Origin of the sequence: Exiguobacterium sp. s70 (genome assembly GCF_018618315.1) — a bacterium.
Classification (GTDB): domain Bacteria; phylum Bacillota; class Bacilli; order Exiguobacteriales; family Exiguobacteriaceae; genus Exiguobacterium; species Exiguobacterium chiriqhucha.
In genome coordinates this window covers 112,746-170,416 of sequence record NZ_JACSLV010000001.1, presented here as the reverse complement: position 1 = coordinate 170,416, position 57,671 = coordinate 112,746, and the positions used below count along the sequence as shown (strand labels likewise).

The following is a 57,671-nucleotide window of genomic DNA, read 5'->3' as shown; positions in this document are numbered from 1 at the left end:
CGAGTTGAGCGAGTCAACGTTCGCCGCGACGGAAGAATAAGTAGGGAGCCACAGACAAGTCATCGTCTGTGGCTTTTTTTGTTTCACTCAAATTCCCCTAAATTTGAAACGAAAGGCTTCAAACTCGATCGGTTTCTGACGATAAGTGAGATGTCAGACCATTAGAGAGAGGAAGTAGCGATTATGAAGAAATCACTCATCATCGGCTTGTTGGCCGCATGTGTGACTTGGTTACCAGGTTGTCAGTCTGTGATTGACCAACCGGAAGCAACCGTTGAAACCCGTCAATCGATGGGCGTTGTGTTGTCTGATGTTGGTCTCGGGGACCAGTCATTCAGCGATGCGGCGATGCGCGGCATGGGACAACTCCGTGAGACGGGGGAATGGTTCGTCGATTACCGCGAGTTGGATGAGACGGAAACGTACAAGGCCGGGTTCGAACAGCTCGTCGCCGACGGACATGACGTCATCATCGGGCTCGGGTTCGCTTGTCAAGAGGACTTGGAAGCGGTAGCGGCCGAACATCCGGAGCAACAGTTCGCGTTGATCGATGCCGTATCGACGTTACCGAACGTCATGTCCGTGACGTTCAAAGAGACGGAAGGAAGTGCGCTAGCCGGTGCAGTCGCGGGGCTCGAGACGGAATCGAACAAAATCGGATTTATCGGGGGCGTCGACAACGAACTGATTCAAAAGTTTGGGACTGGCTTCGAACTCGGAGCGAAAAGTGTCAACGATGACGTGACGATGCTCGTCGACTATGCGAACGATTTTGCATCACCTGAAATCGGGCGCGAATTGGCAGAGAAACAGATTGAAGCCGGAGCGGACGTGTTATACGCCGCTGCAGGACTGACAGGGGTCGGAGTTCTAGAGGCGGCTGAGCGGAACGGTGTGAAGGCCATCGGGGTCGACAGTGATCAATCGATGATTGCACCGGACGCGGTCATCACGTCGATGTTGAAACAAGTTGATTTGGCCATCGTTGAAATCGCGAATCGACTCGAGAACGAGGCGTTCAATACCCACGTCGAACTCGGAATCGATCAAAACGGTGTCGGTTTGGCCGCTCTTCGTCGTGTCCAGTGGGATGACGAAGAGACAAAACAGTTTGAGGCGTTTCAGAAACAGTTGATGGAGGGGACGCTGAAATGAGTTTACGGAAACGGTTTATCTTTTCGACCGTGTTCACGGTCTTGTTGATTGTGTTGATGATGAGTTACGTTTTGACGACACTCAATCGTCTACAGACGTACAATGAACAATACGGCACGCAAATGATCGAGCTGTCACAGCTCGAGACGTCGCTCTTGCAAGAACAGTCGCTTTGGACATCGCTCGGCGAGCAGATGAGTCAATCGACGCTGACGCAACTCGAGCGCATCCGGGCGACGAACGGAGAAACGTTTGCGATGCTCGAACAGACATATCTGATTCCGGAGTTCGCGACGCACCTTGAACGGGCGACAACGAAGTATGAACGGATTGAAGCTGAAGTGGAGACGGCCGAGGCAGGCGGAATTGCGGCCCGGATTCAAGCCGCCAAACTCGAAGGAGTATTGAACGATGTGAACACGCTCCTCTTGAAAAATGGTACGTTCTATGAAGCGCTACAGGCCGAGGCGGCGAGCGAGACGAAACGTCTCCTGCTCGTATCGGTATTGTTGACGGTCTTCGTCATCGGCGCACTCAGTGTCTATAACTTCTTCTTCGCCCGCTCGATCACCCATCCGCTCGAGCGAAACGTTGAGGCGGCGGAAGCAATCGCGGCCGGCCGGTTAATCACGTTGCCGGATTCGACGCGCCGTGATGAAATCGGACGGTTAGAGCGGGCCATGCAAGAGATGACGATGTCGCTCCAGACGGTCATCGGGTCCATTCGCGTCACGTCGATGAAAGTGAACGATATGACGGAGACAGCGGCCGCCGAGAACGAGGCCGTGGTCAGCACGACGTCGAACATCACGAATGCGGTCGATGAGATGGCGAACGGGGCGCAGTCGATTGCAACGGAACTGCAAGAGACGCTCGAATCGGTCGGCATCATGGCGACCTCGTTCGAGACGAGTTTGAACCAGACGAAGCAGACGACTGAACAGACGACCGAGATGACTCGTGAAGTCGCGGCCGGTATCGAGACGCTGACGGACCAGGAAGCGATTCTAGAGCGCTCGAGCGCGCGCAACGCATCACTCGTCAATCGGATGGATGACTTCGCCCGGAAGACCGAAGAGATTGAGAAAATGGCGAAACTCGTGGAAGACGTCGCCGCCCAGACGAACCTGCTCGCCTTGAACGCCGCCATCGAGGCTGCACGGGCTGGCGAGGCCGGACGAGGGTTTGCAGTCGTTGCCAGCGAAGTCAAGAAACTGGCTGAAGAAAGTAACGTGGCGACACGTTCGATTTTCGGAGTCGTCCAGACGATTCGCGATGAGGTCGTCCGCTTGACGGACATGGTCGAAGAGTCGAGTCGTGAGCAGACGGCACAGCTCGAGGCGTTCGGATTGACGAAGCAGGCGTTCAGTCGAATCCATGACCGGACCGATCACGTCGCCTCGTTCGTCGGGACGATCGAGCGCGAGATGGTCGCATCGAGCACGGAAGTCACGAACGTCTTGAAACGGGTCGAGGAAGTGAGCGGCGTGACCGAGGAACTCGCGGCGGGCAATGAAGAAGTCGCGGCCTCGATGAAAGAGCAACAAGCGAGCTTCGATCAAATTTTCGCCTTGATGCAGGAGTTAGAAGGGCAGGCCGCCGCACTCGCGAGCCAAGTCCAACATTTTGAAGAGAACTGAGACAAGTTTCGGCTTGTCTCTTTTTTGTCGTCTCGAAGCGGATGCGACACACGTCCATCAGGGTCATAAGCGCGTCAGAAACGTCAAAGGAGGAACGGGCGCACCGATGTCTATTTGCTCATACTAGAGGGGAGACTCACGCGAGGAGGAGACGTATGGAAAAGTGGAGACGGTATGTCGTCGTGCTGCTCGTCGGATTATTCATTGGGGTGGGCTATATGTTTTACTCGAAAGAACCGGAGACGCCGATGGTCGAACAGTTCGTGGCGACACCCGAGCCGGAAATCGAGCCGAGCGTCCCGACCGAAATCGTCGTCTATGTGACCGGGGCGGTCGAGGCGCCCGATATGTATACGATGCCGCAAGGGGCCCGTGTCGGGGATGTGTTGTCTCTCGCCGTTTTGACGGCCGAGGCTGATCCCGAACAATTGAATTTGGCCCAATTGCTCGTCGATGGGACGAAAGTGAGCGTCCCGAAAAAAGGGGAGACGGTCGTTGTGCCGGCCGCTGAAGAAGCGGGCGGGGGGACGAACGGGGTCCATGTCAACAGTGCGACGAAGGACGAATTGATGACCGTACCGGGCATCGGTCCGGCCAAAGCCGAGGCGATTCTCAATCATTTGAAACAGCATGGGCCGTTCAAGTCATACGAAGAGATCGGCAACGTCAAAGGGTTCGGGGAGAAGACGTTAGAAAGTATGGAAGGTTATCTCTTGGTTCCATGACATGCCACTATATCCATTGTTGCCAATCAGCCTATTCATTGCCGGGATACACGGATCAGTCGCCCTCTGCCTCCTGTTGTCTGTCGCCATCGTCTTCACTTGGCGTGGTCAATCCGTCTATGCGCACATTGGTGCCGTCCTGCTCGTCCTGTTCGTGTTCGTGCGTCCTGACGCCGAGCCGTTGCCTGTGGACGGACCCTATCTGTTCGCCATCGAGAGCCGGCGGGACAATGGCCAATCGGGGCGGCTGTATGGACAAATCGACGGAAGGGAAGGTGTATTGACCGGTCGTGACCTCTCGCTCGGTCGTCCCGGAGAGACGTGCCTCGTCACGTTCAAGCAGACCCCGTTCGCACCGTTGCGCAATACGGGTGGGTTCGACGAGGCGGCTTGGGCGTACGGGGCCGGACTTGCGTTTAAAGGGAGTGACGTCGCCATCGAGGCGTGTCGTCCGAGTGACGGCATGAGTGGACGGATGCTCCGTTGGAAGGAACGACAGCTCGCAAGAATCGAGACGACGTATCGGCCGGATGTGGCGCTTTATATGGAGGCGTTATTGTTCGGGGAGAGTCGGTTGCTCGATGAGAATACCTCGTTTTCTTACCGGGTGACCGGTCTGCTCCATCTGCTCGTCATCTCCGGGTCACATATCGCGCTCCTCGTGCTCGGATTGCGTTGGACGACGCGGCCGTTGCCGCTCCGACGAGAGACGAAGACAATGTTGATTCTCGTTGTGGTCACGTTGTTCGGATGGTTGACCGGGTTTTCGCCGCCAGTGGCGCGGGCCGTGCTCGTCGCCGATGTGCTGCTTGTGTTGTCACTGTTCGGTTACCGTGTCCGCGACCCGATTCGGTTGCTCAGTTGGTGCGCGGCGTTCTTGCTCGCCTTGCAACCGTATTTGTTTTGGAACTTAGGGTTTCAGTTGACGGTCGCGATGACGTTGTTCTTGCTCGTGACACGCTCGATTTGGACCGGACCGTTCGGACTGGCCGTATACGCCCAATGGTTCGGGCTTATCTTGTTATGGCCCGTTCAACCGGTTATATCGGTGTTGGCACCCGTGTATAACGTCGTCGGCGCTTTCTTAATTTCCTGGGTCGTCATTCCGCTCGCCCTGTTTGCGTATATTGTACCGACCGCAGAGCCGCTCCTGCATCCGATCCTCGATGGCCTGAATGGGACGTTCGCCCTGCATCACGATTGGCGGCCTTGGCTTCCGCTGCATGAGTTTACGTTTTGGCACGCTCTTGGCCTCGCTGTCGTCCTGTGGGGCGGATTGATGCTCCTTGAGTGGAAACGATGGAGCGGTTGGGGGCTTGCCGTGATTGCGCTCTTGCTCATGCATGGCGTCCTTGAATGGGTCGAAGAGCCGCGCGTCACGTTTTTAGACGTCGGACAAGGCGATGCCGTCGTCGTCGAGTACGGCGAGGTCACGGGAGTCATCGATGTCGGCGGAGTGTTTCAAGACCCGAAAGAATCGAAACGGTCCACCTATGACCCGGGAGCGGACGTCGTCGCCCCGTACATATGGAAGCGAGGGGAGACGCGCCTCGACTTCTTATTGCTTACCCATGCCGATCATGATCACGTCGGCGGACTGTCCGGTTTGCTCTCGTCCATCGAAGTCGATGAGGTGTGGCTCTCGGCGGAAGTAGCGGATCAAGGCAAACGGGACGAGTTACTGGCCGAGCTGGAGACCTATCAAGTCCCGGTCAGGCTCCTGTCGAGCGGGGATAGGCCGTATCCATGGATGTGGGTCGTCGCACCGGGAGAGGCGGGCGAGGACGAGAATGCGAACTCGGTGTCGCTGTTCATGCAGGTCGGGGCGCTCACGTATTTATTGACTGGGGATTTGCCGGACACGCGGGAAGAGATGATTCCGACCGTTGACGTCGATGTGTTCAAATTAGGGCATCATGGGTCGAACACATCGTCGAGTGAGGCGCTGTTGAACCGAATCAATCCGGAATGGGTCATCATCAGTGTCGGAAGGAACAATCGTTACGGACATCCGCATCTTGACACGCTGCAACGTCTCGAGGGAAAGCGGGTATTACGGACGGACGAGGACGGGATGGTCGTCTGTGAACGAAATCGGTGTCGCGGGATTGTGACGAAGGCAGTACCGCCATGAAAAACTATGATAAACTAAAAAAGCGATTGCTCCCCCGGGGCAATCGCTTTCTGACTGACTTATAAGCTCAAGAACTTGATGAGGACACCAATCGCGAAGATGGTGAAGAAAAAGCCGAACGGGACGATGAAGCCGATTGCTGAATCGATGGCATCGTTACGTTTGCACTGTACGTCGTTCTCGAACGGGTTTTCGCTTTGTGGGCGAACAGAGTTAATATGCATAGTGAGTCCCTCCTTGAAATGGTTCCGTCCTAAGTATAGCGAATCAGTGAAGGATAATCTATGTTTAGATAAGAATAAATTGTGAAAGTGGTGTGTGTTTTGAATGAACCGTGGCTGCATAACGGAAAGTTGTCGAACGTGTACGTCCTGTTTGGGACAGAAAAATATTTGCTAGAGACGTGGGAGCGGGCCATCATCAAAGCGGCCAACCCATCTGGTGACCACTTTGATGTCATGCAGCTCGACTTGCACGAGACGTCACTCGACACGGCGCTCGATGAGGCGGAGACGGTACCGTTCTTTAGCGAGTATCGGACCGTCATCGTCAAACAAGCGCAGTTCTTGACGGGGGCAAAAGAGAAGCAAAAGCAAAACGTCGAGCGATTGACCGAATACGCGTTACAACCAGCGCCTTATTCCGTACTCGTCTTTATTATCGAAGCGGAGAAGCTCGACGAACGGAAAAAAGTCGTCAAGCGCTTGAAAGAGCGGGCCATCGTGCTCGAGGCGAAAAAACCGAGCCAGTCGGAGCTGATGCGCTACGTCGGCGACGAGCTGAACCGGCGCGGCCAAAAAATGGAGCGGGCGACCGTCGAACGGCTGTTATTCCTCTGTCAGGATGATTGGGGCAAACTCGTCCGCGAGCTCGAGAAGTTGCAACTGTACGCGAGTGAAGGGGCAGAGATTCCGATTGATATCGTCAACGATCTCGTCCCGCGGACACTCGAAGACAACGTGTTCCAACTGTCCGAATTCTTAGTGGCCCGTCGTGCGGATGCGGCGCTTCGGCTCGTCCGAGATTTAGAGAAGCAAGGTCAAGAGCTGATCGGTTTGTTAGCACTCCTCGCGCGACAGTATCGGAATATGTATCTCGCGAAACAGCTGACGGAGAAGGGGTATGGCGAGAAGCAAATCGCCTCGAAAATCGGGGCGCATCCGTATACGGTGAAACTGGCCTCGCAAGCGAGCCGGAATTTCTCCGAGGCTCAGCTCGGACGGGCACTGACATTGATTGCCGACGCGGATGAGGCGATGAAGACGGGACGGGGTGACAAGCAGATCGTGTTTGATACGCTCGTCTGCCAATTGACATTACTGTGAGGTGAGGACATGGGGTTACAGGAAGTAGGGTTAGAAGCAGTGATTCCGCTTCGACATGAAGTGTTGCGGCCAGGATTGCCGGTGGAGACGTGTTATTTTGAAGGGGATGACGCGGAGACGACGCGTCACTTCGCCTGGGTCGAAGGCGGTCGTGTCGTGTCGATTGCGACCGTGATGGAAGTGGGGCGTGACTTCGATGGTCAGACGGTGCCGTACCAACTCAGAGGGATGGCGACTGACCCGACATCTACTGGTCAAGGGATTGGCTCGTCGTTTTTACAGGCGTTGCATGAAGCGGTCAATGAGTCGTGGTGGTGCAACGCCCGAGAAGTGGCAGTCCGTTTTTATGAGCGGAACGGGCTAGTCGTCGTGGGCGAACCGTTCGAGATTCCTGAAATCGGGACCCATTACGTCATGCGAACCCAAAAAACAGCCGGCTCCTAATGGAGGCGGCTGTTTCGTTTTAGTCTCTAATTAGAGAGCTGCGATGCGAGCTGCAAGACGTGATTTGTCACGGCCAGCTTTGTTTTGGTGGATAAGACCTTTTGCTGCAGCTTTGTCGATTTTCTTCGTAGCGAGGACGAAAGCTTCTTGAGCAGCTTCTTTGTTTCCTTCGAGTACGAGAGCGTCAACACGTTTCACTGCTGTACGCATTGCTGCTTTCTCTTGCGAGTTCGCGACGCGACGCTTTTCAGAAGTTTTTGCACGTTTGATTGCTGATTTGATGTTTGCCATTGTTTTGTCACCCCCTGAAACAAGAAAGTGTATGTTCTTATTACTTCAAGTAATCATTCAACAGAACAAGCACAATTGTAGCAAACGCTTATTCGAAAAGCAACCACTTGATGATTATTCTGAAAACTATATGTGGTATTGTTGAAGTAGGTCGTACACATTAACTTAGGATTTTGATATAATGACACGGTATGCATGAGAAGGATAGGTGAACCCATATATGAACAAACAAGAATTAGAGAATCGTCAGAAGAAGATTCGGAACTTTTCCATCATCGCTCACATCGATCATGGGAAGTCGACGCTCGCTGACCGGATTCTCGAGAGAACTGGTGCGCTCACGGCGCGTGAAATGAAAGAACAGACGCTCGATGCGATGGATCTCGAACGGGAACGTGGGATTACAATCAAGTTGAACGCCGTTAAATTGAACTATACCGCAAAAGACGGAGAAGAGTACATCCTTCACTTGATCGATACACCGGGACACGTCGACTTCACGTATGAAGTGTCACGTTCACTCGCAGCATGTGAAGGGGCTGTCCTCGTCGTCGATGCGGCGCAAGGCATCGAGGCCCAGACGCTCGCGAACGTTTATCTCGCGCTTGATAACGACCTTGAAATCATCCCGGTCATCAACAAGATCGACTTGCCGTCTGCGGACGTCGAACGCGTCCGTCAAGAGATTGAGGACGTTATCGGTTTGGATGCGAGTGATGCCGTACCGGCTTCGGCCAAAGCGGGAATCGGGATTGAAGAGATTCTCGAACAGATCGTCGAACTCGTCCCAGCACCGACGGGAGATCCGTCAGCGCCACTTCAGGCGTTGATTTTCGACTCGTATTATGACGCTTATCGCGGCGTCGTCGCTTCGATTCGAATCGTCAACGGTTCGGTCAAAGTCGGAGACAAGGTACAAATGATGTCGACGGGCAAATCGTTTGAAGTCACGGACCTCGGCGTCTCAACACCGAAACCGTTATCGGTGAAAGAATTGAATGTCGGCGACGTTGGGACGCTCTCGGCGTCGATTAAAACGGTCGGCGACGTTCGTGTCGGTGATACGATCACACTCGCCAAAAACCCTTCGACGGAACAACTCCCGGGTTACCGGAAGATGAACCCGATGGTATACTGCGGTCTCTATCCGATTGACGCGGCGAAGTACAACGATTTGCGTGAAGCGCTTGAACGGCTTCAGTTGTCGGACGCGGCGCTCGAGTTCGAGCCGGAGACGTCACAGGCACTCGGATTCGGATTCCGGAGCGGATTCCTCGGTATGCTCCACATGGAAATCATTCAAGAGCGAATCGAGCGTGAATTCGGCATTGATTTGATTACGACGGCACCGTCGGTTATCTATCACGTCACGACGACAGCAGGGGACGTCATCCACGTCGACAACCCGTCGAAGATGCCAGAACAGCAAAAAGTTGAATTGATTGAAGAGCCATACGTCAAAGCGGCCATCATGACACCGAACGATTATGTCGGTGCCATCATGGAGCTCTGTCAGAAGAAACGCGGTAGCTTCATCGATATGCAGTATATCGACACGACCCGCGTCAAAATCACGTACGACATCCCGCTCAGTGAGATCGTCTACGACTTCTTCGACCAGTTGAAGTCGAGCACGAAAGGCTATGCGTCGCTCGATTACGACTTGATCGGCTATCGTCCGTCGCGACTCGTCAAGATGGATATCCTCCTCAACAACGAGCTCGTCGATGCCTTGAGCTTCATCGTGCACCGTGATTTCGCCTACGAACGTGGGAAGGTCATCGTCGAGAAGCTGAAAGCACTCATCCCGCGGATGCAGTTCGAAGTGCCGATTCAAGCAGCAGTCGGAACGAAGATTGTGGCTCGCTCGACAATCAAGGCACTTCGTAAGAACGTCCTCGCCAAATGTTACGGTGGTGACATCTCGCGGAAACGTAAATTGCTCGAGAAGCAAAAAGAAGGTAAAAAGCGCATGAAGATGGTTGGTTCCGTCGAAGTGCCACAAGAAGCATTCATGTCCGTCTTGTCGATGGACGAAGAATAATCGTTCGCCCTTATCTCCGGATAAGGGCGATTTTTGTCATTTGGCAGGATTCGGCACGTCAGGCACGGAATAGTACGTACTTACAGAGAAATAGAGGAGGAGTGGCGGTGATCTATAATTTTTCAGCCGGGCCGGGCGTCTTGCCGGAACCGGTCTTACGTGAAGTGCAAGCCGAGTTTCTTTCCTATAAACAAGGGGTGTCCATCGTCGAGATGAGTCACCGTTCCGACACGTTCGCCACAATCGTCGAGCAGCTCGAGGCGAGACTGCGGCGGTTGATGCAGATTCCTGACGACTATGCAGTCCTGTTTCTACAAGGCGGTGCCACCCTACAATTCTCGATGGTGCCGATGAACCTGCGCGAGTCGGGGCGCTTCGCCTATCTCGACAGCGGGATTTGGTCGAAAAAAGCGATTGCTGATGCGAAACACTACGGTGACGTCGTCGTCGCCGGCAGTTCGGCAGCGGTCAAGTATCGAGACCTTCCCGCATGGCCAGAGACGATTTCAGACGTCGACTATCTTCATGTGACGTTGAACAACACGATTGAAGGGACGCGCTATACGAAACTGCCGGACACGGGAGTCCCGATCGTCGCCGACGTCTCGTCGAACATCTTGGCGGAAACGATTGACGTCAAGCGCTATGGGCTATTATATGCCGGTGCCCAAAAAAATATCGGGCCGGCCGGATTGACGCTCGTCATCATCCGTCGCGATTTGATTGTCGACCGTGACTTGCCGTCATACCTCGCGTACAGCAAGCACGTCGATACGCTGCTCAACACTCCATCGACGTTCAGTCTATACGTCGCCGAGCGCGTGCTCGCCTGGGTCGAGGGAGAAGGCGGGGTCGACGCGATGGAACGTCGCAACGTCGAGAAGAGTGGTCTATTTTACGACGCCTTGGATGCATCGCCAATGTTTCATGCCGTCGTCTCGGGCAAGGACCGGTCGCTGACGAACATTCCGTTCACAACAGGGGATGCTGAGACGGACCGGGCGTTTCAACGATTCGCCGAGGCACGCGGGTTAATCGAGCTCGGGGGTCATCGTTCGGTCGGCGGCCTGCGAGCCAGTCTATACAACGCGATGCCGCTCGAAGGCGTGAAGCGTCTCATCGATGTGATGCATGAGTTTGAACAGGAGGGACAAGATGTTTCATATAAAAACGTATAATCAAATCGCAGAAGACGGGTTACGGCGTTTCGAGCCGAGCGAGTATGCCGTCAATGACGCCGAACAAGCGGACGCCTGGGTCATTCGGAGCCATGACGTCCATCAGGCGGACATCCCGCCTTACTTGCTCGCCATCGCCCGGGCCGGTGCCGGCGTGAACAACATCCCGCTCGACCGGCTCGCCCGTCAAGGGGTCGTCGTGTTCCATACGCCGGGCGCGAATGCGAACGCGGTCAAAGAACTCGTGCTCGCCAGCATGCTGTTATCGGTCCGTCCGATTTTGGAAGGGGCGAACTGGGTCAACAATCATACGTTTGCCGATCAGACATCGCTCGAAGAAGCGATGGAACAACAGAAACGGCGTTTCGTCGGGTCCGAACTGCGAGGCAAGCGCGTCGGCATCGTCGGTCTCGGTGCAATCGGGGCGTCGCTCGCGAACGATTTGCTCCATCTCGGCATCGACGTCATCGGGTACGACCCGCACTTATCGGTCGACGGGGCCTGGAATATCTCACAACAAGTAAAACGGGCGAAGCAGTTGAGCGAGTTGCTCGCCGACGTCGACATCCTGACGATTCATATGCCGCTCACGGATGACACGCGCCACATGATTGATGCGACATGGTTCAAGCAGATGAAACCGGGCGCTACCGTTTTGAATTTCGCCCGGGGTGAACTCGTGAATGACGCCGATTTGTTAGAAGCGCTCGATGACAACGTGGCGACATACATCACTGACTTCCCGAAACAAGTGCTGCTCGGACATCCGCAAGTCGTCGCGTTCCCGCATCTCGGCGCCTCGACCCACGAGTCTGAGGTGAACTGTGCAATCCAAGCCGTCGATACGCTCAAACTGTATCTCGAGACCGGTAGTATCCGAAACTCGGCCAATTTCCCGAACACGGAACTCCCTTACGTCGGCAAGCGGCGTTTGGCCGTGCTCCATTTGAACGTCCCGAACATGGTCGGTCAAATCGCGAGCCGGCTCGCCGAGAACGGAATCAATATCGACAACATGGTCAACCGGAGCCGCAACGACGTGGCCTATACGTTGATCGACATCGACAACCATAAACACGAGACGCTATCTGTGCACGCCCTGTACGACATCGAGGGCGTCATGCGCGTCCGCGAATTTTAAGGAGGAATGATCATGGTCGTATTCAAACCGTTTGCCCCATACATGCCAACCCATCCCGAGAACGTCGCAGCCGACCCGTACGATATCGTCAGCGTCGAACAAGCACGTGAAGACGTCAAACTGCGTCCCGACTCGTTCCTTGCGGTCGATAAACCAGAAGTGTTCACAGCGGACATGCCGCTCGAGGCGTGGGGACAACGAGCCCGTCATGAGCTCGAACGGCTTTATAAGAGCGAGTTGACCGAACGGACCCACGGGTTTTATGTTTACCGGCTCATCGATCAAGGGCGTGTCCAGACAGGGCTCGTCGCCACATTCTCGGTGACCGATTATGAGGCCGGTCGCATCAAGATTCATGAGCACACCCGTGCCGCGAAAGAACGCGAACGCGTCGAGCACGTATCGGCGACGAAAGCGCACACGGGTCCGATTTTGATGAGCCACGCGCCGGACGAAGGGTTGCGTCGCATCTTGGACGACGCGACGACAGGAGAGGCGTTGTTTGCCTTCACGGACAGTGAAGGTGTCATCCATGAAGGCTATGCCGTGCCATCCAAGCATCAAGCACGCGTCATCATGCTCGGGGCCAGCATTCCGGCCATCTATATCGCCGATGGGCATCACCGGGCCAAAGCCGCAGCCGTCGTCGCACGGAGCCCGATTCATGAAGGGGAATCGAAACAAGAGCGGGACCACTTCCTCGGCGTCTTGTTCCCGAGCGATGAGCTGACGATTTTGCCATATCACCGGATCTTGAATCAAGTGGACACAGAAGAAGTGATGGTGCTGCTCGAAAGTCTGGATTTATCGTATGACCTCGAGTCGGTCCCTGCCTTGTATGTCCCGAACGAGCGGGGCACGTTCGGTTTGTCTTACCGGGGCGAGCATTTCATGCTCAAAAAACTGCAGACGACGACGTCGCTCGACGTCGCGACGCTGCAACGGGATGTGCTCGAACCGTATTTTCACGTCACGGACGTTCGCACCGATCACCGAATCGATTTCATCGGCGGCAAGGACGCACCGAAACGTCTCGCCGACTTGGCTGAACGTGATGACGTCGTCGTATTGACGTGTCATGCCACGGCGATGGAAGAGCTGATGCGCGTCGCCGACGAGAACGGTCAAATGCCGCCAAAATCGACGTGGTTCGAACCGAAACTGAAGAGCGGTCTGTTCATTCATCGGTTCGATTGAACGTGCAGAGTGGCGTCTCGGCGTGAAAAGCGTTATAAATGGAAGAGAAGAAAGGGGTGGCCGCCATGGCTAAAGCCGTATATCTTCACATTCCATTTTGTGAACATATTTGTTATTACTGTGATTTCAACAAGGTGTTCTTAAAGAACCAACCGGTTGATGACTATTTAGATGCACTTGAACGGGAAATCATCCTCTCGCTCGAACAATATCCGACCGATACGATCGAGACGATCTTTATCGGCGGTGGGACACCGACGGCGCTCAATGAGGCGCAGATGAAACGACTCATGGATATGGTCGCGCGTCATCTGCTCCCGCTCGCGTCTCCAAATTTGGAGTATTCGGTCGAGGCGAACCCGAACTTCGTCAGTGCGGAGAAACTCGACACGATGAAGCAAGGAGGGGTCAACCGCGTCAGTTTCGGCGTCCAAACGTTCGACGACGGCGGACTCGAGCGCATCGGACGGACGCACCGGGCCGATGACGTGTTTGCGACCGTGACGGAAGCTGCGAAGCGATTCGATAACATCTCGATTGACTTGATGTTCGGGTTGCCGGAACAGACGCTCGAGCAGATTGAGCGCGACCTCGACTTGGCGTTCGAGCTCCCGATTCAACACGTTTCTTCCTATTCGTTGATTCTCGAGCCGCACACCGTGTTCGCGATTCAAGAGCGAAAAGGGAAGCTGCGCCTTCCGGGCGAGGACATTGAAGTCGCGATGTATTTGAAAGTGATGGAGACGCTCGAACGGCGTGGATTGAAACAATATGAGATTTCAAACTATAGCCTTGAAGGACGGGAGAGCCGTCATAACCAAGTGTACTGGCGCAACGAAGAGTATTACGGCTTCGGCGCCGGCGCGCACAGTTATTTGAACGGGGAACGTCGGGCGAACATCGCCCCGATTCCGCACTATATCAAAGCGGAGGGGTTACCGGTCCGCAATACGACGACGCTCGAGATATTCGAGAAGATGGAAGAAGAACTGTTCCTCGGACTCCGGATGCGCCAAGGCGTGTCGTTTGCGACGTTCGAGTCGAAGTACGGTGTATCGATGCGTTCGGTGTTCGGGCACGTCTTGACGGAGCTCGAGGCGAAGCGGTTGATTGAGACGACGGACACACACGTCCGCTTGACCGAGTCGGGACTCCCGCTCGCCAATGAGGCGTTCGCGGCCTTCATCGGTGAAGCGCGTGTGAATGACGCTCACGATCAACCTTCATTATCATAAAAATAGGGCGGACCCGACTTGGGTCCGCCCTTGATTGTTTATAAGACGAGGTCGCGATAAATCGGCATGAGCCGGCTGAACGTATCCTCGACGAGCGCCAGGAAGGCGGCTTCGTTTTGAAGGATCGACGCATCGGCCGGAAGTTGGCGGCCGATTAAGAAGTCAGCTTTTTTCACGGTCGCGAAGCGTTCCGTCATCGTCTCAATCGATTCGGCTGACATATCCTCGATTAAAAACGCGTCTTTCTTCATATGGTCCCCGGCGATATGGAAGTCAGGGAAATCCGATTTGAAGTCGAGTGCCATAAGCCGGCGGCCGATTGCTTCCTTGTTCGGCATCTCATAGATGAAGGCGAGCCAGACGAAGACGCGGTCGTCGAATAAGCCGACCTGGAAATGGGGATGTTTCTTATAGCCGCGTTTGTCATGGCAAATCGCCATCCACGTGTCCTTCGGCGGATTGACCGTCCGGCGGGCATGCTTGGCGACATGTAAATAGAGCGGGATGCCGACGTCGGCTTCGAGCTGAGGCCCGACCTCGTCATAAATCCGGTGAAACAGCGGTTGAATCTCTGAGCGGATCCCGGCCATCCGGGCGTCGAGTCCGTCTTGCGTGAATACGTCGAATTGTTGTGTTGTAAACATCTAATCACCTCATTTCGTATCATACCGAATGTTGACGAAACATGCATATCCGAACGCTTGAACGGACTGGAAAAAATGAGCCAAATGAATTGACAAATAAGGAGAACATGATAATATTTGAAGTGTGATTAGCACTCAGTAAATATGAGTGCTAATAAAGCGAGGCCAATCCTTCAGAGAGGAGTGATGTTGTGCTGACAGAGAGACAATTGCTCATTTTACGAGCGATCATCGATGATTATATTCAGACGGCTCAACCGGTCGGGTCGCGGACGTTATCGAAGCGGGATGACTTATCATTCAGTTCGGCGACGATCCGTAACGACATGGCCGATTTAGAAGACATGGGTTTGATTGAAAAGCCGCATACGTTGGCCGGACGAATCCCGTCCGAAATCGGCTATCGGTATTATGTCGACCATCTCGTCGAGACGAAAATCATCGACGAGCGCGAGACGTATCGTCTCGGTGAACGACTGCGCGCTTCGGCCCAAGAGTCGGAAGTGCTCATCCGTCAAGCCGCTGACCTGCTCTCTGATTTGACCAACTATACGACGGTGGCACTCGGTCCGAACAGCCAGATGAATCGCCTGGCCCGAATCGACTTGATGCCGCTCGACGAACGGCGCGGCGTCGTCTTGATCGTGACCGATCAAGGCCACGTCGAACATCGGACGGTCGTATTCGACTCTCCGATGGCGCCTGACTTGGTCGAACAGACGATTCGTTTCTTGAACGATCGTCTCAAAGGGACTCCACTCGGTCAGCTAAAGTTCCGAATCGGGGAAGAAGTGGCCAAACTTCGACTCGCGCACCAGGAACAATTTGAGTTCATGATGCAACTCATTCAATCGACCGTCGAAGTCCAACATCCTGCTTCGCTATATCTAGGGGGGAAGAAGAACATCTTCAACCAACCTGAGTTTCAGACGCTCGACACGTTGCGTCCGTTCCTCGAATGGATCGATGAACAGGAACGGTTGACCGACTGGCTCGAATCGTTGCCAAACCGCGAGATTTATGTGAGCATTGGTAGCGAGAATGGCATCGTCGCGCTTCAAAATTGTAGCGTCATCACGTCCGACTATACGCTCGACGGGAAGACGTTCGGGACAATCGCCATGATTGGACCGACCCGGATGGACTATCGACACGGTGTCCAAATGATGGGACAAATCATTGAGGCGTTAAGGCGAACGAAATTAGAAGAGTGATGGAAAGGAGCCTCATTATGACAACTGACAAACAAAACGGGCCTGAACCAGAAGAAGTGCTCGAAGAAAAAGATTTTGATCCGAAACAGACAGAGGCTGTCGAAGCAGAAGAGGTTTCAAATGTTGAGTTTGTGGAAGAAACTTCTGAAGGGACGGATTTACAAAAAGAAATCGACGCACTCAAAGCGAGCGAGCTCCGCATCCGTGCGGACTTTGATAACTTCCGTCGTCGGACGAACGAAGAGAACGCGAAACGCGTGAAGTTCGCGTCACAAACGGTCGTCGAGAAGTTGATTCCGCTCATCGATAACTTCGAGCGCGCGCTCCAAGTCGAGGCGACTTCGGACGACGCCAAGCAGATTCAAGCGGGCGTCGACATGATTCACCGCCAGTTACTCGACGTCTTGAACGGTGAGAACGTCGAAGTGATTGAAGCGGTTGGCCAACCGTTCGACCCGAACTATCATCAAGCGGTCATGCAAGAGCCGAGCGATGAGTTCGAATCGGGCATCGTGACGATGGAGCTTCAAAAAGGGTACACGATGCACGGACGCGTCATTCGTCCGAGCATGGTAAAAGTCTCAGAATAACATTACTTAATTAGATGGAGGAATAGACAATGGGTAAAATTATCGGAATTGACTTAGGTACAACGAACTCATGTGTGGCAGTTATGGAAGGTGGCGAAGCAGTCGTCATCTCGAACGCAGAAGGGAACCGTACGACACCATCTGTCGTCGCATTCAAAGGCGAAGAGCGTCAAGTCGGAGAAGTAGCGAAACGTCAAGCGATCACGAACCCGAACACGATTCAATCGATTAAGCGTCACATGGGAACGTCGCATACGGTCGAAGTTGACGGTAAGAAGTTCACACCGCAAGAAATCTCGGCAATCATTTTGCAGAAATTGAAAAAAGATGCAGAAGACTACCTCGGTGAAACGGTGACGGAAGCAGTCATCACTGTACCTGCCTACTTCAACGATGCGGAGCGTCAAGCGACGAAAGATGCAGGGAAAATCGCCGGTCTCGACGTCAAACGAATCATCAACGAGCCGACGGCAGCTGCACTCGCTTACGGTCTCGATAAAGGTGAAGACCACACGATCTTGATTTATGACCTCGGTGGCGGTACGTTCGACGTCTCGATTCTCGAACTTGGCGACGGCGTCTTCGAAGTTGTCGCAACAGCAGGGGACAACCGTCTCGGTGGTGACGATTTTGACCAAAAAGTCATCGACTATCTCGTAGCAGAATTCAAAAAAGAGAACGGCATCGACCTCGCTCAAGACAAGATGGCGCTTCAACGTTTGAAAGATGCAGCCGAGAAAGCGAAGAAAGACCTTTCTGGTGTGACGAGCGCGCACATCAGCCTTCCGTTCATCACGGCCGGAGCAGCTGGTCCGCTTCACCTTGAAACGACACTCACACGTGCGAAATTCGAAGAGTTGACAGCCGACCTCGTCGAGCGCACGATGGAGCCGACTCGCCGCGCGTTGAAAGACTCAGGTCTTACACCGTCTGACCTCGACAAGATCATCCTCGTCGGTGGTTCGACACGTATCCCAGCGGTTCAAAAAGCGATTCACGACTTCACGAAGAAAGAGCCGTTCAAAGGCGTGAACCCGGATGAAGTCGTCGCCCTCGGTGCCGCAATCCAAGGTGGCGTCCTTGCCGGTGACGTCAAAGACGTCGTCCTTCTCGACGTGACTCCGCTCTCGCTCGGTATCGAGACGATGGGTGGCGTGATGACGAAGTTGATCGATCGCAACACGACGATCCCGACTTCGAAATCACAAGTCTTCTCGACGGCGGCTGACAGCCAGCCAGCGGTAGACATCCACGTCCTCCAAGGGGAACGTCCGATGGCACCAGACAACAAGACACTCGGTCGCTTCCAGTTGACGGACATTCCGCCGGCACCACGTGGCGTGCCACAAATCGAAGTCAAATTCGACATCGATGCGAACGGAATCGTTCACGTATCGGCGAAAGACCTCGGTACGAACAAAGAACAGTCCATCACGATTCAATCGTCTTCAGGGATCGACGAGGCTGAAATCGAGCGTATGGTAAAAGAAGCGGAAGCGAACGCGGAAGCTGACAAACAACGTAAAGAAGAAGCTGAACTCCGCAACGAGACAGACCAACTCGTCTTCGCAACGGACAAGGCGATCAAAGACCTCGGCGACAAAGTCGACGCTACGGACAAAGAGCGCGCTGAAGCTGCGAAAGAAAAAGCGAAAACGGCACTCGAAGGCACAGACCTCGAAGCCCTCCGTACGGCGAAAGACGAATTGTCGAACGTCGTGCAAGAGTTGACGCAAAAAGTATACGCGAACATGGCTGAACAGCAAGGTGCTGAAGGTGCAGAGACGCAGACGGAAGCGAAAGACGACAACGTCGTTGACGCTGAGTTTGAAGATCTCGACGATCGCAAATAAGGCAACCGATAGAGAGGAGAGCGCCAAAGCAGGTTTCTGCTTTGGCTCTTTCCATGTTAAGGTAGATTCGGTAGAATTTTAGTTTAGACAGTGTAGAGGAGAGAGTAACGTGGCGAAACGAGATTATTATGAAGTGCTTGGCCTAGATAAATCGGCCTCGGCACAAGACATCAAACGTGCTTATCGCAAGCTGGCACGCCAGTATCACCCTGACATCAACCAAGAGCCGGATGCGGCCGACAAGTTCAAAGAGCTCGGTGAAGCATACGAAGTATTGTCAGACGAACAGAAACGGGCCCAATACGACCGTTTCGGTTTTGAAGGGGCCAGCCAATTCGGCGGCGGTGGCGACTTCCAAGGCGGCTTCGGTGACATCTTCGACATGTTCTTCGGTGGCGGTGGGGGACGTCGTCAAGACCCGAACGCTCCACGACGCGGGGAAGACTATCAATACGTCGTCGACCTCGATTTCATGGAGAGTGTGACCGGCAAGACGGAAATCATCGACCTTGAGATTGAAGTCGAATGCGACACGTGCATGGGTAGCGGCGCCAAACCGGGAACAAAACCGGATACGTGCGGCCGTTGTGGCGGCAGCGGTGTCGAGACGGTCGAACAGAACACGATTCTCGGCCGGATGGTCAATCAACGGACGTGTAGCCAATGTCACGGTAGCGGGAAGACGATTAAAGAAAAATGTGAGACGTGTCACGGCTCTGGCCATGTGAAGAAACAGAAGCAAGTCGAAGTCAAGATTCCAGCTGGAATCGACAACGGCCAACAAATCCGTCTATCAGGCAAAGGTGGTCCTGGCTTTAACGGCGGCCCAGCCGGCGACCTGTATATTGTCGTTCGCGTCCGGGCGCATGAAATCTTTGAACGGGTCGACCAACATATCACGATGGAGATGCCGGTCACGTTCGCCCAGGCCGCACTCGGTGCGGAACTCGAAGTTCCGACCGTCCACGGTAAAGTAAGTTTGAAAGTTCCTGCCGGTACGCAGACCGGTTCGCGATTCCGGTTGCGCGGCAAAGGGATGCCGAGCGTCCGCGGCGGCGGCAATGGCGACCAGTACGTCAATATCGTCATCATGACGCCGACGAATATGACCGACCGTCAAAAAGAATTGCTCCGTGAATTCGAAGAGATTAGCGGAGAAGCAGGCGTCGAAGAACAACACGGCCTGTTCCAAAAGATGAAGAAGTTTTTTAGCCAGTAAAAGGAGCGTGTTCAAACAATGAAATGGTCTGAAATTTGTGTCCACACGACACAGCAGGCAGTCGAAGCCGTATCGAATTTACTACATGAAGTGGGGGCACAAGGGGTCGTCATCGAGGACGTCGAAGATTACGACCAGATGATGGCCGAAGACCATTTCGGCGAGATTTGGGACGTGTCGGGCCGCGAATCGTATCCAACATCAGGTGTGTACGTGAAAGCATACGTACCGGCCTCAGGTGATTTCCAAGACACGCTCGCCGCGTTCAAAAAAGAAGTGGACGGCTTGCGTCATGTGCTCGATATCGGCACCGGTGACGTGACGGTCGTCGAGATGGACGAAGAGGACTGGGCCCATTCGTGGAAGCAGTACTACAAGCCCGTCAAAATCTCACAACATTTGACGATCGTCCCGCTTTGGGAAGATTACGAGCCACAACCGGAAGAGAACGTCATCTTGCTCGATCCGGGTATGGCGTTCGGGACGGGGACGCATCCGACGACGATGCTCTGCATTCAGGCGATCGAGAACTATATCCGACCGGGTGACCGATTGATTGATGTCGGCACGGGTTCAGGTGTCCTCGCGATCGCCGCTGCGAAGCTTGGGGCCGAACGAGTCGAGGCACTCGATTTGGATGCGGTCGCCGTCGAATCGGCGCGTCAAAACGTCGAGACGAACGGTGTCGGCAACGTCATCGACGTGAAGACGGGTGACTTGTTGAAAGGGATGACGGGGGAGTATGACCTCGTCGTCGCCAATATTTTGGCCGACGTCATCATGCTGTTCATCGATGATGCATATGCGCGCGTCAAACCGGGCGGCTATTTCATCACGTCGGGTATTATCGGACAGAAGCGGGCCGAGGTGACAGAGGCGCTCAAGGCGTCCGGATTCGCGATTGAAGAGACAAGGGTCATGGAAGACTGGGTCGCCATCATCGCGAAGAAAGGATGAGCCATGCAACGATACTTTTTACCGCGTGAGTCATTTGTCAATGACACGGCCACCTTACCGGCCGACGTCGTCCATCATATCGGGACAGTGCTCCGGGAGACGCCCGGTTATCGGATGGTGCTTTTAGACGGTACCGGCCTCGAATATGAGGCTGAGGTCGTAACGCTCGAGAAGAAGACGGGCACGGCCCGGGTGCTCGAACGCCGTCAAGCGACGACCGAACTTCCCGTCGAGGTGACGCTCGCCTATGCGCTTCCGAAAGGCGATAAAGTCGAACTCGTCGCCCAAAAAGGGACTGAGCTCGGCATGCATCACTTCTGGGTGTTCGAATCGAAGCGCTCGGTCGCCAAATGGGACGCCAAAAAGGCACCGAAAAAAGTCGAACGGCTTCAGAAAATCATGCAGGAAGCGGCCGAACAGTCGTACCGCGCCGTCGTTCCGATGTGTCAATACATCACACCACGGGAACTGACGGACCGCATCGATTCGTTCGATGCCGTCGTCATCGCCTATGAAGAACAAGCGAAGCAAGGGGAGCAAGCAGCGTTTGCGACGGTGTTGCAAGCACTTCGACCTGGGGCGAAGCTCCTGCTCATCGTCGGGCCGGAAGGCGGCTTTGACGAAAGTGAAGTGAATGAGTGGACGGAACGCGGGGCCAAGGCCTGTGCTTTCGGACCACGCATCTTGCGTTCGGAGACGGCGCCGCTCTATGCGCTCGCCGCTGTCTCATATGCGCTCGAATTGAATTAACACATCAAACGGCTCTCGCGGATGCGGGAGCCGTTTTTGTACCTAGAAAAAACAGGCTCGCGATTTGGGCGCGAGCCTGTCGAATTATTATTTGACGAGTGTGATCGTCTTCGTCGTCACGTTGCCGGCGAGGTCGGTCGCCTCGAACGTGAACGTGTTCTCACCTGACGTCACAGGAAGCGTGACCGTCTGTGTTTTCGCGAATGAACGCATCTCATACGGTTCTTTCAGCGCTTGGCTGAATTTCAAGTCGCCGTTGACGAGAAGTTTCACTTCGTCGAAGTTGTCTTTCACCGTTAGAGAGACGTTGACCGTCGATTGTTTTTTACCGATTTTTTTCGGTAGTTTTCCAAGTTCGATGCTGGCAGGTGTCGTATCCACAAAAATCGCACGTTGGAAGTTGGTCACGTTTCCAGCCGCATCCTCGGCGACGAACCGCAACTTATGGACACCGTCTGCAAACGTCCGCGTCGTGTTGAAGACGTGTTCTTTCTTCGTATCGTCCCATGTGAGCGGTACGTCAACACCGTCGACTTGGAACGACTGGATGGCAGATGCATCTTGAATCGTTCCAGCGACCGGGATGACCGATGTCGCGTATGGCGTCAAAGCGAGCGGGGCGTTCACGAACACTCCAGGCTTATCCGCGTCTGTCGAGTAAGCGACCGTCTTCGTTGTGCTGTTGCCAGCGTGATCGACGACGCGAACGCTGACTTGATCGGCGTCACTGACGCCTGTGAACGTGTAGGCCTTGCCATCAGCTTGCTTGGCGACGGATTTTCCGTTCAAGAAATATTCGACCGAATGGATGCCTGAGAACTCATCTTTCGCTTGGACCGCCAAGCTCTCCCCTTGCCATTTCGTCGTGAACGTCGGGTCCGTGTAATCGACTTTGACTGGGAAGCGAAGCGTCTGGGCTTGTTTTTTCATGTAATCGATGCTTCCTTCGATTTCATAGAAGTATTTGCCGGCCGGGGCTGGTTTGCCATTCAACTGACCATCCCATGTGTAAGCGGCCGAGTAGTAATAAGGTGTGTTGGCACCGCCGTCAAAGTAGTTCTTGCGAAGTTCTTCGTCTTGGAACAACGTCCGGACGACATTGCCGGCCTCGTCGACGATGCGATACTTGACGTCCTTGGCGTTACGGAGCAACGAGAACACCGGTACAGCGACATCCTTTGAGCCATCTTTGTCTGGTGAGAAGGCGATTGCGTCGGCATCAACGGATTGGTCAAGGTTCGAACCGAGATAGTTCCCTGTTTGATCGACCATACCTGATACTTCGTAGAACGAGCCGTCTTCATAGATGGAGGCATCGAAGATTGGCGCCTTGCCCCAGTCTCCTTCGAAACCGACGAACGGTACGACGAGTGACGGGTTGCCCTCAGCACCGTTAACGTCCGTCAAGCGGACGAATCCATCAACGAAGTAACCGTTCTCGAAGACGTCTTTCGCCGGTACGAGACCGTCGAGCGTTTTCGGATTGAGCACTTTTGCTTTCGAGACGTCAAGTGCGACTTTGAGTTCTACTTTCGCGTTCGGTTTTACTTTGACCGTACTGACTTTCTTCCCGTTGACCGTCACTTTTGCATTCTCGAGCGCTTGGGCTTCCATCGCGTTCTGAACGAGTCCGGCCGTCTGCTCGATAGCGAGGTCGGTCTGGAGTGACGAAGACACGTTATACGACACGGCCTTGTCCGACAAGTTCTCGACGACAAGCGTGAACGTCGCCTTGCTGCGGTTCAATTCCTTGAGCGCAACTTTGGCTTCTTTCGTCTTCTTCTCGTACGCGATTGCCGGTGTCGAGACGGCAGCATGCAATTGCATGAGACCAGCTCCACCACGACGTGGCGTGTAAGGGAGGTTTTGTTGTAACTGTTTGTTGAGCGGTCCGATATCCGTGACAGCTTTCGATGTGTTGATGAGCAAGTTCTTCGCCATCGTGACGCGTGCTGTTCCTGTCAAATTGAAGTCGCGGTCGACGCGTTCGAGGACGAGGGCAGCTCCGCCGGCCACGTGTGGGGCAGCCATCGATGTACCGCTCATCAAGCCGTACTGGTTATCGTTCAACGTCGAGAAGATCTGTCCGCCCGGTGCTGAAATCTCTGGCTTGAAGTCGAGGTTTGGCGTCATGCCCCACGACGTGAAGTTCGAGAGCTGACCGGCCGCGCCGTTCGTGACACTGAGGCGATCGCCGGCAAAGCCGATTGTCATCTGTTCACCAGCGAGGAGACGTTGTTGCAACGTGTTCCCGTCTTTGATGCTAAGCGAGGCCATCGGGATTTTCGGGTTGGCCAATGCCATGCTCACATAATCGCCGTGACCGACAGCTCCACGGACAATGACGCCAGCTGCGCCGTTCGCTTCGGCTGTCTGTTGAATGTTTGAATAGAAGTAACTGCCGTCGCGAACCGCGAGGACGATTTTTCCTTTAACGTCTTTTCCGACGTATTGGCTCGGTTGGCCGTCGCCGACGTAAACGAGGTCGTAATTGCCTTGCGTGAAGGCAGGACCGTCTTGTTTTTTCCAACCGATTTTGTCAGTGGCGTCACCCGACTTGACTGAGAACGCGTCCAATTGAATTTGATCGTTCTCGAGCGAAGCGACGGATGTCGACGCCGAGCTGACACTCGGGGCACCGACGACGCCCGTGTCCGGATTATCGGCGTACGGAAGGTCGTAACCGTTGCCGAAGTAGGCCGAGTTTCCAGCCGAAATCGACATGAAGACACCGTTATCGACGGCACGTTGGACGGCTTGTTGTTCCGGTGAGTCGGCATCGACGAATCCGGCCGTTGAGCCGAGACTCATGTTGATGACGTCCGCACCGAGTTTGATGGCGTCATCGATGGCTTTAATGTAGATATCGCCGTATGTCGAAGCATAGTTCGGATCGTTACTGAATACTTTGAGCCCGAGCACTTGTGCCTCAGGAGCGACACCTTTCAAGCCACCGGCCGCTTCATCCCCGTTGGCGGCGACAGTACCCGAGACGTGCATCCCGTGCATCGAGGCGCCAGGTGAATCGTCACGGATATCATCGTTCTCATCATAATAGTTATAAGCGTATGGGACTTTCTCGTTTATGTAAGCTCCAGGCATGCCGAACGTGCTGACGGCCGTCTCGACTTCTGTTTGAGACAACTCGGCTTTTGAATCATCCGTAAGACGGAAGTCACGGTGGTCGGCGTCAACGCCTGTATCGATGACAGCGACGATTGTCCCTTCGCCCGTGAACCCGTAATCGCCCCACGTCTGCTGTGATTGGACCATGCCATTACTCGTGACCATGTCCGGTTTGACTTCTGGACGTTCGTACTCGTTGACGACGTGGACGCTTGCGACTTCAGGCAACGCCTCGACCTTTTTGACGTCGGTCGCTGTGAGCATCGTACTGAAACCGTTGAAGACGGTCGTGAACTCTTCGAGCGTCACGGCCTTGACGCCTTTTTTCGAGATGGCAGCTTTCGCTTTCTTTTGTTCGGCTTTGACGAGCTTTTGAGCGCCGTCTTTCTCCGTTTTCGTCAACTCGTTAAACTTTTTACCCTTTTTCTTTGCTTGTTCGATGGCTGGGGCACCGACAAGTTCGACGACGACGCGCAATTTCTCATGTTTGTCGGTCGAGCTCACGCTTTGTTTGACAGATGGCTTGGCTAGGACAGGTTCTGCGCCGAGGCCGAGTAGGCCGGGCGTCAACGCGAGGCAAGTCGCGAGGGAGACGTTCAAATAAAATTTCGGTTGTGGCAATTTAGTATCCTCCAATCGTTTTTTGAAAAAATAAATCCATTTGTGGAAAATGATAGCGGATTTCAAACCAAAATTCTTCCTGTTTTTTAAACGATAGGGTAATGAATTTGAACAAATTAAAAGATTCTGACAATTACTTTGGACCTATCCACGTCAAAATGTGGATAGGTCTTTTCTCATTTCCTGACTCTTTCATCGGATTAACAATAAATAATTCATCTCTCTCAAACAATATGGGCAATTCGCTTGAGATTTTAATCTAAAGTTGATACAGTCTGTAGTAGATAAATCATATAAAACTTATCGATATAGTCGGAATAAAGACGATGGGGTGACAACATGGGATTACAATTCATGGATATTTTTAAGGAATGGGCGTCAGAATATGACGCGACCGTGACCGGACATGACGAACAGTATCGTGAAGTGTTCGCCGGGTACGAGACGATGCTCAACGAGGTCGTCGACCAATTAGAAGGCCGGGTCATGGAATTCGGAAGCGGGACAGGGAACTTGAGTGCAAAAATCTTGGAGCGCCACGAATTGATTTCGGTCGAACCGTCTCCGGAAATGCGGGCCGTCGCGGCCGAGAAGTTACAGCTCGATATCGTCGACGGTGACTTTCTCAACTATCCGACGGATCAACAGGTCGATACAATCGTGTCATCCTATGCGTTCCATCATTTGACGGATGATGAGAAACGGACGGCGATTCGAAGTTACGTCGAACACCTCGACGCCCCGCGCTTCGTCTTGCTCGATACGATGTTCGCCTCGCAAACAGCGAAACGGGACATCTTGGACTGGGCCGAAGCGAACGGCTATACCGATTTACTCGAGGATTTGAATCGAGAGTTTTATCCATATACCCAGACGATTCAAGCGATGCTCGAAGCAAACGGCTATACGGTTACGCTCACGCAAAAAAATAAATTCGTCTGGCTCGTCGTGGCCACGAAACAATCAGGAGGAACTCAATCATGAAAAGTTATAAAGTCGAAAGCTTTAATTTAGACCATACAAAAGTACAAGCGCCTTACGTCCGTTTAGCTGGAGTGAAGAAAGGGACGGCCGATACGATTTATAAATATGACATTCGCTTCATTCAACCGAACGAAGGGCTTATGCCGATGCGCGCCGTCCATTCGCTCGAGCACTTGATTGCCGAGAACAGCCGTAGCCACTCGAATCAAATCATCGACGTCTCGCCGATGGGTTGCCAGACAGGCTTCTATTGGACGATGTTGAACGACGGGGATTACGAAGCGATGCTCGACCTCGTCGAAGCGACACTCCGCGATGCAGCAAATGCGACAGAACTTCCAGCGCAAAACCCGATTCAATGCGGCAGCGCGAACCATCACGATTTCGAGGGTGCGAAGAAGCTCGCGGCCGACATGCTTGCTAAGCGTGACGAGTGGCACATCATCTTCAAGGACGAAGCGTAAATGATTGTCCAAAGCGTCTATGAATTGATCGGGGAGACGCCTCTTCTCGAATTGCGGACGTTACCGGTTCCTCCGGGTGTCAAAGTGTACGGCAAGCTCGAGATGATGAACCCGGGCGGTAGTGTCAAGGATCGGCTCGGTCTGCAATTGATTGAACGGGCGCTTGAACGTGGACAACTCGTACGCGGGGGAACGGTCGTCGAACCGACGGCCGGGAACACCGGGATCGGGCTCGCACTCGCCTGTCAACGTCACGGCATCAAGTTGATGACCGTCACTCCGGAGAAGTTCAGTCAAGAGAAGCAAGCGCTCATGGCGCTTCTCGGGGCGACCGTCGTCAACACGCCGACGGAGCTCGGGATGAAAGGGGCCATCGCGCGGGCGAAAGAGCTCGCCATCGAACATGACGCCTATGTGCCGGAACAGTTCTCGAATCCGGATAATCCGGACGCATACGTCGACACGCTCGCGTTCGAGCTTCAGGCCGACCTGCCGAACATCGATGTGTTCATCGCCGGGGCCGGCTCAGGGGGGACGTTTACAGGTGTCGCGAGCAAGTTGCGGCCGAACGGGACGAAGACGATCGTCGTCGAGCCGGAAGGGTCGATTTTGAACGGTGGAGCACCAGGGCCGCACAAGACAGAAGGCATCGGCGTCGAGGCGTGGCCGGCGTTCTTGCCGCGCGAGCTCGTCGACGGGATTTACACGATTACGGACGAAGAGGCGTTCTATTATGTCGCCCACCTCGCCAAACAAGAAGGTTTGCTCGTCGGAAGTTCATCCGGAGCGGCCATCGCGGCATGCGTACAAGAAGCGGCTCAGATGACAGAAGGCGTCATCGTGACGATTTTACCGGACAGCGTTGAACGTTATTTAAGTCAAGGAATAGTCAAGGAGGCAGAATATGCGTACAAAAACAGCACTCATTCACGGCGGTAAAACAACGGACCCGTTGACGGGAGCCGTCACACCACCGATTTATCAGACGAGCACGTATAAGCAAGACGGCATCGGCAATCTCCGCGAAGGGTATGAATATTCGCGGACGGCCAACCCGACACGGACGGCACTTGAGACGCTCATCGCCGATATCGAGGGCGGTGCCAGCGGGTTTGCGTTCGGTTCTGGGATGGCAGCCATCTCGACGATTTTAATGTTAATGAAATCAGGGGACCACGTCATCGTCGGTTCTGACGTATATGGGGGAACGTACCGTGTATTCAATCGAGTATTTCAATCACTTGGCTTGGAGGCAACTTTTGTCGATACGGCCGATACGCAAGCGGTCCGTGAAGCGCTCCAGCCGAACACGAAAATGATTTACGTCGAGACACCGACAAACCCGTTGTTGAACGTGACGGACATGCGCCTCATCCGCGCCATCGCCGACGAGGCGGACGTCCTGTTCGTCGTCGACAACACGTTCATGACACCGTACTTCCAAAACCCAATCGAATTGGGGGCGGACTACGTGCTTCATAGCGCCACAAAATATTTAGGCGGCCATAGCGACGTCGTCGCCGGTCTCGTCGTCGCCCGCACGGAAGAGCTTGGGGAGCGTTTGGCGTTCTTGCAAAACTCAGTCGGCGCGGTACTCGGACCACAAGACAGCTTCCTCGTTGTTCGCGGCATCAAGACGCTCGCGGTCCGCATGGAAGCGATTGAAGCGAACGCGCTCGCGCTCGTCGACTACTTGACGAAGCATGAATCAGTCAGCCGTGTCTTGCATCCGAGTGTCGGCAGTGAAGAAGCGAAGCGGGTCCACTTGTCCCAGGCACGTGGTTTCGGTGGAATGATCGCCTTCGACGTCGGTTCAGCCGAAGCGGCCGAACTCGTCGTCGCGAAGACGAAGTACTTCACACTCGCCGAGAGTCTCGGCGCGGTCGAGAGCTTGATTAGCGTACCAGCTCGGATGACGCATGCGTCAATTCCTGCGGAACGCCGTCTCGAACTCGGGATTACGGACGGACTCGTCCGCATCTCGGTCGGCCTTGAAGATGTACAAGATTTGATTGAAGATTTGGAGCAGGCGCTCGCGACCGTGGCGACGATTCCGAACTAAGTTGCATAGCGATACGAGGTGCGCTCGCGAGCGTGCCTCTTTTTGTCGTGTGCAAGGTGAAAGAATTCGCTTGAATGTCCTAATCGCATCGACTACACTGACGATAATTGATTACGAGAGCGGGTGAACAGAGTGAACAAAGGCGTCATGCCAACGGTCGGGGCCTACGTCATGTGGGGCGTCCTACCGATTTATTGGAAGTTTTTGCAGGAAATACCGAGCGGTCAAATCTTGGCCCATCGCATCGTCTGGTCATTCCTCTTCATCTTACTCGTCTTGAAATGGACGAAACAGTGGACCGAGTTCAACTATGCGCTTCGGCACCGGGCGACAAGGAACGCCTTTATGTTGAACGGATTTATCGTCAGTGCCAACTGGTTCGTCTACATATGGGCGGTCAATCACGGCTATATCATCGAAGCGTCACTCGGCTATTACATCAATCCGCTCGTGAGCATGGTGTTAGGTGTGCTTGTTTTTCGGGAATCATTAAATCGAGTACAATGGCTGGCGGTGACCGTGGCGGCAATCGGCGTGCTCGTCTTGACGTTCGGCTATGGGTCGTTCCCGTGGATCGCGTTCATTTTGGCCAGTACGTTCGGGTTTTACGGGATGGTGAAAAAACGCCGTCCACTTGCCTCGACGGTTAGCCTCGGCATCGAGACGCTCGCGGTCGTTCCGGTCGCTATCATTTTCTTGGGATGGCAAACGTCTCAGGGAGGATTGACGATGACGACCGAACCGGTCATTTGGGTTGCGTTGGTCGGGACAGGCGTGATGACGGCGCTACCCCTTCTTTTGTTCGGGTACGGGGCGCAACATATCCCGTTCACGCTCGTCGGGTTTCTTCAGTTCATCGCACCGACGCTCAGTCTCGCAATCGGGGTCATTCTCTATAATGAACCGTTCACGGGCTATCACGTTTTTGCGTTCACATGTATATGGATTGCCATTTTCTTCTTTAGTTGGAACAGTTGGATCCAGACGCGGAAACGCCGTCAACTCGTCTGAATTGAAAGCTGTTACATTTCAAGAAAACATGATAATATGTTAGATGTCAGACCTATATGTCAGACCGATACATCAGAGGAGGAATTTTACGATGGAATTAGCACGTTATATCGACCACACAGCCTTGAAGGCAGAAACAACGAAAGATCAAGTTACAAAACTTTGTGCCGAGGCGCTCGAATACAAATTCGCAAGCGTCTGTGTCAACCCGACATGGGTGAAGTACGCGGCGGAACAACTCAAATCAGATGACGACGTCAAAGTATGTACGGTCATCGGCTTCCCACTCGGAGCTAACACGCCAGAAGTGAAAGCGTTCGAAACTAAAGACGCGATTGCAAACGGCGCAGGCGAAATCGATATGGTCATCAACATCGGTGCCATGAAAGACGGCGATTTCGATCTCGTTGAGCGCGATATCCGCGCTGTCGTCGAAGCGGCAAACGGAACGCTCGTTAAAGTCATCTTTGAGACGTGCCTCCTTACGAAAGAAGAAATCAAAAAAGCGGCTGAGCTTTCAGTCAAAGCAGGCGCAGACTTCGTGAAAACGTCGACTGGCTTCTCGACAGGCGGTGCGACAGTAGAAGATATCCGCCTCATGCGTGAGACGGTCGGACCAGATCTCGGCGTTAAAGCTTCAGGCGGCGTACGTGATTTCGAAGGCGCACAAGCTATGATTGATGCCGGCGCGACGCGCATCGGCGCATCAGCTGGAATCGCCATCGTTACAGGCGGACGTTCAGACAGCGACTATTAATAACTAGTGGTTGACCGCACGACTTACTTTCACTATAATATGTTATGACGTGTGAAACACGTTTCCTTAGTCGTGTAATTCGGAGGGAGGGAAAACTAGTGGAAACTCGTGTCCGTAAAAACGAATCGCTTGAAGACGCTCTTCGTCGTTTCAAACGCGGTGTTTCGAAAGATGGCACTCTTGCCGAAGTTCGCAAACGTCGTCACTACGAAAAGCCAAGCGTAAAACGTAAATTGAAATCAGAAGCTGCGCGTAAGCGTAAGAAATTCTAATTTCAGTTTCATTTGTAGAGAGGGTGTTAGCTCATGAGTCTTCAAGAACGCTTGACGGACGACATGAAGCAAGCCATGCGCGCGAAACAAAAAGATCGTCTCACGACGATCCGGATGGTCAAAGCGTCGCTCCAAAATGAGGCCATCAAATTTGGTCGACAAGATCTAACTGAGGAAGAGGAACTCACGGTGCTCAACCGAGAGATGAAACAGCGCAGAGACTCCCTCCGAGAATTCGAAAGCGCTGGTCGTGAAGACCTTGCTTCTAAAGTAGCTGACGAGATTGTCGTACTAGAGGCCTATATGCCTGAACAACTTTCTGAAGATGAAGTCACGGCGATCGTGAAAGCAGCTATTGCTCAAACGAATGCTACAGGCCCGTCGGATATGGGTAAGGTGATGGGCGTCGTCATGCCTCAAGTTAAAGGCAAGGCAGACGGTGGTCTTGTGAACCGCATTGTCAAACAACAATTGACGAATTAATGAGAGAGACAGGGATTTTTGGGTCAAACCAAAAGTTTCTGTCTTTTTTTGCGTATTCCGAAACCAAAAGCGAACTTGTTTCGTATACACTAGAGATAAGAGGTAGCTTGTGAACTCGGAAGGGGGTTGCAATACGATGACATTTGGTCTCGGAGTGATTCTGACGGTGTTTTTTGTCGGGATCGTCCTTCTAGGAATTGAAGTGTTCGTTGCCGGTTTTGGATTGTTCGGCGTGCTAGGGATTGGGGCGGTCGTCGCCAGTTTGATTATGGCGGGTGCCACAATCGGACAACTGTGGTTGTCGCTTGGTTTAGCCACGGCCATCGTCGCTGGACTCGGATTTTGGGCATATCGTCGCCTACAGTCCAATCGATCGCTCATGTATAAAGGGTTGATTTTGACAGATTCGACGTCAACAGACAAAGGGTATTTGTCCCACGATGACCGCAAACGGTTGCTCGGGAAAGTCGGGGTCACGTTGACGCCGCTTCGCCCGGCGGGTACCGCTGAGATTGACGGAGAACGGATTGATGTCGTGACAGAAGGTAGCTATCTCGATTCGCAAACGAAAATTCAGGTGTATAAAGTCGATTCAGGACGCGTTGTCGTCCGCAACTTTATAGAGCCTAAGGAGGATGTAACAGAATGACACCAGAACTATTGACCACGTTACTCATCTCGGGTGGAGGATTGATTGCGCTCGCCGTATTCTTCACGTTCGTACCGGTCGGGCTGTGGATCAGCTCGTTCGCCGCTGGCGTCCACGTCTCGATCTTCACACTAATCGGGATGCGACTCCGTCGCGTCGTCCCATCGAAAATCGTCAACCCGCTCATCAAAGCGGTCAAAGCCGGCATCGGCTTGAACACGAACCAGCTCGAGAGTCACTTCTTGGCCGGGGGTAACGTCGACCGTGTCGTCAACGCCTTGATTGCGGCCCACCGTGCCGATATCGAATTATCGTTTGAACGTGCCGCAGCAATCGATCTTGCTGGCCGTAACGTGTTAGAGGCGGTTCAAATGTCCGTTAACCCGAAAGTCATCGAAACGCCGTTCATCGCTGGTGTGGCCATGGATGGGATTGAAGTGAAGGCGAAAGCCCGCATCACAGTCCGCGCCAACATCGATCGTCTTGTCGGGGGTGCCGGGGAAGAGACGATTATCGCCCGTGTCGGTGAAGGGGTCGTCTCGACGATCGGTTCACAACACAACCATAAGCACGTCTTGGAGAACCCTGATATGATTTCACGTACCGTATTGACGAAAGGTCTCGATTCAGGGACCGCATTTGAAATCCTATCAATCGATATCGCCGACATCGATATCGGTAAAAACATCGGGGCGGTCCTCCAGACCGACCAAGCCGAAGCTGATAAGAAAATCGCGCAAGCGAAAGCGGAAGAACGCCGCGCGATGGCAATCGCCCGTGAGCAAGAGATGAAATCATCGGTCGAAGAGATGCGCGCCAAAGTCGTCGCGGCCGAGGCGGAAGTCCCGCTCGCGATGGCCGACGCACTTCGAAATGGCAAACTCGGGGTCATGGATTACGTCAACTACTTGAACGTCCAAGCCGATACAGAAATGCGTAAAGCAATCGGTCATCCTGTCGAATCTGATAGAGAGTAACGGACATGGATGGACTCTGGGTACTACTCTTAGCCGCTTTCGGGATTGCCTCGGCGGTCATGAAGCGGATGGAGAAACCATCATCTACTGGAGAACGACCACCGAGTACGGATTTGAAACGTTATCTCGATACGGTCGGTGACATGATGAAAGAAGTCGAGGCGACGTTCGATGAGCCGCGCAACAAGCAAGACAAACCGGCTCCTCAGAAACTACGTCGCCGTGTCGCCGCACCGGCCGAAACGACAGACCGACATGCACCGCGTCGACGTGAAGAGCTACCGCACGTGAGTGCCCAGTTCGAACAGACGGTCAAAATTCCACCGATTTCCGAGTCGACCGAGTCGCGGCCACAACCGCGCATCTCGATGAAGCAAGTTCGGCAAGCGGTCGTGTGGAGTGAAATTTTGCAACCGCCGGTGTCGAAACGCCGTCGTTAAACCTGAGGCAGTGACTCCGTGTCACTGCTTCTTTTTGTTGGAGGAATGGACGGTCTTTCTTTCACGAACGGCTTGATAGTGCTAAAGTAAAGAAGGAACAATCTACTGATGGGGAGGAGAAACAACCATTGATTATGACTGATAAAATTCCGTTCGTCATGGAACATGCGAACGAAGCGCAGGCGCTCCTCGGACCGAAGGACGAGGTATTTCAAGCCATCGAAGCAGAACTCGCGGTCGCACTCACTCCTCGTGGAGAAGAATTAATCATTCAGGCCGATACGGCCGATACGCTCGAATTGACGAAGGCCGTGATCAAGACGTTGCAACAACTCGTTAAAAAAGGGGCTCGCTTGAACGAAAGCGATGCCATCAGTGTGATTCAACACATCAAGGTCGGCAAGGGCGACGAGTTGCTCGAGCATTATGAGCGAGTCGTCTTCACGACGAACAAAGGGAAACCGATTCGGGCGAAGACGGTCGGACAGAGCCGATATGTCCGGGCCATCGAAAAACGTGACCTCGTGTTCGGAATCGGACCGGCGGGGACCGGGAAGACATATTTGGCCGTCGTTTTGGCAGCGCGTGCGCTGAAAGAAGGCCAAGTCAAACGAATTATTTTGACGCGTCCGGCGGTCGAAGCGGGTGAAAACTTGGGCTTCTTGCCAGGCGACTTGAAAGAGAAGGTCGACCCGTACTTACGGCCGTTGTACGACGCCTTGTTTGACGTCTATGGCGTCGAACAGACGAACCGATTGCTCGAACGCGGCACGATCGAAGTCGCGCCGCTCGCTTACATGCGCGGCCGGACGCTTGAAGATGCGTTCGTCATTTTAGACGAGGCGCAGAATACGACGAAAGAACAGATGAAGATGTTTTTGACGCGACTCGGTTTCGGCTCGAAAATGGTCGTCACCGGTGATTTGACGCAAGTCGATTTGCCGAAAGGCAAAGCGTCAGGACTGCAAGAAGCGTTACATCTGCTTGAAGGAGTCGATGGGATTCATTTTGAACATTTCACGTCGTCCGACGTCGTTCGCCATCCGCTCGTCAAGAAAATCATTAACGCCTATAGTAACGAACTCACATAACCAAAAGGGGGGGCACTGATGCAGCAAGCACGTCATTGGACGGTCGCGACAATCTCCGTCCTCTTTTTTCTCATTTTAGGCGCGATTCTATACTTTACGGTGCGCCCATCCATCATTAGTGTCGAGCCGCTCGGGATTGCCGAACAGGACATTCGCTCGCCGGTCACGATTGAAGACCGGACGGCGACGGAGCGGTTACGACAAGATGCGATCAATAGCGTCGGCAGTCAGTTCTCGTTGCGGCGCGAGTTTGCCGATCAACAGATCGCCAAAGTCGAGCAACTGTTCGCAGCGTTCGAAGAGACGGAAGATGACACCGAGCTATCAGACATCAAAAATCGCTTGAATTCGACCGAGGTGAACGGATTCCTCGGTGATGATGAACTGAACCTTCTGCTCGAGGCGAGCGAGAACACCCGTCGTACGGTCGAAGACGTCACCGTGACGGCGCTCCAAGAAGTGATGGGTAACCGCATCGACACGAGCTCACAGTCCATCTCAGAAGCGAGAGATCGGGCTGAGACACTTGTCGACCAATCACCGCTCTCACTCGAGTTCCGGGCGATCGCTAACAGCCTGAGCGATCAATTGATCGTACCGAACTACGTGTTCGATTCTGAAGCGACACGTGAGAAAGAACAGCAGGCGGTCGATGCGGTCGAACCGGTCATCATTCAAGAAGGCCAGTTGCTCGTCAACCAAGGCGAGGTCGTGACGCGCGAAATCTACCGCAAACTCGAATTGACAGGGGCTATCGATCCAAATCGTTCGTTCGCACCGCTGTTCGGGGCTTACTTACTGAGCGGACTGTTGACGATCGGTTTTCTGTTCATGTTAATCCGTTCGAAAATTCAACAACTGTTACTCCGCCCTAAAATCTTGATTACTGTCTATGGATTATTATTGTTACAGCTCGGCATCTTCTTTGGTGTCGGTTATATCGGTATCGAGTTCACGACATATGCGTACGTGCTCGCACCGACGGCATTCGTCGTCCTGTTGCTGCGTATCCTCGTCGATGAACGGGTCGCGCTCGCCTCGGCGTTGATCACGATGATTGCCGGGTCGATTGTGGCGAGTTTCGGGCAAAACACGAGCTTCATGACCGTCGTCTATTTCGCGACCGGAAGTTTCTTGGCCGTCTTCCTCGTCGAACCGAAGATTCAGCGCAAACGACTATTCTTGTCCGGTGTGTTGCTCGGCATTATCAATATCATCATGGTGCTCGCGCTCTTGTTCTTGCGCAACACGCAAGTGACGTGGGAGATGGTCGCCTACTTATCCGGTTTCGCCATCACGAGCGCGCTGTTGTCCATCGTGCTCACGTTCGGCTTCTTGCCGTTCCTTGAACCGTGGTTCGGCGTCCTATCGTCGGGTCGCCTCATCGAATTGATGAGTCCGACGCATCCGCTGTTACGCAAGTTGTTGATGGAGGCTCCTGGGACGTATCACCACAGCATGATGGTCGCCAACTTGGCCGAATCGGCTTGCGAGGCGATTGGTGCCGACGGACTGCTCGCCCGGGTCGCCAGTTATTATCATGACCTCGGTAAGACCGAGCGTCCGCTGCATTTCATCGAGAATCAGCAGAACGGCGTCAACCCGCACGACCGGCTCACACCGGAGGAATCAGCCGACATCATCATGGCCCATCCATATGACGGGGCCGATCTGTTGAGTCGTTATAAGTTGCCAAAAGAGATTATCGATATCGCCGAGCAACATCACGGCACATCGCTCTTGAAGTTCTTTTATGTGAAAGCGAAAGAGACGCGTGACGTCAATGAATCACGATTCCGCTACCCGGGACCGAAGCCGCAGACACGCGAGGCGGCGGTCGTCATGATCGTCGATTCAATCGAGGCGGCGGTCCGGTCACAGAAGCAACCGACACCAGAACGGATTCGTCAGCTCGTCAGTGCGATTATTCGTGATAAGCTACAAGACGGGCAATTCGAAGACTGCGAGTTGACGACGAAAGAAGTATGGCGCGTCGGGGAAAGCGCGTGTGAGACGCTGACCGGCCTGTTCCATGAACGAATCGAGTATCCAGAACTGAAGAAAGAAGGAGACTTACATGCAAATCATTTCGAACGATGAGCACGGCTTATTGTCGGATGCTCAAATCGAGCTCGTTGAATCCATATTGGTCCATGCGGCGATGGAAGAAGACGTCGAAGAACCGAGTGAGCTATCGGTCACGTTCTTGACGAACGATGAGATTCAAGCCATCAACCGCGAATGGCGCGGGAAAGATACGGCGACCGACGTCATCAGTTTCGCCTTCGATGAGATGGGAGAAGACGAGATGGACTTCATGCTCGATGAAGACGAGCCCCGTCTCTTAGGGGACTTGCTCATCTCGGTCGAACGTTGTCGCGAACAGGCGGCCGATTATGGCCACTCGTTCGAACGGGAACTCGGGTTCTTGGCGATTCACGGATTCCTCCACTTGCTCGGGTATGACCATATGACGCCCGAGGAAGAAGCGGAGATGACGGCGCGCCAAGAACAAGTGCTCGCTCACTTCGAGCTGAAACGAGGCGAAGTGTGAAACCGTTCTGGTTCGCCGTGCACGGCATCGTGCACGCAGTGCGGACCGAACGCAACATGCTGATTCATCTCGTATCGAGCCTGCTCGTCGTCGTGTTTGCCTGGTGGCTCCCGACGACGAAACTCGAGAACTTGATTCTGTTCGGCTGGGTCGTGCTCGTCATCGCGCTCGAGCTGATGAACACGGCGGTCGAACGCACGGTCGACCTCGTCACGAAAGACATCCACCCGCTCGCGAAGCAAGCGAAAGACGTCGCGGCCGGGTCGGTCCTCGTCGCAGCGATCGGGGCCGCCATCACGGCACTATTCATTTTTGGCCCTTATATAATCGACAAATTCGTTATATGATTGAACGTATTGGAAATTTAGAAAGCAGGTGCACTATGTATCAAGAAGATTTTAAATCAGGTTTTGTGTCCATCATCGGTCGTCCGAACGTCGGGAAATCGACGTTCTTGAATCGGGTCATCGGACAAAAGATTGCCATCATGTCAGACAAGCCGCAGACGACGCGCAATAAGGTCCAAGGTGTGTATACGACGGATGATTCGCAAATCATCTTTATCGACACGCCAGGGATTCATAAGCCGAAACACCGTCTCGGCGATTTCATGATGAAAGTCGCGACGAACGCACTACGTGAAGTCGACGCGATCCTCTTCATGGTCAACGTCACGGAACCGCGCGGCGCCGGCGATGAGTTCATCATCGAGAAGTTGAAAGGGCTCGACACGCCAATCATTCTCGTCATGAACAAAATCGACTTGATTCATCCGGACGAGATTCCGGCTGTCATCGAGCAGTATACGAATCAACTCGATTTCGCGGCGTACGTCCCGATTTCGGCACTTCAAGGCAACAACGTCGAACCGCTCCTTAAAGAAATCAAAAAGTTGCTCCCGGAAGGACCGATGTATTATCCGGCCGACCAAGTGACCGACCATCCGGAACGGTTCATCATCTCTGAATTGATTCGCGAGAAAGTGCTCCATAAGACGCGTGATGAAGTGCCACACTCAATCGCGGTCGCCATCGAGTCAATCAAGAAACGGGAAAACTCGGAAATGATTGATGTCGAGGCCGTGATCATGGTCGAGCGTGATTCTCAAAAAGGAATCGTCATCGGCAAAAAAGGTGCGATGCTCCGCGAAATCGGGACAGAAGCGCGCCACGACATCGAGGCGCTCCTCGGGACGAAAGTGTATTTGAACCTATGGGTGAAAGTGCAAAAAGATTGGCGTAACAAGATGGGCCAACTCCGCGACCTCGGTTTCCGCGACGACGAGTATTAAGCCATGTTGCAAAAGGTCACGGGAATCGTCATTCGGACCGTCAGTTACGGAGAGTCGAACAAAGTCGTCACCTTGTTCACCGAAGAGCTCGGAAAAGTTGCCGTCATGGCACGAGGGGCGAAAAAGCCGGGCAGCCGTCTGCATTCGTCGAGTCAGCCGTTCGTCGAAGCGGTATATATCTTTCCGGCGAGTCGTGGCCTAGGCCAATTGAAATCGTCGGATGTGATCACGTCTTATCCGGAAATCCGAAAAGACGTCGAGCGGATGGCATACGCCATGTATTGGCTCGAACTCGTCGACCGGACGGTAGAGGACCGCGTCCCGAACCGTCCGCTCTATCGCATCTTGAACGACGCCCTGCAGGCGCTCAATGCAGGGATGGATCCGGAAGTGATCACGCATCACTTCGAACTGCGCATTTTGCACTTGCTCGGGGTCGCACCGGTCTTGACCGGCTGCATCCGTTGCAACGATGTGACCGACCCGATGTACTTCTCGGTGACGGCCGGCGGCTTCCTATGCGCCCGGCACCAAGAAGAAGGATCGATTCGCATGAGCGAGCGTCTGGCGAAGTTGCTCTATTTGATGAGCCGGCACGAACTGTCCGAATTCAGTAACGTTCCGCTCACGAAAGAGACACGGATTCTACTCCGACAGCTGTTTGATGCGTATATGGACTCCTATAGTGGTCTGCGGCTGAAGACGAAACGGGTCCTCGACCAAATGCAGCGATTGTACTTGAACGATGATTGACTTTTTCGACAAGATTCGATACCATAATCTACGATTAGACAAATGAAATAGCGTGCGCAATGAAGGAAAACAAGTAGCTTTTATACCGTGGGTGCAGCGAGTTCGGGAAGGTGGAAGCCGAACGCCAGGTTGAAGTGAATGGCAATTCCAGAGCGCCCACAATCCAAAGAGTGGCCTCATCTCGAGGCAAGTAGGGTGGAACCGCGGGTAATCCCGTCCCTATGTGCATGGCACATAGGGGCGTTTTTTGTCGTTTCAATACTTTTGGAGGTGTCACATATGAAGCACATGACCGTGCAAGAAATTATTTTGACGTTACAAAATTTCTGGGCGTCGAAAGGCTGTTTGACAATGCAAGCGTATGACGTTGAGAAAGGGGCCGGTACGATGAACCCGATGACGTTCCTACGGAGTCTCGGACCCGAGCCGTGGAACGTCTGTTACACAGAGCCATCACGTCGTCCGGCGGATGGACGGTACGGAGAAAACCCGAACCGCTTGTATCAGCATCACCAATTCCAAGTCATCATGAAGCCGTCGCCAAGCAACATCCAAGAGCTTTACTTAGAGAGCTTAGAGTTGATCGGGATCAACCCGCTCGAGCACGACATCCGTTTCGTCGAAGACAACTGGGAGAACCCGACGTTCGGTGCGGCCGGACTCGGTTGGGAAGTCTGGTTGAACGGGATGGAAATCACTCAGTTCACGTATTTCCAACAAGTCGGTGGCATCGAGTGCGATCCGATCGCCGTCGAGATTACGTACGGTCTTGAACGTCTTGCGTCATATATCCAAGAAGTCGAAAGCGTGTTTGACCTCGTCTGGACAGACGGATTCAAATATGGCGATATCTTCTATCAGCCGGAATTCGAACATTCAAAATATACGTTCGAGCTCTCGGACGTCGATATGTTGTTCACATTGTTCGATACGTATGAAAAAGAAGCGAAGCGTGCCTTGGACGAAAACCTCGTCTTCCCGGCTTACGACTATATCCTTAAATGTTCGCATACGTTCAACCTTCTCGATGCGAAAGGCGCCATCTCGGTGACAGAACGGACTGGTTTCATCCAACGCGTCCGTAACATGTCCCGTGCATGTGCCGCCAAATTTATCGAAGAGCGGGAACGTCTCGGTTTCCCACTTTTGAACCAACAGAAAGCAGGTGCCCTTGATGCGTGACCTTTTATTAGAAATCGGACTTGAAGAATTACCAGCCCAATACGTCCTCCGTTCAGAAAAACAATTGGCGGAACGCGTAACTACCTTCTTGACGGAAGCCCGTGTCCAATTCGGTGCCATCACCGTTTATTCGACACCGCGCCGCCTCGCCGTTCTCGTCAAAGACGTGGAAGAGAACCAACAAGATTTGACGGAGACGCTTCGCGGACCAGCGAAAAAGATTGCTCAAGATGCTGAAGGAAACTGGTCGAAAGCAGCCGCCGGCTTTGCCCGTGGCCGCGGCCTATCGGTCGACGACTTGTACTTCGCCGAAGAGAAAGGTGTCGAGTACGTCTTCGCCGACCGTCATGAATCAGGTCAACCGACGAGCACGTTGCTCCCAGCACTCGAAGACGTCGTCCGTGGCATGACGTTCCCGAAAAACATGAAGTGGGGCACGAGCAGCCTACGCTATATGCGTCCGATTCGTTGGCTCGTCGCCTTGTTCGGTACCGAACAAATCGATTTCGAAATCGAAGGCGTGAAGACGGGGAACGTGACGCGTGGTCACCGTTTCTTGAGTAAGGGTGACGTCGTCATCACGGAACCGGCTGCCTATGCTGAGACGCTTGAACGCGAGTTCGTTGTCGCTTCGTACGAAGACCGGAAAGGGCGCATCGAACGTCAAATCGAGGAGTTGGCTTCAGAACAGGGTTGGACCGTCCCGCTCGATGCCTCGTTGCTCGAAGAAGTGACGAACCTCGTCGAGTGGCCGACAGCGCTATTCGGTGAATTCGATGCCCGTTATCTCGAACTTCCAGAAGAAGTCTTGATTACGACGATGAAAGAACATCAGCGCTATTTCCCGGTTTATATCGGTGAAACGCTCAAAAACTATTTCGTGACCGTCCGTAACGGAAATGCTGAACACCTTCAAAACGTTGCCAAAGGGAACGAGAAGGTCATCCGGGCCCGCTTGGCAGATGCCGTCTTCTTCTATGAGGAAGACCAAAAGACGAAGATTGACGAACAACTCGTCCGTCTCGACCGCATCGTCTTCCATGAGAAGTTGGGCACGACGGGAGATAAGGTCCGTCGCGTCGAACAGCTCGCAGGAACGCTTGCGCCATTGTTCAATGCGGATGCAGCCAAAGTGGCGCGTGCCGGTGCCATCCATAAGTTCGACCTCGTCAGCCAAATGGTGTATGAGTTCACAGAACTTCAAGGAGTGATGGGTGAGAAGTATGCGCTCCAACAAGGTGAGGACGCGGAAGTGGCCGCGGCGATCCGTGAGCACTACATGCCGCGCTTTGCTGGTGATGCCTCGCCGGCGACATCGACGGGTGCCGTACTCGCACTCGCCGATAAACTGGATTCGATTGCTGCCTTCTTCGGAATCGGCATGATCCCGAGCGGTTCACAAGATCCGTTTGCGCTCCGTCGTCAAGCCCAAGGGGTCGTTCAAATTTTGGCGGATTGGAAGATTGCCTTGCCACTCGACAAATTACTTTCACAAGTTGTCGATTCGCAACTTCAGGCAGGACTTTACGATGCCGATAAAGAACAAGTCAAGGCGCAACTCGAGGACTTCTTCATGCTTCGCTTGAAGTATCGTCTGCAAGAGCGACAAGTCCGTTATGACGTCATTGACGCGGTCTTGACGACTGGCCTTGCGATCGACCGACTCGATGCGAGAGCGGATGCGGTTCAAGCCATGCTCGCGAGCGAGGCGAAACTGCTCATCGAACAATTGACACGCGTCGTCAACATCGCTAAAAAAGGCGAGGCCGGGGACGTCGATCCGTCATTGTTTGAAAATACGGAGGAGAAAGATCTCCACGCTGCCATCGAAGCGACGTTACCGGAGACGGAACGCGCGGTCGAGGCGGGCGACTATCATCAAGCAATCACATCATTGCGCGCCCTAGAACATCCGATTAGCACTTATTTTGAAAATACAATGGTCATGAGCGATGTCGAAGCGATTCGCGAGAACCGTCTGCGCGAGATGAAACGACTCGCTGCGACAATCGAGAATGTCGCCGATTTTAGCGCGCTCGTACTCTGACCAAACTTGAGGGGGTTGGCTATGCAGCTGAATGAACGCCAACAGAAGATCGTTGAAATCGTAAGGGTCAACGGACCGATCACGGGGGAGCAGATCGCCCAAGAGCTATCGCTCACCCGGGCCACGCTCCGACCGGACCTTGCCATTTTGACGATGACTGGAATACTAGAAGCCCGACCGCGTGTCGGCTACACGTTCGTCGGCAAACGAAACTCATCCCTGCTTCGGGAAAAGCTTGACTCGTTGACGGTCGGAGACTTCATGTCGTCGGCGAAAGTCGTCAGTAACGAGATGACGGTGTATGACGCTGTCGTGACGTTGTTCTTGGAAGACGTCGGCTCGCTGTTTGTCGTCGGGAAAGACAATGAGCTCGTCGGCGTCCTATCGCGTAAAGACTTACTCCGGGCTGCCATTGGTAATCAAGATCTCGATCAGTTGCCGGTCAACGTCATCATGACCCGGATGCCGAACATCACGGTATGCGAGAAGGGTGAGACGTTGATTCGGGCCGGAATGAAGTTGATCGAGAAGCAAATCGATGCCATGCCGGTCGTTGAAGAGAAGGATGGCAAGCTGATTGTGCTCGGTCGCATGACGAAGACGAACATGACGAAAGTATTAATCGCGCTCGCTAACGATGAGTCGTTCTGAGGAGGAATCTGGTTTGACACTGACACAAAAACAACTCGTATTTGTCGTGAGCGATTCAGTCGGCGAGACGTGTGAACTCGTCGTCCGGGCCGCGAGCATCCAATTCCATGAGAATGCGATTGAGACGCTCCGCATCCCGTTCGTCGAAGATGAACAGACGATTCACGACGTCGTGACACAAGCGCGTGCCCAAGGAGCGGTCATCGCCTTCACGTTGGTCAATGAAGAACACCGGTCGTTGCTCGTCCGTCTCGGACAAGAGTACGGTGTGAAGACGGTCGATTTGCTCGGGGATTTGCTCGATGTGCTCGCTGGTCAACTCGGTGAGAGTCCGCGCGAAAAACCAGGACTCATCTATCGTTTGGACGAAGATTATTTTCGGAAAATCGAAGCGATGGAGTTTGCGGTCAAGTACGATGACGGACGTGATCCGCGCGGGTTGAAAAAGGCGGACATCGTCCTCGTCGGCGTCTCACGGACATCGAAGACACCGCTCTCGCAGTATTTGGCCCTGAAGCGCTATAAGGTCGCGAACGTGCCGCTCGTGCCGGAGTCACGCCCGCCGGAAGAACTGTTTGAATTGCCGCCTGACAAGTGTGTCGGCTTGATTATCTCACCTGACAAATTGATTTCGATTCGGATGGAACGGTTGAAATCGCTCGGATTAAAACCCGAGGCCGATTACGCCCAACTCGAACGGATTAACCGGGAGCTCGAATACGCCCGTGGGATTTACGAGCGGATCGGTTGTGAGGTCATCGATGTGACGAACAAGGCCGTCGAAGAGACGGCTGGCATCATTTTGCGGATGCTCGATCAATCAAAAGAGGATTGAGCACTCGGATTAGTAATCGACTGGTGATAACGGTATAATAGAGTACTGACATGACATTGAAACGGAACGTGGTGAACGTTCCGTTTCGTTGCGAGTTTGGATAGGGAGTGGTCAAGTTGCCGCGGATACCGGATGAAGTCATTGCGGAAGTAAAACAAGCCACAGATATCGTTGATTTAATTAGTGAACGCGTTGAATTGAAGAAGCAAGGACATCGTCTCGTCGGGCTTTGCCCGTTCCACTCGGAGAACAGCCCATCGTTCTCCGTGTCCCCGGAGAAAGGGATGTATCACTGTTTCGGATGCGGCGCCGGCGGGAACGTGTTCACGTTCGTTATGGAGACGGAAGGACTATCGTTTCCAGAGACGATTGAACGCCTCGCCACGCGAGCGAATATCGCTATCGAAGGTGGCGTGTCGGGCGACGAGGAATTATCGCGTGACCAAGTCCTCCGTAAACAGATGCGCGATGCGCATCGGGTCGTGGCCGACTTGTATCACGAGGTGTTGATGAAGACCGAGGCGGGCGAAGTCGGATTGACGTATTTGCAGCAGCGCGGTTTAGAGGAGTCGACGATCGGTCAGTATAAGATCGGTTACGCGCCCGACCATCGCCGATTCACCGTGGATTCATTAGAACGAAGAGGTTTCGACCTCGAGGTCATGGTAGAAGCGGGATTGATTTCTAAGTCTAGATCCGGTGAATATTTCGACCGGTTCGAAGGCAGAGTCGTCTTTCCGATTGCGGATCGAGACGGCACCATCGTCGGATTTAGCGGACGGGCGATCGATGAGCGACAGCCAAAGTACGTCAATACGGCGGATACTCCGTTATTTAATAAGAGTGAACTCTTATTCGGGTTCTCACAGGCCCGCGCCACGATGCGCAAACAAAAACGTGTCTTGCTCGTCGAAGGAAACGTCGACGTCTTACAAGTCGCGCAAGCCGGGACGAAAGAAGTCGTCGCCTCGCTCGGGACAGCGTTCTCGTCCCAACATGCCCGCGCCTTGGCCCGCATGGTCGAAGAAGTCATCATCTGTTACGACGGCGATACGGCCGGACAGGAAGCGACGATGAAAGTCGTCCGCTTGCTCGAAGGCTATCCGCTCGACGTGCAAGTGTTGATGTTACCTGAGAAGACCGACCCGGACGACTACATTCGGACGAACGGGGCGGAACAGTGGCGTAAATTGGTCGAATCGGAACGGTTGTCCGTCCTCGATTTCATGAACCGCACGCTCCGGCGTGGGAAAAACATGAATCGAGAAGGAGAACGGATACGGTTTATTGAATCTATGCTTGTGGAAATTAGTAAAACGGATAACTCGATTCGCCGTGACCTGTACGTGAAGAAGCTGGCCAACGAATTTGAGATTCCGGTCGAGACGTTATTGTCGCGGATGCCGAAGACGTCTTCGAAAGAAGCCGTCCCACAGCCCGTCCGCGAACCGGAGCCGGTCCGCCGGCGTTCGTCTAAAGCAAACGAGCCACGCTACGTCAAAGCGGAGAAGTTATTGCTGCGGGCGATGTTGAGTGGTCCGGAACGGGTTCGTTTCGTCCGGGACCGCCTCGGTCTGTCCTACCAGGACGAGGTGCACCGGATGTTGGCGACGGCATTGTATGAAATCGTCTCCGAGGACATGACACACGAGGAGTTCGAACAGGTCGCCCCTCCGTTCATGGAACGATATTGTGACCAACGTCCGGACTATGCGAATCGTTATGCCGAGATTCGACTCATGGCCGCACCGGATGAACTGACCGAAGAGGTTTTAGATGAATACATTAAGGTCATAAACAGTTATGAGGAACAGCGTCAAATCGAGCGGGCGAAAAGGGAAATCGGACAAGATGCCGAAAGTATAGTAGACCAGGCATCCAAGTTACAAGAATTGATTACCCGGAGTCGTCGGCTTCGTGAACGATGAACGTGGAGGAAGTTTGGAAGGAGTTGAACTGCTAGATGGCAGAGAAGAAAAAAGAGGATTTATTTAACGCCATAGAGGAACTTGAGAAATTAGGGAAGAAAAAAGGCGTCGTATCGATGCAGGAGATTCAAGATCGCCTCAGCCATTTCGAGGTGGACTCAGACTTTATCGATAACTTCATCGAAGATTTAGAAGGTAAAGATATCCGCGTCACAGAAGATGCGGCCGATGCCGAAGAGACGCCATCGAAAAAAGAAGACGAAGAGGTCGATTTGAACGACCTATCTGTCCCACCGGGCATTAAAATCAATGACCCGGTCCGCATGTACTTGAAAGAAATCGGACGCGTCGATCTTCTTAGCGCGAAAGATGAGACTGAACTCGCGAAGCGGATTGAACAAGGCGATGAAGAGGCGAAGAAACGCCTTGCCGAAGCCAACCTCCGTCTCGTCGTCTCGATTGCGAAACGTTATGTCGGGCGCGGCATGCTCTTCCTCGACTTGATTCAAGAAGGAAACATGGGCCTCATTAAAGCCGTCGAGAAGTTCGACTATATGAAAGGGTTCAAGTTCTCGACATATGCGACGTGGTGGATTCGTCAAGCAATCACACGTGCCATTGCGGACCAAGCCCGGACAATCCGGATTCCGGTTCACATGGTCGAGACCATTAACAAATTGATTCGTGTTCAACGTCAATTGTTGCAAGACCTCGGACGCGAACCGTCGCCTGAAGAAATTGCCAAAGAGATGGAGCTCACACCTGAGAAGGTGCGTGAAATCTTGAAAATCGCTCAAGAACCGGTGTCACTTGAGACGCCGATTGGTGAAGAAGACGATTCACACCTCGGTGATTTCATTGAAGACCAAGATGCGATGGCTCCACAAGATGCCGCCGCGTATGAATTGCTCAAAGAACAACTCGAAGACGTGCTCGACACGCTCACGGACCGTGAAGAGAACGTACTCCGTCTCCGCTTCGGACTCGATGACGGCCGCACGCGTACGCTTGAAGAAGTCGGTAAAGTGTTCGGCGTCACCCGTGAGCGGATTCGTCAAATCGAGGCGAAGGCACTTCGGAAACTTCGTCACCCGAGCCGTTCGAAACGCTTGAAAGACTTCCTCGATTAATTGTGTTTTTGAATAAAATGTGAAGTTTTAGAAGAAAGGAAGGAAAATGAGTGATTTTCCTTCCTTCTTTATTATTTTTTGAGTAAAATAGTGATGGGTAGAAATTTGGAATGAACATGAGGGGGAAATGCAATGCGTAATCCATTGTTACCGTTTGCAGCGATTGCGATCGTCGCAATCATTGCCATGGTCTCATTATCGTATTTTGGCGTAAACCAAGCACAACAAGCTGCTGAAGGTCCGTCTGTCACTGAGATGAACCCAGAAGACTTGTATGCGGCTAAAGGCTGCACAGGTTGCCACGGTGGAAATCTCGAAGGAGGCGTCGGTCCTGCCTTGACTGGTGTCGGCGAACGTTTATCGGCTGAAGAGATCACGAACATCATCGTCAACGGTAAAGGTGCGATGCCAGCTGGCCTCGCCACTGCCGAAGAGGCGGACGTGCTCGCGACTTGGTTGCTCGAACAATAAGAGGGAAACGTACTCCTAACGGGGTACGTTTTTTATTGTCCTGGCTATCAATATTCGTTACCCTAATAGTGAAGAAGTAGAAAAAGGAGTTGTCCCTATGCAAGAACAAGTGACGTTAGACCGGCGGCTGAAGCAAGTCGTCGATTTCATCCCGAAAGGTAGCGTAGTGGCGGACATTGGATCTGACCACGCTTACGTGCCGTGCTACCTCGTCCAACAAGGCATCGTCAATCGAGCCATCGCCGGCGAAGTGAACCGCGGACCGATGGAGGCGGCAAAAGCGCAAGTCGCGTTGATTGGCGCGACTGAACAGATTGACGTCCGTCTCGGTGACGGACTCGCCGTCCTCGAAGCAGATGAGGCGACCTGTATCTCAATCTGTGGGATGGGAGGAAGTTTGATTCGGTCGATTTTAGAGAGTGGCCGTGACAAGTTAGGCGCGGTCGAACGCCTCGTCTTGCAACCGAACGTGGATGGACAACACGTCCGCGAATGGTTGCTCGACGCAGGTTTCGTGTTGATCGCCGAGTCCATCGTCGAAGAGAACGATAAAGTATATGAGATTCTCGTCGGAGAACGTGGTACGGAGACCCGCTATAGTTCGGATGAAACGGAACGGGCTTGGCAGCTCATGTTCGGACCTTACTTGCTCGAGACACGGCCTGAGGCGTTCAAGCTGAAATGGGGACGCGAAGCGGACAAACTCGATTATGTGCTCGGTCAAATGGCCGAGGGGGCACAGACCGAGGCGCTCATCCAGAAACAGGAGGAGTTCAAGACGTTACGTGACAAAATGAGAGAGGTGAGCAACTAATGGCGAACGGAAACCATGTCATCCAATTGTTTGACGAATTTGCCCCGAAACATCTTGCCGTCGAGGGCGATAAAATCGGTCTCCAAATCGGTACGTTGAATAAACCGGTACATCGGGTCATGGTGACGCTCGACGTGCTCGAATCGGTCGTCGATGAGGCCATCGAACGAGACGTCGACTTGATTATCGCCCATCATCCACCGATTTTCAGTGCTCTCGAACAAGTGAACGACCGCAGTGCGGCAGGGCGCATCGTCATGAAATGCATTCGGCATGACATCGCCGTCTATGTGGCCCACACGAACTTGGACGTCTGCGAGGGCGGGGTCAACGACTGGATGAGTGAGGCACTCGGGTTGGTCGATCCGACGGTGCTCATCCCGACGTATGAAGAACCGGTGTATAAACTGTCCGTGTTCGTCCCGACGACGCATCGACAAGCCGTGTCGGAGGCGCTCGGCCGGGCCGGAGCCGGTCGTCTCGGAGATTATGGGGACTGTCAGTTCACCGTCTCGGGAGAGGGTCAGTTCACACCACTCGAAGGGTCGGACCCCTATCTAGGCCAACACGGCAAGACGGAACATGTCGAGGAAGTGAAAATCGAGACGATTGTCACGGAGAGCCAAAAGAAACGAGTACTCAAGGCGATGACGGACGCGCATCCATATGAAGAGGTCGCCTATGATTTGATTCGGGACGACATCGAGGGGCGTGTGTTCGGTCTCGGGCGCATTGGTCGTCTATCGACCCCGCTCACACTCGCTGCGTTCGCAGAGCACGTCAAGGCGAGTTTTGGCGTCGCGGCGGTGCGTATCGTTGGCGATCCGAACCGGACAATCGAGAAAGTAGCCGTCCTCGGTGGTGATGGGAACAAATACGTGTCGGCCGCCCATTTCAAAGGCGCGGACGTGTATGTGACGGGTGACTTGTATTTCCATGTGGCGCACGACGCGATGGCTCTCGGTCTTTCGGTCGTCGACCCGGGTCATCATGTCGAGAGTGTCATGAAGCAGGGTGTCGTCGACGTCATGCGGCAAAAAGGAGAACGTGCGAAGCTCGATGTCGAATTCTTCGTGTCCGAAGCCGATACGAATCCGTTTCGTTTCTATTGATTATGCGAAAACCCCGTTCTCGTGAGAGGACGGGGTTTGATGTCACTTACGGAGCGCCTTCACTTTCGGGAGGATGCTACGGAGTTCAAGATAAGGGGTCTTGTCATGTGTGCTCAAATCGAGCGGGTCATATTGGCTCAAGAAGTCGATCACTTTCTTTGTGATCGGCGTCGGTGTCGACGCGCCTGACGTGACGGCGACCGTCTCGACACCATCGAGCCAAGCTAGGTCGAGCTCGCTCAAATCACCGATGCGATAGGCATTCGTGCCGGCAATCTCTTTAGAGACTTGGGCCAGGCGGTTCGAGTTATTCGATTTCGGGTCACCGACGACGATTAACAGTTCGCAATCGCCGGCTTGTTCGGCCACCGCTTCTTGACGGACTTGTGTCGCGTTACAGATCTCATTATGCACTTCGACGTGTGGATAACGCTCTTGAATCATTTCGATCAAGGCCGAGACGTCCCATTGACTCATCGTCGTCTGGTTCGTGACGAGGATTTTCGTCTCATAGAGATGGGCCGGCAACGCCTCGAAATCCCGTTCATATTGTACGAGATGAACTTTGCCCGGGGCGACGCCCATGGCACCTTCTGGTTCCGGGTGTCCGTGCTTCCCGATATAGATGACCTCATAGTCGAGGGCCGTCTTTTCACGAATCAAATCGTGCGTGACCAAGACGTCCGGGCACGAGGCATCGACAATCGTCAATCCTTTCTCGATGGCACGTTTACGTACGAGCGGCGAGATGCCGTGAGCAGTAAAGACGACCGTTCCGCGGTCGATGGTCTCGAGTGCTTTCATGCGATCCTCGCCGTCGACCGTCTTGACGCCGAGGTCCTCGAACGCTTGGGTGACATGTCGGTTATGGACGATCATGCCGAGTATATGGATAGGACGCGGTAAATCTGGGTTGGCCACCGCTTCGTTGGCGAGCTTCATGGCATCGACGACGCCGTAGCAGTATCCGCGTGGACTGATTTTTTTAACTTTCATTTTGTAAGGAACGCTCCTTTCGCGATGCTTTCATACGTATTAGTCTAACATTGTTTCGAAAATACGAAAAGAATTGCGTGTATTCATGCTATAATCTTAAGGTTAGAAAGGAGGGACACCGTGGAACGCTTGAGAACATTGCTTGAAGTTCGAAAATCGTACTTCTTTCAGATTACATTTATTATCTTCATTATACTAGGACTTGTCATCTCTTCACTAGCGTTCTCTGCCGATCGTGTGACGGTGTCCCGGGCGGAAGAGCTAGCGAAAGAACAATTTGATTATGCGATTGACGGAAGTATCGAGAACCTAGAGACGCGACTCGGTAAACTGTATGAAGACTTGGTCTATCTCGGCGCCTACGTCGGAAACGAGACGTATATCGAAGAACGGATTCGAACCGGCTATTTGAATCAGCGCACGAGCTTTACCTCGATTTTTTATTACGATTTACGGGACGATGCCTTTAAATGGTACTCGCAACGTCAAGTGCCGGCCACGACGCTGAAAGCCGATGCAAAGTTTAACGAAGTGCTCAACGGTGGAGGCAACGACTTATTCATGAGTGAACCGATTTCCATCTCCGGTGACGTCGGGACGTTTTTGTACGTACCGGTCCTTGAGGATAACCGGTTGGTCGGGATGTTCGGCGGCAGCATCAGCGTGCTCAACTCCGATTTATATCGACGCATGCTCGAATCGGCGAACGACGATATGATTCTTTACTTGTTGAACGAGCGGGGCGAGGTGTTATCGACGTCGTTCAATCTCGTCACGGACGCGGAACGTCGTCTGCCTCGCTCGATTATCGAGGCGACGGACGACTATGCGGTCCGGACGATTTTCAGCACTAAGGATGACGTCATCATGTATGAACCGGACGCCCGCGTCACCGGCTGGAGCGTCCTCGCCAAACATAGTACTGATTCTGTGTACGAGGCGGTCTATGCGACGCGCTGGCAATATTTAATGATTACGCTCGTCACGTTCTTTTTAAGTATCATGGTCGGTTTGCTCTTGTCGAAGACGTTGACGAGCCCGCTCCTCGAGCTCGTGCAAAACATCAAGAAGCAGCAGTCGCTCGAACCGATTCAACTAGAACGGACCGGCTCCAAAGAAGTCGAGACGTTGCTTGATACGTATAACGACTATTCCCGCCGCATGGAGACGGCACGACGGGAACAGCTTAGCCAGCAACAATTGTTGCTTCAGCAAGAGAAGCTCGCCTCGCTCGGACAGCTTGCGGCCGGAATCGCTCATGAGATCCGCAACCCGCTCACACCGGTCCAAATCACGTTACAGATGGTGAAAGAGGGGCATAGCAGCCAAGAAATGCTTGACCTCGCCCTCTCAGAGCTCGACCGGGCCAACCATTTGATTACGACGATGCTCACGCTCGCCAAGCCAGATCAGGCGAAACTGCAAGAAGAATGGCTCGATATGACAGAGTTTGCGAGTCGCCTTGAATTCTTGCTCGACGCCGAGTGTTATAAACGGGTCACGAATTGGGAGTTGAACTTCCCGAACGACATGCCGCCGTTTTACTGCTCGAGCGACATGCTCATTCAAATCATTTACAACTTGTTCAAAAATGCGGTCGAAGCCGTCGACTCGAAAGGGGCCGACGGGAATGTGACGGTCACCATTCAGTTCACGGAGCGGGATTATCGCTTCTTGATTGAGGATAACGGCATCGGCATGACCGAGGCTCAAGTCAAATCGGTCGGATCGGCGTTTTACACGACGAAAGAGAACGGCAACGGCTTAGGTCTCTACATGATCCGCGAATACTTGAAAGCCGTGAACGGTAACATGAACATAGAGAGCGTTGAAGGAGAAGGTACGGCCATGATGATTAAAATCCCAAGGCGGTCGCACCCATGACGAAAGGATTCAAACATTACTGGTTATGGCTACCTGTCGTCTGGGCGTTGACGATTTTACTGATCACCTCGATTCAATTGCCGGAACGTTCGAGTGAGAACAACGAAGTCGGTTTCGTCTTCGTCAGTGAAAAGCATGAACACGCCAATAAATTATTGGCCGCTTTCGTCAGGACGGCGAATCAAAAAGGGTTCATCCCTGTCCCGACGACGAGCGAGGACTCACGGGTGTTAGAGAAAGAGAAGTTGGACGCCTTGATTGACCGCGGGGTCGAAGCGATTTTTGTGACGACGCTCGACGAGGCGTTCATTCGTCCGTCGCTCGAACGTGCCGAGCGGGAAGGGATCCCGATCATCGCGATTGACCGCATGATTGACCATGAGAGCGTCTTGACGTCCGTCATGTCCGACAACGTCGAGATCGGTCGCATGGCGGCGAACCATATCGCCGCCCAACACGCGGGGCTCGACCGTCCGATTCGAGTCGTCGAAGTGCGCGGGACGGCCAAAGTCCGCTCGACGATTGACCGGAGTCTCGGATTGACGGAATATGATAAGGCGAACGACAACCTTCAAGTCGTCGCTTCCATCACCGGAAACTATGATACGTTCCAAGCGGAGATCGAGATGTCACGTTGGCTCGAGGCTGATATCCCGTTCGATGCCGTCTTCTCGCATAACGATGACAATACGTTCGGTGTCGTCCGCGCCCTTGAAAGTCATGGGCTTAGCGACAAAACGCTCGTGTCGGTTGACGGGGTGACAGAAATTTATCCGCTCATCCACAACGGCAAAGTGAATGCGACGGTCGTCCAATCTCCGAACGAGATGATCGAGGTCGGATTTAAAGCGCTCGAACTACATTTGAGCGGCAAAAAAATCGCACCACACTACTACACATCGAGCTATTTATATGAAGGGCTCGCAAAAGATTAATTGACAAATGATTAGATTCCGCTATGCTAGGAAAAGTGGAAAGAAACAGGAGGTGTATCGATTGAACAGCTTCCAACAGTTCAAATTGTTACCGTTTATCGTCGATGCCTTGACAGAAAAGCGCATCACAGTACCGACGGACATTCAGGCCCGGATTATTCCGGCTGCGATGAATGGCCGCGATATCATTGGGAAATCACAAACCGGGACGGGGAAGACGCTTGCGTTCCTCTTACCTATTTTAGAAGCAATCGATCCGAAAGAAGAATCGGTCCAAGCCATCGTCGTCGCACCGACGCGCGAACTCGCTTGGCAGATTCACGAAGAGTTGAAAACACTCCTCGTCAAACAGCCGGACTATATTAAGACAAGTCTGATTGTCGGAGGAACTGACCGGGAACGACAAATCGACAAGATGAAAAACCCACCACAACTGATCATCGGGACACCAGGTCGTTTGCTCGACTTGATGAAAGTCCAAGCGTTATTCCCGCACAAAGTCACGCACTTCGTCGTCGATGAAGCTGACCAAATGCTTGACATGGGCTTCTTGCCTGAAGTCGACCGCATCGCGCAGTCGTTGCCAGAGAAACTTCAAACGATGGTCTTCTCAGCGACAATCCCTGAGAAGTTACAGCCGTTCTTGAAGAAATACTTGCACGACCCACGCTACGCGGAAGCGAGTGAAGAGCACCGTGTCGTTCCGAAAATCAAGCATCACGTCATTCCGGTCCGTCACCGTGACCGTAAGGCGTTGACGGTCGAAATCGCAAAAACGATTAACCCGTTCGTCTGTCTCGTGTTCACAAACACGAAACAAGATGCAGATGAGTTGGAGACGTCGTTCCGCGAGGCGGGACTCAACGTCGGCACGCTTCATGGGGACATGCAAGCCCGTCGCCGGAAGCAAGCCATCAAAGACATTAACGACGCGAAATATCAGTTCGTGATTGCCACCGACTTGGCGGCGCGCGGCATCGATATTAAAGGTGTGTCGCACATCATCAACTTCGGGATTCCAAAAGACCTTGACTTCTATACGCACCGCGTCGGCCGGACGGGCCGCGCCGGTGAGACGGGTGAAGCGTACACGTTGTATGAAGATCACGAGAACGGTCCGATCAATCGACTCGAAGAGCGTGGTTTCACGTTCAAGCACGTCGATGTGAAGAACGGGTCACTTCAAGAGATTAAGACACGCAAACGCCGCACGACCGACCGGAAGATGAAAGTCTCGCAAACGGCGCACAGCCGGATGGCGGGCGAAATCAAGAAGGCGAAGAAAAAGGTCAAGCCTGGTTACAAGAAGAAGTTCAAGTATAAGTTGAAAGAGACGGCCTCACGTGAACATATGCAGAGCCAACGTCAGGAACGTCGCGAAGTTCGTAAGAAGAACCGTCGCTAAGCAAAAGAAGAATCGACTTCGTGGAGTCGATTCTTCTTTTTGTGTACACTAAAGACAGATGAGAATGAAGGAGAAATGACTATGTTAAAAATTGGTTCCCACGTTTCAGTTTCCGGTAAGAAGATGTTGCTCGCAGGAAGTGAAGAGGCCGTATCTTACGGTGCCAACACGATGATGGTGTATACGGGTGCGCCCCAAAACACACGTCGCAAACCGATTGAAGACTTGAATATCGAGGCGGCGCTCGTTCATATGGCGGCGCACGACATCGAGGAAATCGTTGTCCATGCCCCTTATATCATCAACTTGGGCAATACGACGAAACCCGAGACGTTTGAACTCGCCGTGTCGTTCTTAGCAGCCGAGATTAAACGGGCCGAGGCGCTCCAAGTCGCGCGCCATGTCGTGCTCCATCCCGGTGCCCACGTCGGTGCCGGTGAAGACGTCGGACTCGCTCGCATCATCGAAGGCTTGAACGAAGTGCTCACTGGCGATGAGACGGTTAAAATCGCGCTCGAGACGATGGCTGGGAAAGGCAGCGAGCTCGGCAAGACGTTCGAGGAGCTAGCGACCATCATCGATGGAGTGACGCATAACGATCGTCTCTCGGTCTGCTTCGATACGTGTCACGTCCATGACGCAGGTTACGACCTCGTCGGTGATTTGGACGGCGTCATCGAACAGTTCGACCGAATCGTCGGATTGAATCGGCTCGGTGTCATCCACGTCAACGACTCGAAGAACGTCCGTGGCGCGAAGAAAGACCGGCACGAGAATATCGGATACGGGGAGATCGGCTTTGATACGTTGAACCGCATCATCCATCACGAGGCGTTCACCCACTTGCCGAAGATTTTAGAGACGCCATATATTCCAATCAGTGAGAAGACGAAAGTGGCACCATACAAGCAGGAAATCGAGATGTTCCGGGCGAACCGCTTTGACGCCGAGTGGCGCGAACAGTTCACGCTCGCGCACCAATAAGATGAGCGTCATCCGAATCGATCCGAACGTATATGACGTCTGGTCTGCGCTTCCGACATATTTTCAAGAAGCGAGCCCGTTTTATGTGGAAGGGCAGATTGACGAGGCGACAGCGTGGATTGAGATTCTCGGATATGGAATCGTGGCCGAAGTCGAAGTCATGCTCGTCGAGAAGACGCAGCGCCCGTTCGACCGCTATTGGCGGACGGAGGCAACGCCCGAGGTGACGGCGTATAGCCTCGTCGATGTGATCGGCCTCGACTTTCAGCATCCGCTGCTGCGAACGGGCCTATATGAAGGGGACACGGACGTCGAGATCCGTGATAAGTGGGAGCGGGGGTACCGCGTCCCTTCTGCCAAGTGGACCCGGGAGACGTTCCGCGCCCATTTGGCGGACGAGCAGGCGATGTTACAACTCGCCCCGACAACTGTCTGTGAGGCATGCGGGGATGACTTGAGCCGTTTTGGAGCATTTGGGGTTCGTCTGATGGAGTATCATCTCGAAGCAGGAAGCGGTACATGGCTTTGCCCGACGTGTCACAAAGCAAGACATTACGATATGTAAAAAAAAACGAAGCCCGCGGGCTTCGTTTTTTGAATTAAAATGGCCAGTTCGCGAGTGCGAATTGATATACTTTCATCCCAAGAAACACACCGAAGATGCCGATGACACCAGGTAAAACGGGTGGGGCAGGGAGCGGCAACTTCAAAGCGGTGAAAATCATGCCACAAATAAGACCAGCGAGCAATGACAATAGGATTTCTTGCATGAATGATTCCTCCATAATCGAAATGAAAACGCTTTATTAACAGGTAACCGAATTCATTATACAATGTTCATTCTCGTTTGAGAAGTCTAACATCAGTCATCTGTCATTTTCTCATTTTCAGCTCGTAAGCGAAGGACTTCCCGTTCGGCCCAGTTCGAAGGTTCCCGTTCGAACACGCTCGGAATGTTGTTCCAGCGGCCGCCCGTGTATTGATGGATGATGATTTGTGATTGAATTTGTTCTTGTCCGGCTTCTTGTTTCAAATACACATAACTGCCGTCAGCACGCTGGATTCTGGCTTTCACGTTATCGACGAGTTGTAGCGCGAGCATGTCTTTAATATACGACTTATGTCCCGCATCGAGGATTGGGAATAGAATCTCAATCCGTTTGCGCATGTTACGGGTCATCCAGTCGGCAGAGGAACAATATAAGTCTTCTTTCCCGTTTTGATAGAAGTAGAAGATACGCGAGTGTTCCAAATAGCGATCGATAATGGAGATGACACGGATGTTTTCCGAGATGCCTTTAATGCCCGGACGCAGACAACAGATTCCGCGGATGATTAAATCGATTTTGACGCCGGCCTGTGAGGCGTCGTATAGTTTCGTGATAATTGGCTTGTCGGTAATCGAGTTCATCTTGGCGACGATGCGGCCGTTGCCGTATTTCTCGTGCAGTTTAATTTCGTCCTCAATCTTTTGAAGGAAGAAGTCGTGCATGTCGTCCGGTGACGTCTCGAATTTATGCCACGACGGACGTTCTCCGTACCCCGAGAGCCAGTTGAAGAAGTTGGTCGCGTCTTCGGCGAGCTCTTCGTTCGTTGTCAACAAGCCGATGTCCGTGTACAGCTTGGCGGTCGAGTCGTTATAGTTGCCGGTACCGAGATGGACGAACCGTTGCAAGACGCCGCCTTCAAGAATACGGACGACGAGCGTAATTTTCGAGTGCGTCTTTAACTCTTTATAGCCATAAATGACGTGGGCGCCGGCTTTCTCGAGCTGTTTTGCCCATTGAATATTCTTCTCCTCATCGAACCTGGCCTTCAATTCGACGAGCACCGTCACTTGCTTCCCGCTCTCGGCGGCATCGGTCAGCGCCTTGATAATCGGCGAGTCACCGGACACCCGATATAACGTCTGCTTGATGGCGAGGACGTTCGGGTCTTTGGCCGCCTGGGCGATGAAGCGGACGACCGGGTCGAACGAATGGTACGGATGGTGGAGCAAGTAATCTTTTTTCAGTACCGCTTGGAA

At 53.3% G+C, this 57,671-nt stretch carries 56 protein-coding genes (2 of these 56 cut by a window edge); 49 read left to right on the top strand and 7 right to left on the bottom strand.

Annotation, left to right across the window (positions count from 1 at the left end):
• The 5 genes from KNP84_RS00905 to KNP84_RS00885 all read left to right on the top strand — a co-directional run.
• Positions 1 to 40, top strand: the final stretch of a protein-coding gene (locus KNP84_RS00905; RefSeq protein WP_021065654.1) for a flotillin lipid rafts scaffold protein FloT. The gene continues 1,475 nt to the left of window position 1, outside the view; only the last 40 of its 1,515 coding nucleotides appear in the window; its start codon lies beyond the left edge, outside the window; its stop codon occupies positions 38 to 40.
• A gap of 143 nt (positions 41 to 183) precedes the next feature.
• Positions 184 to 1,155 (top strand): BMP family lipoprotein, encoded by a 972-nt coding sequence (locus KNP84_RS00900; protein ID WP_021065655.1) that lies wholly within the window; start codon positions 184 to 186, stop codon positions 1,153 to 1,155.
• The gene (locus KNP84_RS00895) at positions 1,152 to 2,795 is read left to right on the top strand and encodes a methyl-accepting chemotaxis protein (protein ID WP_215114049.1); all 1,644 of its coding nucleotides are present in this window, start codon (positions 1,152 to 1,154) and stop codon (positions 2,793 to 2,795) included. Before KNP84_RS00900 ends, KNP84_RS00895 begins: the two co-directional genes overlap by 4 nt.
• 155 nt (positions 2,796 to 2,950) lie before the next feature.
• Positions 2,951 to 3,520, top strand: a complete 570-nt coding sequence (locus tag KNP84_RS00890) for a helix-hairpin-helix domain-containing protein (RefSeq protein ID WP_021065657.1) — start codon at positions 2,951 to 2,953, stop codon at positions 3,518 to 3,520.
• 1 nt (position 3,521) lies between these two features.
• Positions 3,522 to 5,654 carry a ComEC/Rec2 family competence protein gene (locus KNP84_RS00885; RefSeq protein WP_215114048.1) on the top strand — a complete coding sequence of 711 codons (2,133 nt, stop codon included), beginning with the start codon at positions 3,522 to 3,524 and terminating at the stop codon, positions 5,652 to 5,654.
• A gap of 59 nt (positions 5,655 to 5,713) precedes the next feature.
• On the opposite strand, the gene KNP84_RS00880 is transcribed toward KNP84_RS00885, so the two are convergent.
• Entirely contained in the window at positions 5,714 to 5,878 is a 165-nt protein-coding gene (locus KNP84_RS00880) for a YqzM family protein (RefSeq protein WP_016508105.1), read from the bottom strand.
• Between the two features lie 90 nt (positions 5,879 to 5,968).
• Between KNP84_RS00880 and holA the strand changes: the two genes are divergently transcribed.
• Both holA and KNP84_RS00870 read left to right on the top strand, forming a co-directional pair.
• Positions 5,969 to 6,979, top strand: coding sequence for a DNA polymerase III subunit delta (gene holA, locus KNP84_RS00875; protein ID WP_235045161.1), 1,011 nt, complete (start codon positions 5,969 to 5,971; stop codon positions 6,977 to 6,979).
• A 9-nt stretch (positions 6,980 to 6,988) separates the two neighbouring features.
• Positions 6,989 to 7,423 carry a GNAT family N-acetyltransferase gene (locus tag KNP84_RS00870; protein WP_215114047.1) on the top strand — a complete coding sequence of 145 codons (435 nt, stop codon included), beginning with the start codon at positions 6,989 to 6,991 and terminating at the stop codon, positions 7,421 to 7,423.
• Positions 7,424 to 7,453: 30 nt separating this feature from the next.
• On the opposite strand, the gene rpsT is transcribed toward KNP84_RS00870, so the two are convergent.
• The gene (gene rpsT, locus KNP84_RS00865) at positions 7,454 to 7,714 is read right to left on the bottom strand and encodes a 30S ribosomal protein S20 (RefSeq protein ID WP_021065661.1); all 261 of its coding nucleotides are present in this window, start codon (positions 7,712 to 7,714) and stop codon (positions 7,454 to 7,456) included.
• Positions 7,715 to 7,934: 220 nt separating this feature from the next.
• Between rpsT and lepA the strand changes: the two genes are divergently transcribed.
• The 5 genes from lepA (at position 7,935) to hemW (ending at position 14,509) form a co-directional block, all read left to right on the top strand.
• Complete coding sequence (gene lepA / locus KNP84_RS00860) at positions 7,935 to 9,758, top strand: translation elongation factor 4 (protein WP_021065662.1); 1,824 nt, start codon at positions 7,935 to 7,937, stop codon at positions 9,756 to 9,758.
• 101 nt (positions 9,759 to 9,859) lie between these two features.
• Positions 9,860 to 10,936 carry a 3-phosphoserine/phosphohydroxythreonine transaminase gene (serC, locus tag KNP84_RS00855; RefSeq protein WP_215114046.1) on the top strand — a complete coding sequence of 359 codons (1,077 nt, stop codon included), beginning with the start codon at positions 9,860 to 9,862 and terminating at the stop codon, positions 10,934 to 10,936.
• Positions 10,914 to 12,077 carry a 3-phosphoglycerate dehydrogenase family protein gene (locus tag KNP84_RS00850; RefSeq protein ID WP_021065664.1) on the top strand — a complete coding sequence of 388 codons (1,164 nt, stop codon included), beginning with the start codon at positions 10,914 to 10,916 and terminating at the stop codon, positions 12,075 to 12,077. The genes serC and KNP84_RS00850 overlap by 23 nt, the downstream gene beginning before the upstream one ends.
• A gap of 12 nt (positions 12,078 to 12,089) precedes the next feature.
• Complete coding sequence (locus tag KNP84_RS00845) at positions 12,090 to 13,274, top strand: DUF1015 domain-containing protein (protein ID WP_214835169.1); 1,185 nt, start codon at positions 12,090 to 12,092, stop codon at positions 13,272 to 13,274.
• Positions 13,275 to 13,339: 65 nt separating this feature from the next.
• A complete protein-coding gene (gene hemW / locus KNP84_RS00840) occupies positions 13,340 to 14,509 on the top strand; it encodes a radical SAM family heme chaperone HemW (RefSeq protein ID WP_131471284.1) in 1,170 nt (389 codons plus the stop codon).
• A 38-nt stretch (positions 14,510 to 14,547) separates the two neighbouring features.
• On the opposite strand, the gene KNP84_RS00835 is transcribed toward hemW, so the two are convergent.
• Positions 14,548 to 15,153, bottom strand: a complete 606-nt coding sequence (locus KNP84_RS00835; protein WP_214756530.1) for a DUF1054 domain-containing protein — start codon at positions 15,151 to 15,153, stop codon at positions 14,548 to 14,550.
• A 191-nt stretch (positions 15,154 to 15,344) separates the two neighbouring features.
• On the opposite strand from KNP84_RS00835, the gene hrcA reads away from it, so the two are divergent.
• The 6 genes from hrcA (at position 15,345) to KNP84_RS00805 (ending at position 21,736) form a co-directional block, all read left to right on the top strand.
• The gene (gene hrcA, locus KNP84_RS00830) at positions 15,345 to 16,367 is read left to right on the top strand and encodes a heat-inducible transcriptional repressor HrcA (RefSeq protein ID WP_215114045.1); all 1,023 of its coding nucleotides are present in this window, start codon (positions 15,345 to 15,347) and stop codon (positions 16,365 to 16,367) included.
• A gap of 17 nt (positions 16,368 to 16,384) precedes the next feature.
• Positions 16,385 to 16,957, top strand: coding sequence for a nucleotide exchange factor GrpE (gene grpE / locus KNP84_RS00825; RefSeq protein WP_029595210.1), 573 nt, complete (start codon positions 16,385 to 16,387; stop codon positions 16,955 to 16,957).
• Positions 16,958 to 16,986: 29 nt separating this feature from the next.
• The gene (gene dnaK, locus KNP84_RS00820; protein WP_029595211.1) at positions 16,987 to 18,810 is read left to right on the top strand and encodes a molecular chaperone DnaK; all 1,824 of its coding nucleotides are present in this window, start codon (positions 16,987 to 16,989) and stop codon (positions 18,808 to 18,810) included.
• A 109-nt stretch (positions 18,811 to 18,919) separates the two neighbouring features.
• Entirely contained in the window at positions 18,920 to 20,029 is a 1,110-nt protein-coding gene (gene dnaJ, locus KNP84_RS00815) for a molecular chaperone DnaJ (RefSeq protein WP_058763959.1), read from the top strand.
• 18 nt (positions 20,030 to 20,047) lie between these two features.
• Entirely contained in the window at positions 20,048 to 20,986 is a 939-nt protein-coding gene (gene prmA, locus KNP84_RS00810; RefSeq protein WP_029595213.1) for a 50S ribosomal protein L11 methyltransferase, read from the top strand.
• A 3-nt stretch (positions 20,987 to 20,989) separates the two neighbouring features.
• Entirely contained in the window at positions 20,990 to 21,736 is a 747-nt protein-coding gene (locus KNP84_RS00805; RefSeq protein WP_214835167.1) for a 16S rRNA (uracil(1498)-N(3))-methyltransferase, read from the top strand.
• Positions 21,737 to 21,823: 87 nt separating this feature from the next.
• Here the strand turns inward: KNP84_RS00805 and KNP84_RS00800 are convergent, their stop codons facing one another.
• Positions 21,824 to 25,483 carry a S8 family serine peptidase gene (locus KNP84_RS00800; RefSeq protein WP_215114044.1) on the bottom strand — a complete coding sequence of 1,220 codons (3,660 nt, stop codon included), beginning with the start codon at positions 25,481 to 25,483 and terminating at the stop codon, positions 21,824 to 21,826.
• 339 nt (positions 25,484 to 25,822) lie between these two features.
• Between KNP84_RS00800 and KNP84_RS00795 the strand changes: the two genes are divergently transcribed.
• From KNP84_RS00795 to KNP84_RS00670, 26 genes are all read left to right on the top strand, one after another.
• On the top strand, positions 25,823 to 26,467 hold the full coding sequence (locus tag KNP84_RS00795; RefSeq protein ID WP_131471279.1) for a class I SAM-dependent methyltransferase: 645 nt from the start codon (positions 25,823 to 25,825) through the stop codon (positions 26,465 to 26,467).
• Complete coding sequence (locus KNP84_RS00790) at positions 26,464 to 26,931, top strand: S-ribosylhomocysteine lyase (RefSeq protein ID WP_021065678.1); 468 nt, start codon at positions 26,464 to 26,466, stop codon at positions 26,929 to 26,931. The genes KNP84_RS00795 and KNP84_RS00790 overlap by 4 nt, the downstream gene beginning before the upstream one ends.
• The gene (locus KNP84_RS00785) at positions 26,932 to 27,870 is read left to right on the top strand and encodes a PLP-dependent cysteine synthase family protein (protein ID WP_214802738.1); all 939 of its coding nucleotides are present in this window, start codon (positions 26,932 to 26,934) and stop codon (positions 27,868 to 27,870) included.
• Positions 27,836 to 28,993, top strand: coding sequence for a bifunctional cystathionine gamma-lyase/homocysteine desulfhydrase (locus KNP84_RS00780; protein WP_214798478.1), 1,158 nt, complete (start codon positions 27,836 to 27,838; stop codon positions 28,991 to 28,993). Before KNP84_RS00785 ends, KNP84_RS00780 begins: the two co-directional genes overlap by 35 nt.
• 147 nt (positions 28,994 to 29,140) lie before the next feature.
• Entirely contained in the window at positions 29,141 to 30,004 is an 864-nt protein-coding gene (gene rarD, locus KNP84_RS00775) for an EamA family transporter RarD (RefSeq protein ID WP_051627783.1), read from the top strand.
• Between the two features lie 91 nt (positions 30,005 to 30,095).
• Positions 30,096 to 30,761, top strand: coding sequence for a deoxyribose-phosphate aldolase (gene deoC, locus KNP84_RS00770; RefSeq protein ID WP_021065682.1), 666 nt, complete (start codon positions 30,096 to 30,098; stop codon positions 30,759 to 30,761).
• 77 nt (positions 30,762 to 30,838) lie between these two features.
• Complete coding sequence (rpsU, locus tag KNP84_RS00765) at positions 30,839 to 31,033, top strand: 30S ribosomal protein S21 (RefSeq protein ID WP_029334745.1); 195 nt, start codon at positions 30,839 to 30,841, stop codon at positions 31,031 to 31,033.
• A 33-nt stretch (positions 31,034 to 31,066) separates the two neighbouring features.
• A complete protein-coding gene (locus KNP84_RS00760; RefSeq protein WP_021065683.1) occupies positions 31,067 to 31,516 on the top strand; it encodes a GatB/YqeY domain-containing protein in 450 nt (149 codons plus the stop codon).
• Between the two features lie 136 nt (positions 31,517 to 31,652).
• Positions 31,653 to 32,165, top strand: coding sequence for an NfeD family protein (locus KNP84_RS00755; RefSeq protein ID WP_021065684.1), 513 nt, complete (start codon positions 31,653 to 31,655; stop codon positions 32,163 to 32,165).
• Positions 32,162 to 33,142 carry a flotillin-like protein FloA gene (gene floA / locus KNP84_RS00750; protein ID WP_021065685.1) on the top strand — a complete coding sequence of 327 codons (981 nt, stop codon included), beginning with the start codon at positions 32,162 to 32,164 and terminating at the stop codon, positions 33,140 to 33,142. Before KNP84_RS00755 ends, floA begins: the two co-directional genes overlap by 4 nt.
• 5 nt (positions 33,143 to 33,147) lie before the next feature.
• On the top strand, positions 33,148 to 33,582 hold the full coding sequence (locus KNP84_RS00745) for a hypothetical protein (protein WP_021065686.1): 435 nt from the start codon (positions 33,148 to 33,150) through the stop codon (positions 33,580 to 33,582).
• Between the two features lie 134 nt (positions 33,583 to 33,716).
• Positions 33,717 to 34,673: a PhoH family protein gene (locus KNP84_RS00740; protein WP_029595222.1), complete on the top strand. Its 957-nt coding sequence runs from the start codon at positions 33,717 to 33,719 to the stop codon at positions 34,671 to 34,673.
• An 18-nt stretch (positions 34,674 to 34,691) separates the two neighbouring features.
• Positions 34,692 to 36,773: an HD family phosphohydrolase gene (locus tag KNP84_RS00735; RefSeq protein WP_021065688.1), complete on the top strand. Its 2,082-nt coding sequence runs from the start codon at positions 34,692 to 34,694 to the stop codon at positions 36,771 to 36,773.
• Complete coding sequence (ybeY, locus tag KNP84_RS00730) at positions 36,751 to 37,227, top strand: rRNA maturation RNase YbeY (RefSeq protein WP_029595223.1); 477 nt, start codon at positions 36,751 to 36,753, stop codon at positions 37,225 to 37,227. Before KNP84_RS00735 ends, ybeY begins: the two co-directional genes overlap by 23 nt.
• Positions 37,224 to 37,574 (top strand): diacylglycerol kinase family protein, encoded by a 351-nt coding sequence (locus tag KNP84_RS00725; protein ID WP_214802733.1) that lies wholly within the window; start codon positions 37,224 to 37,226, stop codon positions 37,572 to 37,574. The genes ybeY and KNP84_RS00725 overlap by 4 nt, the downstream gene beginning before the upstream one ends.
• Before the next feature lie 35 nt (positions 37,575 to 37,609).
• Positions 37,610 to 38,518 carry a GTPase Era gene (era, locus tag KNP84_RS00720; protein ID WP_029595225.1) on the top strand — a complete coding sequence of 303 codons (909 nt, stop codon included), beginning with the start codon at positions 37,610 to 37,612 and terminating at the stop codon, positions 38,516 to 38,518.
• A gap of 3 nt (positions 38,519 to 38,521) precedes the next feature.
• Positions 38,522 to 39,271 carry a DNA repair protein RecO gene (gene recO / locus KNP84_RS00715; protein WP_214802729.1) on the top strand — a complete coding sequence of 250 codons (750 nt, stop codon included), beginning with the start codon at positions 38,522 to 38,524 and terminating at the stop codon, positions 39,269 to 39,271.
• Between the two features lie 288 nt (positions 39,272 to 39,559).
• Positions 39,560 to 40,453, top strand: a complete 894-nt coding sequence (glyQ, locus tag KNP84_RS00710) for a glycine--tRNA ligase subunit alpha (RefSeq protein WP_370447070.1) — start codon at positions 39,560 to 39,562, stop codon at positions 40,451 to 40,453.
• Positions 40,446 to 42,500 (top strand): glycine--tRNA ligase subunit beta, encoded by a 2,055-nt coding sequence (gene glyS / locus KNP84_RS00705; RefSeq protein WP_214714604.1) that lies wholly within the window; start codon positions 40,446 to 40,448, stop codon positions 42,498 to 42,500. The genes glyQ and glyS overlap by 8 nt, the downstream gene beginning before the upstream one ends.
• Before the next feature lie 21 nt (positions 42,501 to 42,521).
• Positions 42,522 to 43,151 (top strand): transcriptional regulator CcpN, encoded by a 630-nt coding sequence (ccpN, locus tag KNP84_RS00700; RefSeq protein WP_021065695.1) that lies wholly within the window; start codon positions 42,522 to 42,524, stop codon positions 43,149 to 43,151.
• The gene (locus tag KNP84_RS00695; RefSeq protein WP_051627707.1) at positions 43,138 to 43,986 is read left to right on the top strand and encodes a pyruvate, water dikinase regulatory protein; all 849 of its coding nucleotides are present in this window, start codon (positions 43,138 to 43,140) and stop codon (positions 43,984 to 43,986) included. Before ccpN ends, KNP84_RS00695 begins: the two co-directional genes overlap by 14 nt.
• 107 nt (positions 43,987 to 44,093) lie before the next feature.
• Positions 44,094 to 45,914, top strand: coding sequence for a DNA primase (gene dnaG / locus KNP84_RS00690; RefSeq protein WP_235045158.1), 1,821 nt, complete (start codon positions 44,094 to 44,096; stop codon positions 45,912 to 45,914).
• A gap of 35 nt (positions 45,915 to 45,949) precedes the next feature.
• Complete coding sequence (gene rpoD / locus KNP84_RS00685; protein WP_021065698.1) at positions 45,950 to 47,044, top strand: RNA polymerase sigma factor RpoD; 1,095 nt, start codon at positions 45,950 to 45,952, stop codon at positions 47,042 to 47,044.
• Between the two features lie 132 nt (positions 47,045 to 47,176).
• A complete protein-coding gene (gene cccA, locus KNP84_RS00680) occupies positions 47,177 to 47,515 on the top strand; it encodes a cytochrome c550 (protein WP_021065699.1) in 339 nt (112 codons plus the stop codon).
• A gap of 97 nt (positions 47,516 to 47,612) precedes the next feature.
• The gene (locus KNP84_RS00675; protein WP_021065700.1) at positions 47,613 to 48,329 is read left to right on the top strand and encodes a tRNA (adenine(22)-N(1))-methyltransferase; all 717 of its coding nucleotides are present in this window, start codon (positions 47,613 to 47,615) and stop codon (positions 48,327 to 48,329) included.
• A complete protein-coding gene (locus KNP84_RS00670) occupies positions 48,329 to 49,441 on the top strand; it encodes a Nif3-like dinuclear metal center hexameric protein (RefSeq protein ID WP_021065701.1) in 1,113 nt (370 codons plus the stop codon). The genes KNP84_RS00675 and KNP84_RS00670 overlap by 1 nt, the downstream gene beginning before the upstream one ends.
• Before the next feature lie 42 nt (positions 49,442 to 49,483).
• Here the strand turns inward: KNP84_RS00670 and KNP84_RS00665 are convergent, their stop codons facing one another.
• A complete protein-coding gene (locus KNP84_RS00665; RefSeq protein WP_029595228.1) occupies positions 49,484 to 50,437 on the bottom strand; it encodes a 4-hydroxy-3-methylbut-2-enyl diphosphate reductase in 954 nt (317 codons plus the stop codon).
• A 120-nt stretch (positions 50,438 to 50,557) separates the two neighbouring features.
• Between KNP84_RS00665 and KNP84_RS00660 the strand changes: the two genes are divergently transcribed.
• The 5 genes from KNP84_RS00660 (at position 50,558) to KNP84_RS00640 (ending at position 56,210) form a co-directional block, all read left to right on the top strand.
• A complete protein-coding gene (locus KNP84_RS00660) occupies positions 50,558 to 52,321 on the top strand; it encodes an ATP-binding protein (protein WP_215114043.1) in 1,764 nt (587 codons plus the stop codon).
• Positions 52,318 to 53,256, top strand: coding sequence for a sugar ABC transporter substrate-binding protein (locus KNP84_RS00655; RefSeq protein WP_021065704.1), 939 nt, complete (start codon positions 52,318 to 52,320; stop codon positions 53,254 to 53,256). Before KNP84_RS00660 ends, KNP84_RS00655 begins: the two co-directional genes overlap by 4 nt.
• 52 nt (positions 53,257 to 53,308) lie before the next feature.
• Positions 53,309 to 54,661 carry a DEAD/DEAH box helicase gene (locus KNP84_RS00650; protein ID WP_031199865.1) on the top strand — a complete coding sequence of 451 codons (1,353 nt, stop codon included), beginning with the start codon at positions 53,309 to 53,311 and terminating at the stop codon, positions 54,659 to 54,661.
• A gap of 81 nt (positions 54,662 to 54,742) precedes the next feature.
• On the top strand, positions 54,743 to 55,645 hold the full coding sequence (locus KNP84_RS00645; protein ID WP_215114042.1) for a deoxyribonuclease IV: 903 nt from the start codon (positions 54,743 to 54,745) through the stop codon (positions 55,643 to 55,645).
• Between the two features lies 1 nt (position 55,646).
• Positions 55,647 to 56,210, top strand: a complete 564-nt coding sequence (locus KNP84_RS00640; RefSeq protein ID WP_215114041.1) for a hypothetical protein — start codon at positions 55,647 to 55,649, stop codon at positions 56,208 to 56,210.
• Between the two features lie 34 nt (positions 56,211 to 56,244).
• Here the strand turns inward: KNP84_RS00640 and KNP84_RS00635 are convergent, their stop codons facing one another.
• Complete coding sequence (locus tag KNP84_RS00635; RefSeq protein WP_021065708.1) at positions 56,245 to 56,415, bottom strand: DUF1427 family protein; 171 nt, start codon at positions 56,413 to 56,415, stop codon at positions 56,245 to 56,247.
• 92 nt (positions 56,416 to 56,507) lie between these two features.
• On the bottom strand, positions 56,508 to 57,671 hold the 3' portion of the coding sequence (locus KNP84_RS00630) for an RNA degradosome polyphosphate kinase (RefSeq protein ID WP_058763938.1). The gene runs 1,002 nt beyond the window's last position; 1,164 of the gene's 2,166 nt are visible here — the last part of the coding sequence; the start codon falls outside the window, past its right edge; the stop codon is at positions 56,508 to 56,510.

Coding starts and splice junctions, on each gene's coding strand:
- era (WP_029595225.1), top strand. CDS start 37,610: ATGTATCAAGAAGATTTTAAATCAGGTTTTGTGTCCATCATCGGTCGT.
- hemW (WP_131471284.1), top strand. CDS start 13,340: ATGGCTAAAGCCGTATATCTTCACATTCCATTTTGTGAACATATTTGT.
- grpE (WP_029595210.1), top strand. CDS start 16,385: ATGACAACTGACAAACAAAACGGGCCTGAACCAGAAGAAGTGCTCGAA.
- rpsT (WP_021065661.1), bottom strand. CDS start 7,714: ATGGCAAACATCAAATCAGCAATCAAACGTGCAAAAACTTCTGAAAAG.
- dnaK (WP_029595211.1), top strand. CDS start 16,987: ATGGGTAAAATTATCGGAATTGACTTAGGTACAACGAACTCATGTGTG.
- prmA (WP_029595213.1), top strand. CDS start 20,048: ATGAAATGGTCTGAAATTTGTGTCCACACGACACAGCAGGCAGTCGAA.
- KNP84_RS00890 (WP_021065657.1), top strand. CDS start 2,951: ATGGAAAAGTGGAGACGGTATGTCGTCGTGCTGCTCGTCGGATTATTC.
- KNP84_RS00880 (WP_016508105.1), bottom strand. CDS start 5,878: ATGCATATTAACTCTGTTCGCCCACAAAGCGAAAACCCGTTCGAGAAC.
- KNP84_RS00835 (WP_214756530.1), bottom strand. CDS start 15,153: ATGTTTACAACACAACAATTCGACGTATTCACGCAAGACGGACTCGAC.
- floA (WP_021065685.1), top strand. CDS start 32,162: ATGACACCAGAACTATTGACCACGTTACTCATCTCGGGTGGAGGATTG.
- KNP84_RS00640 (WP_215114041.1), top strand. CDS start 55,647: ATGAGCGTCATCCGAATCGATCCGAACGTATATGACGTCTGGTCTGCG.
- KNP84_RS00760 (WP_021065683.1), top strand. CDS start 31,067: ATGAGTCTTCAAGAACGCTTGACGGACGACATGAAGCAAGCCATGCGC.
- KNP84_RS00665 (WP_029595228.1), bottom strand. CDS start 50,437: ATGAAAGTTAAAAAAATCAGTCCACGCGGATACTGCTACGGCGTCGTC.
- glyQ (WP_370447070.1), top strand. CDS start 39,560: ATGACCGTGCAAGAAATTATTTTGACGTTACAAAATTTCTGGGCGTCG.
- recO (WP_214802729.1), top strand. CDS start 38,522: ATGTTGCAAAAGGTCACGGGAATCGTCATTCGGACCGTCAGTTACGGA.
- KNP84_RS00795 (WP_131471279.1), top strand. CDS start 25,823: ATGGGATTACAATTCATGGATATTTTTAAGGAATGGGCGTCAGAATAT.
- KNP84_RS00895 (WP_215114049.1), top strand. CDS start 1,152: ATGAGTTTACGGAAACGGTTTATCTTTTCGACCGTGTTCACGGTCTTG.
- KNP84_RS00785 (WP_214802738.1), top strand. CDS start 26,932: ATGATTGTCCAAAGCGTCTATGAATTGATCGGGGAGACGCCTCTTCTC.
- KNP84_RS00670 (WP_021065701.1), top strand. CDS start 48,329: ATGGCGAACGGAAACCATGTCATCCAATTGTTTGACGAATTTGCCCCG.
- KNP84_RS00655 (WP_021065704.1), top strand. CDS start 52,318: ATGACGAAAGGATTCAAACATTACTGGTTATGGCTACCTGTCGTCTGG.
- KNP84_RS00675 (WP_021065700.1), top strand. CDS start 47,613: ATGCAAGAACAAGTGACGTTAGACCGGCGGCTGAAGCAAGTCGTCGAT.
- deoC (WP_021065682.1), top strand. CDS start 30,096: ATGGAATTAGCACGTTATATCGACCACACAGCCTTGAAGGCAGAAACA.
- KNP84_RS00645 (WP_215114042.1), top strand. CDS start 54,743: ATGTTAAAAATTGGTTCCCACGTTTCAGTTTCCGGTAAGAAGATGTTG.
- cccA (WP_021065699.1), top strand. CDS start 47,177: ATGCGTAATCCATTGTTACCGTTTGCAGCGATTGCGATCGTCGCAATC.
- KNP84_RS00755 (WP_021065684.1), top strand. CDS start 31,653: ATGACATTTGGTCTCGGAGTGATTCTGACGGTGTTTTTTGTCGGGATC.
- KNP84_RS00790 (WP_021065678.1), top strand. CDS start 26,464: ATGAAAAGTTATAAAGTCGAAAGCTTTAATTTAGACCATACAAAAGTA.
- KNP84_RS00850 (WP_021065664.1), top strand. CDS start 10,914: ATGTTTCATATAAAAACGTATAATCAAATCGCAGAAGACGGGTTACGG.
- KNP84_RS00845 (WP_214835169.1), top strand. CDS start 12,090: ATGGTCGTATTCAAACCGTTTGCCCCATACATGCCAACCCATCCCGAG.
- KNP84_RS00735 (WP_021065688.1), top strand. CDS start 34,692: ATGCAGCAAGCACGTCATTGGACGGTCGCGACAATCTCCGTCCTCTTT.
- ccpN (WP_021065695.1), top strand. CDS start 42,522: ATGCAGCTGAATGAACGCCAACAGAAGATCGTTGAAATCGTAAGGGTC.
- rpoD (WP_021065698.1), top strand. CDS start 45,950: ATGGCAGAGAAGAAAAAAGAGGATTTATTTAACGCCATAGAGGAACTT.
- KNP84_RS00745 (WP_021065686.1), top strand. CDS start 33,148: ATGGATGGACTCTGGGTACTACTCTTAGCCGCTTTCGGGATTGCCTCG.
- KNP84_RS00695 (WP_051627707.1), top strand. CDS start 43,138: ATGAGTCGTTCTGAGGAGGAATCTGGTTTGACACTGACACAAAAACAA.
- KNP84_RS00780 (WP_214798478.1), top strand. CDS start 27,836: ATGCGTACAAAAACAGCACTCATTCACGGCGGTAAAACAACGGACCCG.
- rarD (WP_051627783.1), top strand. CDS start 29,141: ATGCCAACGGTCGGGGCCTACGTCATGTGGGGCGTCCTACCGATTTAT.
- KNP84_RS00885 (WP_215114048.1), top strand. CDS start 3,522: ATGCCACTATATCCATTGTTGCCAATCAGCCTATTCATTGCCGGGATA.
- KNP84_RS00805 (WP_214835167.1), top strand. CDS start 20,990: ATGCAACGATACTTTTTACCGCGTGAGTCATTTGTCAATGACACGGCC.
- KNP84_RS00635 (WP_021065708.1), bottom strand. CDS start 56,415: ATGCAAGAAATCCTATTGTCATTGCTCGCTGGTCTTATTTGTGGCATG.
- ybeY (WP_029595223.1), top strand. CDS start 36,751: ATGCAAATCATTTCGAACGATGAGCACGGCTTATTGTCGGATGCTCAA.
- KNP84_RS00870 (WP_215114047.1), top strand. CDS start 6,989: ATGGGGTTACAGGAAGTAGGGTTAGAAGCAGTGATTCCGCTTCGACAT.
- glyS (WP_214714604.1), top strand. CDS start 40,446: ATGCGTGACCTTTTATTAGAAATCGGACTTGAAGAATTACCAGCCCAA.
- lepA (WP_021065662.1), top strand. CDS start 7,935: ATGAACAAACAAGAATTAGAGAATCGTCAGAAGAAGATTCGGAACTTT.
- KNP84_RS00740 (WP_029595222.1), top strand. CDS start 33,717: ATGACTGATAAAATTCCGTTCGTCATGGAACATGCGAACGAAGCGCAG.
- KNP84_RS00900 (WP_021065655.1), top strand. CDS start 184: ATGAAGAAATCACTCATCATCGGCTTGTTGGCCGCATGTGTGACTTGG.